The organism is Variovorax sp. RA8 (assembly GCF_901827175.1).
Taxonomy (GTDB): Bacteria; Pseudomonadota; Gammaproteobacteria; order Burkholderiales; family Burkholderiaceae_C; genus Variovorax.
In genome coordinates this window covers 1-57671 of record NZ_LR594665.1, presented here as the reverse complement: position 1 = coordinate 57671, position 57671 = coordinate 1, and the positions used below count along the sequence as shown (strand labels likewise).

Sequence of the window (57671 nt, the reverse complement as noted above, 5' to 3'; positions counted from 1 at the left end):
CCAAGCGCGGCGTGCGCATCGAGTTCGTCAAGGAAAGCCTGACCTTCACCGGCGAGGATTCACCGATGGCGAACCTGATGCTGTCGGTCATGGGGGCGTTCGCCGAATTCGAGCGGGCCTTGATCCGCGAGCGGCAGAGGGAAGGCATCGCGCTCGCCAGACAGCGCGGAGCCTACCGGGGCCGCAAGAAAGCGCTGTCGCCAGAACAGGTAGCCGAGCTGCGGCAGCGGGCCGCCGCCGGCGAACAAAAAGCGAAGCTGGCACGTGAATTTGGTGTCAGCCGGGAGACCCTGTATCAATACTTGAGATTGGATCAATAAATATGCCTCGTCGTTCCATACTGTCCGCCGCCGAGCGGGAAAGCCTGCTGGCGTTGCCGGACACCAAGGACGACCTAATTCGACATTACACGTTCAGCGATACCGATCTCTCCATTATCCGGCAGCGGCGCGGGCCTGCGAATCGCTTGGGCTTTGCCGTCCAGCTCTGCTACCTGCGCTTTCCCGGAATCTTCCTTGGTGTCGATCAGGCGCCGTCTTTGCCCCTACTGAAACTGGTCGCCGACCAGCTCAAGGTCGGCGTCGAAAGCTGGGACGACTACGGGCAGCGGGAGCAGACCCGGCGCGAGCACCTGGTCGAACTGCAAACGGTGTTCGGCTTCCAGCCGTTCACGATGAGCCACTACCGGCAGGCCGTGCACACGCTGACCGAGCTGGCCATGCAAACCGACAAAGGCATCGTGCTGGCCAGTGCACTGATTGAGCATCTGCGGCGGCAGTCGATCATCCTGCCCGCACTCAACGCCATTGAGCGCGCCAGTGCCGAGGCCATTACCCGCGCCAACCGGCGTATCTACGAAGCGCTGTCCGAACCATTGTCGAACGGGCACAGGCATCGCCTCGACGATTTGCTGAAACGCCGCGACAACGGCAAGACGACCTGGCTGGCCTGGCTGCGCCAGTCGCCCGCCAAACCGAACTCGCGCCACATGCTCGAACACATTGAGCGCCTCAAAGCCTGGTAGGCGCTCGATCTGCCGCCCGGCAGCGAGCGGTTGGTTCACCAGAATCGCTTGCTCAAGATCGCCCGTGAGGGCGGCCAGATGACGCCTGCCGACCTGTCCAAGTTCGAGCCGCAACGGCGCTACGCCACTCTCGTGGCGCTGGCCATCGAGGGCATGGCTACGGTCACCGACGAAATCATCGACCTGCACGACCGCATCCTGGGCAAGCTGTTCAACGCCGCCAAAAACAAACATCAGCAGCAGTTCCAGGCATCCGGCAAGGCTATCAACGCCAAGGTGCGCCTGTACGGGCGCATTGGGCAGGCGCTGATCGACGCCAAGCAGTCGGGCCGCGACCCGTTCGCTGCCATCGAGGCCGTCATGTCCTGGGATGCCTTCGCCGAGAGCGTCACTGAGGCGCAAAAGCTCGCGCAGCCCGATGACTTCGATTTCCTGCACCGTATCGGCGAGAGCTACGCCACCTTGCGCCGCTACGCGCCGGAATTCCTCGACGTGCTCAAGCTGCGAGCCGCGCCCGCCGCCAAGGACGTGCTGGACGCCATCGAGGTGCTGCGCGGCATGAACACCGACAACGCCCGCAAAGTGCCTGCCGATGCCCCGACCGACTTCATCAAGCCGCGCTGGCAGAAGCTGGTGATGACTGACGCGGGTATCGACCGGCGCTACTACGAGCTGTGCGCGCTGTCCGAGCTGAAGAACTCGCTGCGCTCGGGCGACATCTGGGTGCAGGGATCGCGCCAGTTCAAGGACTTCGAGGACTACCTGGTGCCGCCCGCGAAGTTCGCCAGCCTCAAGCAGTCCAGCGCATTGCCGCTGGCCGTGGCCACCGACTGCGACCAGTACCTGCACGACCGCCTGACGCTGCTTGAAGCGCAGCTTGCCACGGTCAACCGCATGGCAGCGGCCAACGACCTGCCGAATGCGATCATCACCGAGTCGGGCCTGAAGATCACGCCGCTGGATGCGGCGGTACCCGACACCGCGCAGGCGCTGATCGACCAGACAGCCATGATCCTGCCACACGTCAAGATCACCGAACTGCTGCTCGAAGTCGATGAGTGGACGGGCTTCACCCGCCACTTCACGCACCTGAAATCGGGCGATCTGGCCAAGGACAAAAATCTGCTGTTGACCACCATCCTGGCCGACGCGATCAACCTGGGCCTGACCAAGATGGCCGAGTCCTGCCCCGGCACGACCTACGCCAAGCTCGCCTGGCTACAAGCCTGGCATACCCGCGACGAAACCTATTCGACAGCGCTGGCCGAGTTGGTGAACGCCCAATTCCGGCATCCCTTCGCCGAACACTGGGGCGACGGCACCACGTCATCGTCGGACGGCCAGAACTTCCGAACCGGGAGCAAGGCCGAGAGTACCGGTCACATCAACCCGAAATATGGCAGCAGCCCTGGGCGAACCTTCTACACCCATATATCCGACCAGTACGCGCCGTTCCACACCAAGGTGGTCAATGTCGGCGTGCGCGACTCGACCTATGTACTTGACGGCCTGCTGTACCACGAGTCCGACCTGCGCATCGAGGAACACTACACCGACACGGCAGGCTTCACCGATCACGTCTTTGCCCTGATGCATCTCCTGGGCTTCCGCTTTGCGCCGCGCATCCGTGACCTGGGCGACACCAAGCTGTTCATCCCCAAGGGGGATACCGCCTATGACGCGCTCAAACCGATGATTAGCAGCGACAGGCTGAACATCAAGGCTATTCGTGCCCACTGGGATGAAATTCTGCGGCTGGCCACCTCGATCAAGCAGGGCACGGTGACAGCCTCGCTGATGCTTCGGAAACTCGGCAGCTATCCGCGCCAGAACGGCTTAGCCGTCGCCCTGCGCGAGCTGGGGCGCATCGAACGCACGCTGTTCATCCTGGACTGGTTGCAAAGCGTGGAGCTGCGCCGCCGCGTCCACGCCGGACTCAACAAGGGCGAAGCGCGCAACGCGCTGGCCCGCGCCGTATTCTTCAATCGGCTGGGCGAAATCCGCGACCGCAGCTTCGAGCAGCAGCGCTACCGGGCCAGCGGCCTCAACCTGGTCACGGCGGCCGTCGTGTTGTGGAACACGGTCTATTTGGAGCGCGCAGCACATGCGTTGCGTGGCAACGGGCATGCTGTCGATGACACGCTATTGCAATACCTGTCGCCGCTCGGCTGGGAGCACATCAACCTGACCGGCGATTACCTCTGGCGCAGCAGCGCAAAGATCGGCGCGGGCAAGTTCAGGCCGCTACGACCGTTGCAACCGGCTTAGCGTGCTTTATTTTCCGTTTTCTGAGATGACCCCTGATAGTGCCCCTTGGCCAGGCGGTCGATGTGAAGGGTGAGGCTCAGTGCGTGCGTTGCGGGCATGGTGGAGTAACCAGGTGGTGTGCTTGGGCGGGGTAGGGCGACGTGGCTTTATGTTGCCACAGGCCTGGTCCGGTTCGATTGCGGGGCCCGAGTCCTTCCCCTAAGATCGGCTCGTTCGGTTCTTCCGTCCGCAGGTCTTAGCGCTTGCATTTAACTGTCAACCCCAGCGGGAATTCACATTCCCGCAAGGGGTAGTGGGTTCCCGCTCCTCTTTTGGAGTACCCACATGAACGCACCCGCCGTTCTCAACATCAAACAGACGCAAGCCAACGGCATCGTCTGTGTCTCTCTGGACATCCACCTCTGGTCTGGCCGCAAGCGTCTCCGCAAGGAAAACTTGCTGGCCAAGAACCCGGAGCTGGGGTCTCCTCGTTTTCAGTGCAATAAGTGACGGTACGCAAAGCTAGCACTGGCGCGGGGGTGGTCTGGGTAGACCGTTGATTTCATTGACTTTCCTGTTCGCTTTGTAAACGGGTATGGTGGCCTCCCACTTTTGAGGTTCACGATGCAGGGTTGGCACACAACGTTTTTGGGGATGCGTGGGCTCCCCCGCGATATCAGCGACTTCGAGATGAAGGCATTTTTCACCTTCGATGGTGCCGAGCGCGACGCAATCAATGCACGCCGAGGTGATTCCCACAAGCTTGGTCTGGCGCTCCATATTGGTTTCCTGCGCATGAGTGGGCGTTTGCTCGGTGCCTTTCGGGTAATTCCAGTAGCCTTGTGGCGCCACCTTGGCAACGAGCTTGGCATTGCAGCACCAGAAGTCGCCTCGCTGAGAGCCATGTATGAACGCGGGCGCACGCTATTCGATCACCAACAAGTAGCCTGCACGGTCCTTGGATTCCAGTGGATGAGCGAGCACCAGCGCCGCTCACTGGTACGTGAACTGCGCGACGAAGTGGCGCGCTGCGCCGACCGCGATCAGCTACTCGTGCGGGCGCGTCAATGGCTGTACAAGAACAAGCTGGTGATCGTGCACGAGCGGGCAATTCGGACACTGATTGCGGCGGCACTTGCCCAGCTTGAAGTTGAAACAGGCACCGCCATCGCCGCCAGCGTTGATCCAGCAACACTTGATCGCTGGCGAGCCTCAGTTTCAGAGCTGCGCCCAGATGGACAAACCCAGCAGAGTTGGCTATGGGCTGCACCGGCGAAACACTCAACCCGCCAAATCAGCGAGGTACTGGAGCGCATCGACCTGCTTTACACGCTGGACGTTCATAAGCACCTGGCAGACATCCCCGATCTCATCTTGCGCCGCTACGCGCGCCGACTTGTCTCCAGGCCGCCCTCAGCCGGAGCCAAGATCAAAGAGCCAGCGCGCACCGTGGAGGTCGCATGCTTTCTTCGGTATTGCCTGTTCACCACCACAGACCAGTTGATCCTTATGGTGCAGCGCCGGATCGCCGATCTGTGGCGTCAGGCTGCCGCCGATGTCCCCGCTACCGTCAATTGGGCCGCAATGTACAAAACGCTGCTCGGCGAACTTGTTGCCTTGAGCGCGCAAGGTGCGGTGCCAGATGCTGAGTTGCGTGCCCGTCTTGAAGCCTTGATCACCGAAACCCAGAAACGCAAACCACCGAGCAGGGCCTCCCTGGTCCGCGAGGGATTGATTGATGGAATTCGCCCCGTGCGGTCGTTGCTCGTCGCCATTGCAAAGCTGCCCTGGCAGGCCACCGGCGAGCATCCTGCCATCGAGTACCTTGCCAAGCTGCAAGCTTTATATCTCAAAGGATCCAGAAAGCTGCCAGTTGAAGTGGTGGCACCAAGTCTGGGAATGATCTGGCAGGTTTCGATCTCCAGCCCAGACCGGGAACGGGCGTTTCAGGCGTTGGAGGTGGCCACCCTGTTTGCCCTGCGCCGCGCGGTGCGCAATGGCTCGGTCTGGATTGAGCACAGCCTGAGCTTTCGGGGTCGTGCGCGCTTGTTCTTCACGGACGAGCGTTGGCAGGCAGAGTCCAAGAAACACTATGCCCGTCTATCGTTACCCAGCAAGGCTGCCACTTTCTTGAAGCCTTTGCTGGCCAGAGTAACTGCCGGTGTCGATGCGGTGGCCGCTGCAGCCCGCAGTGGCGTACTGCGCGTGGATGATGAACTCCATTTGTCGCCATTGCCCGCAGAGGACGAAGACCCAGAAGTGACCAAGCTGCGCGCGGCTTTGGATCACCGCATCGGTGAGGTTCAATTGCCGGAAGTGATTCTGGCCGTTGACGCCCAGGTGCGCTTTAGCTGGATCATGCTCGGACGTGAGCCGCGCTCTACCGACGAGCTGCTGATGGTCTATGCCGGCATCATGGCCCACGGCACCAGTCTGACTGCGGTCGAATGCGCGCGCATGATTCCGCAATTGTCTGCCACCAGCATTCGCCAGGCCATGCGCTGGGCGCGGGACGAACGGCGTCTGAGCCAGGCCTGCCAGGCTGTGCTGGAATTCATGCAGCGACACCCGATTGCCGCCACCTGGGGGCGGTCCGATTTGGCATCTTCTGACATGATGACCATGGAGACCACCAAACGGGTGTGGCAAGCCCGGCTTGATCCTCGGCGCAACACACCTTCCATTGGAATCTACTCCCATGTAAAAGACCGGTGGGGCATCTTCCATGCGCAGCCCTTTGTGCTCAATGAGCGCCAGGCGGGCGTGGCCATTGAAGGTGTCATCCGCCAAGAAAAGCTGGAGACCAGCCAGCTTGCTGTGGATACCCATGGCTACACCGACTTTGCCATGTCACATGCCCGTTTGCTTGGTTTTGATCTTTGCCCGCGGTTGAAGGAACTCAAACAGCGCCACCTCTTTGTGCCACGCGGCACCAAAGTGCCCGCAGAAATCGCTGCGGTGTGCGAAGCCAATGTCGACGTCGCTTTGATCGAAAAGCATTGGGATAGTCTGGTGCACCTGGCAGCCTCGGTCATGAGCGGACATGCCAGTGCGGTGGCAGCTCTTGCGCGGTTCGGTTCTGCCGCCCAGGGCGATCCAATCTATGAGGCTGGCGTGCAATTGGGGCGGTTGCTGCGTACGGCGTTTTTGGCTGACTACTTTGTCAAGGACGCTTTCAGGAACGAGTTGCGCCGGGTGCTCAATCGGGGCGAGGCTGTTAACGCCCTCAAGCGCGCCATTTATACCGGCCGGATCAGCCCGGCGCAGGCCAAACGTGTCGATGAAATGCAGGCTGTGGCCGATGCGTTGAGCCTGATGGCCAACATCGTGATGGCGTGGAATACCTCACAGATGCAGGCGGTCCTGGATCGCTGGTCGAACCGCCGCCAGGTCATTCCACCGGAACTGATCGGGAAGATTGCGCCCACCAGGCTGGAGAGCATCAACTTGCGGGGTGTGTTTCGCTTCCCGGTTGACCGCTATGCTGACCAAATCCTGCCTTCGCGGCCAAATGCATCGATAACTGGCACCAATGGATGAAACCGACCACGGTTTGACGCCACGAATCGCAGATTTGAAAGTGAACAGGAAAGTCAATGAAATCAACGATCTACCAACACCACCTCCGCGCCAGTGCTAGCTTTTCGTACCGTCACTTATTGCACTGAAAACGAGGAGACCCCGATTAGCGCCATCGAGCGCTGCCGCACGTCCGCGCTGGGTGGTCACGTCGAGCAGTGCGACGCCTGCGGGCACCAGCGCATCGCTTTCAACAGTTGCCGCAACAGGCACTGTCCGAAGTGCCAGTCGCTGGTGCGCGCCCAGTGGCTGCAGGACCGGCAGGCCGAACTGCTGCCGGTCGAGTACTTTCACATCGTCTTCACCGTACCGCAGGAGATTGCCGCCATCGCGTACCAGAACAAGGCCGTGGTGTACGACATCCTGTTTCACGCCACCTCTGAGACGCTGCGCACCATCGCCGCCGACCCCAAACATCTCGGAGCCGAGATCGGCTTCATCACCATCCTGCATACCTGGGGCCAGAACTTGCTGCATCACCCGCATCTGCACTGCGTCGTGCCCGGCGGTGGGGTGGCCCCGGACGGCAAGCGCTGGATCGCCTGCCGAGCGGGCTTCTTCCTGCCGGTGCGGGTGCTGTCGCGGCTGTTTCGCCGCCTGTTCCTGACACAGTTGCGCAGCGCCTTCGACAACGGGGAACTGCGCTTCTTCAACGGCCTGGCTGCGCTACAGGATTGCGATGCCTTCGCCAGCTACCTGGCGCCCGCAACCCAGGCCGAGTGGGTGGTCTACGCCAAGCCACCTTTCGGCGGGCCCGAGCAGGTCCTGAACTACCTCGGGCGCTACACCCATCGCGTGGCGATCTCCAACAACCGCCTGGTCGACTTCGCCGATGGCGAGGTGGCCTTTGCGTGGAAGGACTACCGCCACGAATCGCGCCACAAGGTCATGCGCCTGGATGCCCAGGAGTTCGTCCGCCGCTTCCTGCTGCATGTCCTGCCCCCTGGATTCCAGCGCATCCGCCACTATGGGCTCCTGGCCAACCGCTATCGCGAGACCAAGCTCGACCACTGTCGCCAGCTGCTGGCGGCACCCGCACCGGTCGTGGAGTTGCCCGATGCACCGCTGGACTATCGGGACCGCTATCAGCGCCTGACTGGCGTGTCTCTGCGCGACTGCCAGCATTGCGGTCGTGGCCAGATGGTGCGAATCGAATCCTTTCTGCCGGGAACCTTGCCGCGCGGTCCGCCGCCCATCCCCTCATGAACACAAGCCCGGCCTTCACCCCATGCGCTTCCAGATCCGTGTCGCGAAGCGATAGGTGTCCCTTTGCATGCTCACGCCCATCAATGGCGAGAGCCTCTCGCCACGCCCTCGTGGCAGCGCCAATGCACACGCCGCAGCCCCCCGTTCTTCGGTGCCAGCTCAACCCAGCGCTGCAATTTCCTCAGCCTTGCGCACCTGCGCCTCGCGCTTGGACAAGTCGGTGCTGATTCAATCCCCATAGCGCACCACCACCTGGACGGCGGTTTAGTTCAACGGGATCTTTAGCCTACCGGCTGCGGAACAGGCGTCGCGGGGTTGATCAGCGTCTGCGCGCCGCAGCCGCCAGGCTAAAGACTCTCTGCATTATGCACAGCTGTACATAAAGGCTGACTGCAGCCGGTCAGGTTTTGCAGCCCAATGACAGTCGCCGCCGAAACCTGCCATTCGTCATCCTGCGAGGCGCCCAACCGCTGTAAATTCGGCAGCGGCCACTCATCAGCGATGGGCTATTGCCTGCCATGCGTTGCCCTGCCAATGTCAGATGTTGTCATCGCCCAGACCTGACCCCGAGTGAGTACGTCAAAAAGAGGTCGGGTCAACAAGCCGGAAGCCGTCCAACTCCAGTTTGAAAGTGTCCGGATATGGGGGAGACGTCACAACTTCGAACTGGAAGATGATAATTGTCTACAGAAGCGGTTGAAGTCCAGTACATTGATACGCGTGCTACTCCTTTCCATTCTTAAGCAACGGGGGCCAGCTGTTGACCTGCAGCATTCGAACCTTTTCGACCTACCTCAATGATGTCGATCGACTTCTAGAGGAAATGCCCCCGCTTTCTGCTCTGGATGGGTGCGTGAGGCGGCTGGCTAAGGTGCTGGGCTTTGATTCGGCCTGGTATGGGTTCCTGGGCTGGGAGACTTCAAGCGCGGGCAATGGCGTGCCGTCAAACTCAAGCAATACCGGCCCGGTGATGCATGGCACGGCTGCGCTGAACCTGCCGGGTGACTTCTATCAAACATGGCAGGCGATGAGCCACGAAGATCTGTTGCTTGATCAGATTCGCAAGGCCCCGAGACGAGTTGCCACGTACCTGCGAAGTCAAGCCGTGCAGACGGACGGGATGATGGCGATGGTGGATCGGTATGGCATCGGGTCCATCGCCACAGCCACCCAGATACGAACGGATCATCAAGGCTCATTGTTCTTGGCCTGTTTGCGCCATGGGGGATCGTCCGTGCGCCGCTGGCACAACGGAGAACGCGATTTTCTGTACGCATCGGTTGAGGTGTTGGACCGACAAATCCGCCAACGGGCAGACGTGACTGCCGCGACTAGCGGTGAGGGTGTTGAGCTGCTGGTCTCCGCTGCCGGGCACTGCGTCTTTGGCGGTGCCGGGTTGCTTGCCTTGGGAATGGATGCTGAGGGCCCCGTCCGCGATAAGTTGCAGGCAGCCATCCGAACGGCACTGACGCGCACCGGTCGACTCGTGGCTGATGATTTGGGACTGGTCATCACCGCGAAGCCAGCCAAAGTCGACGACGGCGCTGGACTTCGGAGAGTGCACGTCAGACCCCTGTCACCGGTCAGTCGGTTAAGCCCGCGCGAAGCGGAAGTGGCAGCACTCTTGACCCAAGGCCTCAGCCATAAACACGTCGCGCGCCATCTGGGTATTTCCCCGGCTACGGTGCGCAATCAGACGAGCCAAATCTACGACAAGCTGGGCGTCCACAACCGAGCGACGCTGGCCTCCGTCCTTGCTTCGGCCAGCCCCGACCGATCTTCGCCACCATAGGTCATTTGCATCATTCAAAAGATTGACGCTTTGCTGCAAGCTCTCTTTGCCCTGAAGTGACAGGACATAAATAAGGAGCTTGAGACATGGACTTGAAGGACTACAGCGCACATGACGCCACTGGATTGGCCGATTTGGTCAGAGCCGGAGAAGTGAGCGGAGCAGAACTCACCGACTGTGCCAACCGCGCAATCGATTCGGTAAACGGTTCAATCAATGCCGTTGTCCGCAGGCTGGACCCTCCAGTGATGGGCGACAGCGAGGGCGCTTTTGCTGGCGTGCCATTTTTGGTCAAGGACCAGGTTCTGGCGGTAGGCGGCGTGCCGCAAATGATGGGCACCCGCATGCTGGCCAAGGGCGAGTTCATTCCTCCGGCAGACAGTGAACTGTTCACGCGCTTTCGCAAGGCGGGCCTCAACACCATCGGGATCACAGCAACGCCCGAGTTCGGCTTCAACGCCACCACCGAGTCGGTTCTTCACGGGCCCACCCGCAACCCCTACAACCTCGATCGCTCTTCTGGCGGCTCTTCAGGGGGTTCAGCGGCCGCTGTAGCGGCTGGCATTGTGCCCGTGGCGCATGCCAACGATGCCGCAGGTTCCATACGGATTCCAGCGGCCTCTTGCGGCCTGATCGGATTGAAACCATCTCGGGGCCGAACGCCTCTTGGCCCTTACCACGGGATGCTAGTGCTCGGTATGGCCTGCGAATTCGCCGTGACCCGAACGGTACGCGATTGCGCGGCATTGCTCGATGCTGTCGCAGGCCCCGACATCGGCGCGACCCAAGGCATCGCCTTGCCAACCCAGTCCTACGTGCGCGCGATTGCTTCCGACACCCGGCCACTGAAAGTAGCGTTGGTGCGGCAGTGGCCCAAGGCGCCGGCGGTGGAGCGGCAAATCGACGAGGCGCTGCAGCGCACCGCCCGCTTGTTGGAGGCCCAGGGGCATGTGATTGAGGAAACGGCGCCTGTCTATGACGTTGATGCTTTCATGCGCGCGAATTTTTCGGCGTGGATGTCTTTCCTTGCGGTGGGGGTCAATGGGTTGAAAGCCGCTATGGGCCGTGAACCTGGGCCAGATGTGCTTGAGGCAGTGACGCTGGCCTGCGCGCAGGCGGGCAACGCATTGACGGCGATGGACATCGAGGATGTGTTTGCCGTGATGAACACCATGTCCCGAAGTCTCGGCGTATTTCTCACGCGCTACGACATCATCTTGATGCCCGCCTTGAAACGCACGCCACTGCCCCTTGGGTACCTGGATCAAAACGATGCGAGTCTCGACGCTCATGGCTGGTACGACCGGCTCTTCGATGCGATTCCTTTCACGGCGCAGTTCAACATGACCGGACTGCCAGCGCTAACCTTGCCAGCAGGCATGCATGACGAGATGCCCGTCCCCATTCAAATGGTGGCGGGAATGGGGCGTGAAGATGTTTTGCTTCAGGTCGCTCGTGACCTTGAACGATTGCAGCCTTGGCGAGCATTCAGGCCCAAAGTGTTCGCTCAATAAAAGTGGATTCTTCAAACCTGCTCAACTCAAGCCTTTGACGTTCCCGGGAAACCTCAAACAAAGTTAAAACACCGGGGGTCAGATGTTGGTATCCGTTCTCGGTCTTCGCACTGGCATTTTTGAATGTGGCGAACCCTGAGGAAATCAATATGCGCTACCCATAAGGTTCCTGTGCGGACGCTAGGACAGGTGTAGACTTCTGGAAGGTGGGCTTCACCCGCTTCGCTAAACAGTTTTCAACTTCCAGTTCAAAGATACTCATAGTCCATGGATGCCTTGAGATCGATAGCACCTGTTGGGCCTTGGGGGCGTCGTCGTTCGAGACAAAGCGCAGTAGCGACATTTCCCCAAAGTCGGCCGTATCTAAAACTGGACATAGGGCCTCAGAGGCTGCGTATCCCTCCGATGGCGGCTTGGGTACAAAGAGCGAGAAGTCATGGCGCTCCCGCAACCAGCAGCAACCGCTGCTTATGGAAAGCTCTCCATAATGCAGAGAGTCTTTAGCCTGGCGGCTGCGGCGCGCAGACGCTGATCAACCCCGCGACGCCTGTTCCGCAGCCGGTAGGCTAAAGATCCCGTTGAACTAAACCGCCGTCCAGGTGGTGGTGCGCTATGGGGATTGAATCAGCACCGACTTGTCCAAGCGCGAGGCGCAGGTGCGCAAGGCTGAGGAAATTGCAGCGCTGGGTTGAGCTGGCACCGAAGAACGGGGGGCTGCGGCGTGTGCATTGGCGCTGCCACGAGGGCGTGGCGAGAGGCTCTCGCCATTGATGGGCGTGAGCATGCAAAGGGACACCTATCGCTTCGCGACACGGATCTGGAAGCGCATGGGGTGAAGGCCGGGCTTGTGTTCATGAGGGGATGGGCGGCGGACCGCGCGGCAAGGTTCCCGGCAGAAAGGATTCGATTCGCACCATCTGGCCACGACCGCAATGCTGGCAGTCGCGCAGAGACACGCCAGTCAGGCGCTGATAGCGGTCCCGATAGTCCAGCGGTGCATCGGGCAACTCCACGACCGGTGCGGGTGCCGCCAGCAGCTGGCGACAGTGGTCGAGCTTGGTCTCGCGATAGCGGTTGGCCAGGAGCCCATAGTGGCGGATGCGCTGGAATCCAGGGGGCAGGACATGCAGCAGGAAGCGGCGGACGAACTCCTGGGCATCCAGGCGCATGACCTTGTGGCGCGATTCGTGGCGGTAGTCCTTCCACGCAAAGGCCACCTCGCCATCGGCGAAGTCGACCAGGCGGTTGTTGGAGATCGCCACGCGATGGGTGTAGCGCCCGAGGTAGTTCAGGACCTGCTCGGGCCCGCCGAAAGGTGGCTTGGCGTAGACCACCCACTCGGCCTGGGTTGCGGGCGCCAGGTAGCTGGCGAAGGCATCGCAATCCTGTAGCGCAGCCAGGCCGTTGAAGAAGCGCAGTTCCCCGTTGTCGAAGGCGCTGCGCAACTGTGTCAGGAACAGGCGGCGAAACAGCCGCGACAGCACCCGCACCGGCAGGAAGAAGCCCGCTCGGCAGGCGATCCAGCGCTTGCCGTCCGGGGCCACCCCACCGCCGGGCACGACGCAGTGCAGATGCGGGTGATGCAGCAAGTTCTGGCCCCAGGTATGCAGGATGGTGATGAAGCCGATCTCGGCTCCGAGATGTTTGGGGTCGGCGGCGATGGTGCGCAGCGTCTCAGAGGTGGCGTGAAACAGGATGTCGTACACCACGGCCTTGTTCTGGTACGCGATGGCGGCAATCTCCTGCGGTACGGTGAAGACGATGTGAAAGTACTCGACCGGCAGCAGTTCGGCCTGCCGGTCCTGCAGCCACTGGGCGCGCACCAGCGACTGGCACTTCGGACAGTGCCTGTTGCGGCAACTGTTGAAAGCGATGCGCTGGTGCCCGCAGGCGTCGCACTGCTCGACGTGACCACCCAGCGCGGACGTGCGGCAGCGCTCGATGGCGCTAATCGGGGTCTCCTCGTTTTCAGTGCAATAAGTGACGGTACGAAAAGCTAGCACTGGCGCGGAGGTGGTGTTGGTAGATCGTTGATTTCATTGACTTTCCTGTTCACTTTCAAATCTGCGATTCGTGGCGTCAAACCGTGGTCGGTTTCATCCATTGGTGCCAGTTATCGATGCATTTGGCCGCGAAGGCAGGATTTGGTCAGCATAGCGGTCAACCGGGAAGCGAAACACACCCCGCAAGTTGATGCTCTCCAGCCTGGTGGGCGCAATCTTCCCGATCAGTTCCGGTGGAATGACCTGGCGGCGGTTCGACCAGCGATCCAGGACCGCCTGCATCTGTGAGGTATTCCACGCCATCACGATGTTGGCCATCAGGCTCAACGCATCGGCCACAGCCTGCATTTCATCGACACGTTTGGCCTGCGCCGGGCTGATCCGGCCGGTATAAATGGCGCGCTTGAGGGCGTTAACAGCCTCGCCCCGATTGAGCACCCGGCGCAACTCGTTCCTGAAAGCGTCCTTGACAAAGTAGTCAGCCAAAAACGCCGTACGCAGCAACCGCCCCAATTGCACGCCAGCCTCATAGATTGGATCGCCCTGGGCGGCAGAACCGAACCGCGCAAGAGCTGCCACCGCACTGGCATGTCCGCTCATGACCGAGGCTGCCAGGTGCACCAGACTATCCCAATGCTTTTCGATCAAAGCGACGTCGACATTGGCTTCGCACACCGCAGCGATTTCTGCGGGCACTTTGGTGCCGCGTGGCACAAAGAGGTGGCGCTGTTTGAGTTCCTTCAACCGCGGGCAAAGATCAAAACCAAGCAAACGGGCATGTGACATGGCAAAGTCGGTGTAGCCATGGGTATCCACAGCAAGCTGGCTGGTCTCCAGCTTTTCTTGGCGGATGACACCTTCAATGGCCACGCCCGCCTGGCGCTCATTGAGCACAAAGGGCTGCGCATGGAAGATGCCCCACCGGTCTTTTACATGGGAGTAGATTCCAATGGAAGGTGTGTTGCGCCGAGGATCAAGCCGGGCTTGCCACACCCGTTTGGTGGTCTCCATGGTCATCATGTCAGAAGATGCCAAATCGGACCGCCCCCAGGTGGCGGCAATCGGGTGTCGCTGCATGAATTCCAGCACAGCCTGGCAGGCCTGGCTCAGACGCCGTTCGTCCCGCGCCCAGCGCATGGCCTGGCGAATGCTGGTGGCAGACAATTGCGGAATCATGCGCGCGCATTCGACCGCAGTCAGACTGGTGCCGTGGGCCATGATGCCGGCATAGACCATCAGCAGCTCGTCGGTAGAGCGCGGCTCACGTCCGAGCATGATCCAGCTAAAGCGCACCTGGGCGTCAACGGCCAGAATCACTTCCGGCAATTGAACCTCACCGATGCGGTGATCCAAAGCCGCGCGCAGCTTGGTCACTTCTGGGTCTTCGTCCTCTGCGGGCAATGGCGACAAATGGAGTTCATCATCCACGCGCAGTACGCCACTGCGGGCTGCAGCGGCCACCGCATCGACACCGGCAGTTACTCTGGCCAGCAAAGGCTTCAAGAAAGTGGCAGCCTTGCTGGGTAACGATAGACGGGCATAGTGTTTCTTGGACTCTGCCTGCCAACGCTCGTCCGTGAAGAACAAGCGCGCACGACCCCGAAAGCTCAGGCTGTGCTCAATCCAGACCGAGCCATTGCGCACCGCGCGGCGCAGGGCAAACAGGGTGGCCACCTCCAACGCCTGAAACGCCCGTTCCCGGTCTGGGCTGGAGATCGAAACCTGCCAGATCATTCCCAGACTTGGTGCCACCACTTCAACTGGCAGCTTTCTGGATCCTTTGAGATATAAAGCTTGCAGCTTGGCAAGGTACTCGATGGCAGGATGCTCGCCGGTGGCCTGCCAGGGCAGCTTTGCAATGGCGACGAGCAACGACCGCACGGGGCGAATTCCATCAATCAATCCCTCGCGGACCAGGGAGGCCCTGCTCGGTGGTTTGCGTTTCTGGGTTTCGGTGATCAAGGCTTCAAGACGGGCACGCAACTCAGCATCTGGCACCGCACCTTGCGCGCTCAAGGCAACAAGTTCGCCGAGCAGCGTTTTGTACATTGCGGCCCAATTGACGGTAGCGGGGACATCGGCGGCAGCCTGACGCCACAGATCGGCGATCCGGCGCTGCACCATAAGGATCAACTGGTCTGTGGTGGTGAACAGGCAATACCGAAGAAAGCATGCGACCTCCACGGTGCGCGCTGGCTCTTTGATCTTGGCTCCGGCTGAGGGCGGCCTGGAGACAAGTCGGCGCGCGTAGCGGCGCAAGATGAGATCGGGGATGTCTGCCAGGTGCTTATGAACGTCCAGCGTGTAAAGCAGGTCGATGCGCTCCAGTACCTCGCTGATTTGGCGGGTTGAGTGTTTCGCCGGTGCAGCCCATAGCCAACTCTGCTGGGTTTGTCCATCTGGGCGCAGCTCTGAAACTGAGGCTCGCCAGCGATCAAGTGTTGCTGGATCAACGCTGGCGGCGATGGCGGTGCCTGTTTCAACTTCAAGCTGGGCAAGTGCCGCCGCAATCAGTGTCCGAATTGCCCGCTCGTGCACGATCACCAGCTTGTTCTTGTACAGCCATTGACGCGCCCGCACGAGTAGCTGATCGCGGTCGGCGCAGCGCGCCACTTCGTCGCGCAGTTCACGTACCAGTGAGCGGCGCTGGTGCTCGCTCATCCACTGGAATCCAAGGACCGTGCAGGCTACTTGTTGGTGATCGAATAGCGTGCGCCCGCGTTCATACATGGCTCTCAGCGAGGCGACTTCTGGTGCTGCAATGCCAAGCTCGTTGCCAAGGTGGCGCCACAAGGCTACTGGAATTACCCGAAAGGCACCGAGCAAACGCCCACTCATGCGCAGGAAACCAATATGGAGCGCCAGACCAAGCTTGTGGGAATCACCTCGGCGTGCATTGATTGCGTCGCGCTCGGCACCATCGAAGGTGAAAAATGCCTTCATCTCGAAGTCGCTGATATCGCGGGGGAGCCCACGCATCCACAAAAACGTTGTGTGCCAACCCTGCATCGTGAACCTCAAAAGTGGGAGGCCACCATACCCGTTTACAAAGCGAACAGGAAAGTCAATGAAATCAACGGTCTACCCAGACCACCCCCGCGCCAGTGCTAGCTTTGCGTACCGTCACTTATTGCACTGAAAACGAGGAGACCCCAACTAGGGCTTCAAGATCAACAGCTCGCGGATGACTTCATGGTGGGTGTTCTTCATCGGCACCGGCTCAACGCGGAAGCCGTGACGCTCTGCCATCGAGCGCACTTCGGGCGCGTCGTCATAGGTCAGCATCACTGAACCACGCACCGAGGCCATGAGCGCGAACAGCCCTTCATGGTCGATTTCGTTGTGGGTGTAGAGCCGTGCCCCGGCCTTCTTGCCGCCTGCGGTGTACGGCGGATCAACGAAGAAGAACGCATTGGCATCATCAGCGTAGCGCTGCACCACCTCGAAGGCGTCGGCCTGCTCGAAGGTGATCCGATCGCGCATGGCCTGCAAGGCTTCGATGCGACGGGCCAGCGTTTCGGGATACCAGCGCGAATTGAGGCCGCGCCCGGCCTCTCCGGTCTTAACGAGGCCAGCGCCTGCGGCCATGATGCCGCCGCGCTGCATCCGGTTTTTGACGATGGTTCGGAAGGCCCGGCCGCGAATGCTCTTGGGGTTGCCGTCGAGGATCTCCCGGACGTTCTCAAGGTTCACATCGAAGTCGATGATCTGCTTGCAAAGCCACTTCACGTCAGCGGGCTTGCCGTGGAAGATGGTTTGCCAGACAGCGGCCACATCGTCGTCCAGTTCGCCCAGAAAGACGTGTTCGGCCAAACCCTCAGCGGCGGCCGACAGGCCCGCCATTGCTCCACCCGCGAAGGGTTCCACAAACACCGATGGCGTGATCTTGGATGCCGTCAGCCACTTGCGCACCTCTGGGACAAGCCACGTCTTGCCGCCCGGATAGCGGAACGGACTGAGCTGGCGAACCTGCGCAACGTTCGTCGGGGCTTTCTTGTCGTGGAGTTGTTCAACCAGTGAGGCCAGCGCCTGCGCTTTGTCGGGGTCAACGAAGTGATGCCGCAGCCCTTCAAGGGCCGGTTTGCATTCGCTGTGAACCAGTACCGTGGCGCGGGTGACGCCTTGCTCTTTCAGGCGTTCGATGCGGCGGTTCTGCCGTTGTAATGCAGTGGCGTCGGTTGTCATTGTTATTTTCTCCGTGAACATTCACGGAGCGTAACAAGGACGTATAGGCGCGTCAAGACCCGTGAATGTTCACGGTCTTGTCAAACAAGCAACTTGTGGTCATTTTGCGGCGTCGGAGCCGTTGCCGTTCTCAAGCGGCAGACCGTCCTCGACCGGCTCAGTGATGGGCACCGGGTGAACGATCTTGTCAGTGATGCGAGTCTCAAACACCGGCAGAGGAACCGGCTTGCCACCCGTCAGCCCTTCCACCGAGCGCTCAAGCGTGGTGTAGCGGACTTCATCCCGCACGATGCGCGTGCGCTTCTGGCCTTCGACCTCTTCAAAGCGGACGATAAACCATGCAATGTCAGCATTGGATATGTCGGCCACGTTGTCCATCTCACCGATGGAATCGAAGAAGGCGCGATCAACGACCACGGCCATCTTCTTGCCCCAACGGCGCAGCGTGGGGACTTTGATTTGAAGCTGCGGCATCAAGCGCTTGGGGCCGCTGCTGCGGTAGTCCGGGCGACGACGACCGGCCGGGAAAATGACCCAATCCACGGCGTCATCGTTGAAGGCTTCAAACTCGCCCTTCATGGCGTTACCGCTGAAATAGACGGCCTGAATCTCAAGGGCAGCCCAATTCATCGGGGCTTCCTTGGGCGTCTTGGAGCTGACCAGAACCATGTCGATTCGGCCCACGTCATCGCCGCCTTCGCTGTCGGTCGATGCCCCGGCTTCGAGGAAGCCGACTTCACCGACCAGCAGCGGGTCAGGGTCGCCAAGGATGGTTTCGCCTACCCACTTGAACACGTCGAGTTCATCGTGGAAGCGATAGGGGCAGGTGGCGCGGAGGTCGCCTTGCTTGCCCTCAACAGGGACACCGACCGCCCGGCCGTTGTCTGGGTGTGTGTTGTAGGAGTAGAGCCGGAGCGAACACACCCCGCCATCCTTGGAGCAGACAGCGCCTGTTTTGCGCGCCTGAAAGGGGCAGGGTTGTGGGGTTCGCTCTTTCTTCGGCTTGAGGACTTCGGCGGCAAGCTGGCGGCGTTCCTCCCCGGAAAGCTGCGTCAGATTGAAGCCGAACCACTCCCCGATCCCGAATCGTGGCGTTATGTCTTTTGGTTTTTTTGCCATAACCTTATAACGTAACACATTGGACAGTTGCGTGCCGAGGGGTAAAGCAAACAGTCGTCCGCAGTTTTGTGCGGCAGTCGAGGGCAACCTGGAAACCTGCCGTTTAAGTGCGGCGCCAGTCGGGTTGATCGTTGGAAGTCACACCTGGCCCCCGGGCAGGGATCGGTCGGCCTTGGATGGCCGCTTGCGGCGGTCGTATGGCCCGCTGGCGGGCCTGTAGCCCAGCGGCGAGGGGCATGGGCCCGGTGAGCGTCGGAAAGGCGCTGGAAGCCCGCAGGGGTCGAGACGCGGAACGTGGCTCGATGCGCAGCACGACATAGCCGGTTTTCGCGCCCGCGAAAATTCCCCGTCCCTGGCTTGGCCCCTCAAGTGTCTGCATGCCGCCGCTGCGCCCCTCATCTGTCAATGAAAAACGGGAGCCTAGGCCCCCGTTCTCTGTCGCATGTCCACCTGGTCTACCGCTGGCAGTAGATCGAGTCACCCTGCACCCATGACAGCTTGATAAGCCCGCTCTGGCTCAACTCTTCGCACGCCTGGCCGGTCTGCTCGCGCCACTTCTTGAGCCTGGCGGAATCGGACCCGCACATCAGCCTGAACGTCTCCAGCTTCAAGGGGAACGGTTCCTTGTGAGAGACGAAGTAATCGAACATGCGCCGGGCAGTAGGGGACAGCTCGCGGTACTTTTCCCACACGAATTTCGAGTAATGATCGCCGGCAAAAAGCACTACCATTTCCTCGTCGATTTCGACCTGGCAGCGCGACGTTTTCTTGCCGCGATCCAGCACGCGGAAGCGATGGATCAGGGACACCGATTCAAGCCGGCCGATCCGGCCTGAACTGAACTGCATGGCGGTCGCCTGCAGGCGCGTCAGGCACTCTTCGGCCTTGTCGTAGTACCGGCCGTTGATCGCCCAGCCCAGGTCTGTGCAAAGCTCGTAGAACGTGAAGGAAACGGGCGTACCGACCGGCGAACGCTTCGCGTATTCAAGAACCTGCTGCCAAACCAGCTCGTCGTCATCGGCCCGCAGCTCGATCCCGGTATAGGTGATGAGCACGTCCTTATTGACGTGAAAAATTACGTGTTGCTGCCGCACCTCACGCGGGGTCTTCTTGTTCCTGGTCGTGAAGAGCGCAGCACGCGCCAGGTCGTTCGGCATCGCCCGCATGTCGTCGCCCCAGGGCGCGAGGTCGAACAGCGAAAGCTGCATTGCCTTAATCTGCTCTTTCGTGTGCTTGAGCAAAGCGGCCTGCTTGACTTCGCTCACCTTGTCGGCGGTCTTCTCGACGGCAGTTTTTCGTTTCGGCGCTGGGGCGGGTGCGGACATTGAGGTTCCTCCGAATGAAAATTACGCCACGGCAAATGCCAACGGCGGGTGATTCGGCGACGTAACTCCTGCCGTCGCTCGACGCATCGGTATCAAAACGGCCGATTGGACGCCAGGGGCGGGGATCACATCGGCTCTGCAGCTCGATGTATCGCTCCCCCCTTCATCGCGGGTAAGATTACCGATAAATTGGAACCTGTTTAGGCTCATGCATTGATTTTCTTGCGCTAGAGAACTCGAAGTTTAGCTAAACACGGTCTCCCCGTCAAGAACTTTAGCGGCTAAAATTTTGAGCTGCGGATCGCAAGGCATAGCCGACCGTGTACAACCAGATATTCTTTACGAACGTCTTACGCCTGCTCGAAGAGCAAGGGATGACGAAGCATGACCTCGCCGAGAAGGCAGGAATGTCCATATCATTCCTGTCCGACTTGACCAACGGGAAGGCCAATCCTTCCCTCAAGATCATGGGTTCCATTGCGGACGCCTTGAGCGTCCCATTGCCGACCCTTTTGGAAATGACCGACTTGGACAAGGCAACGCTGGACGCCTTGTCCGGGGGCAAGGCCCCCAAGAGTCTCCCGGACGGGTTCGCACGCATAGCGGCGATCCTCAACGAGTACCAGGCATTCACAGTGCGGCAATGGGATGAGGCGAACAGGAAGCAAATAGCCAAAAATAAAGGCAAAAAGTCCTGACGCCAGAGGGAAATTTTTAGCGGCTAAAGCCCCCATTCACGGGGATTGCCGCTTCGCTGGGTAGCAATCCAGCCGCCAGCCAGCCGCGCAACTCGCCAGCCAGCGCCTCCTTTCACCCCGCAGCCTTCAACCGGGCACCCCATTTGTCAACAGGGGTAACAGTTCGTTGAAGGCTTTGGCTTGCCTTGCTTTCCTGTTCGGTATATCGTTTGTCCGTGTAGAATACGACGAACGAAATGGAACAGGACGGACATGGCAGACACAGAAGACTTCTCAACGCTCAAAGAGCGGGCCAAGAAGAAATTGGAACGCGACATGGGGCCGCTGCTCTTGGGTGCATTGAATGACCCTCGCACGGTCGAAATCATGCTTAACGCGGACGGCAAGCTGTGGCAGGAACGGCTTGGCGAAAAGATGAAGTGCATCGGGTCGCTTCGCGTGGCGCAGTCCGAAGCGATCATCAAAACCATTGCCGGCTACCACGGCAAGGAAGTCACACGCGGCAAGCCCATCCTGGAAGGGGAGTTGCCGCTTGATGGCTCGCGCTTCGCGGGCCAGCTCCCCCCGGTGGTGCCTGCGCCCACGTTTGCAATCCGCAAGAAGGCCGTGGCCATCTTCACGCTGGAGCAATACGTCGAGGCCGGCACCATGACGCAGGGCCAGTACGAGGCCCTGAAAGCCGCCGTCAAGAACCACCGGAACATCCTGGTGATTGGCGGCACTGGCTCGGGCAAGACCACGCTCGTGAACGCGATCATCAATGAGATGGTGATTTGCGATCCCATGGAGCGCGTTTTCATCATCGAAGACACCGGCGAAATTCAATGCGCCGCTGAAAACTTCGTTCAGTACCACACGTCCTTGGAAGTGCCGATGACGGCGCTTCTGAAAGCGACTCTGCGCATGCGCCCTGACCGGATTCTGGTCGGGGAAGTGCGTGGGGCGGAAGCGTTGGATTTGCTCGATGCCTGGAACACCGGGCACGAGGGTGGGGCGGCAACGCTCCACGCCAACAACGCAGCCGCTGGCCTGGCTCGTCTGAGGTCGCTCATTACCCGTAATGAGTCGGCACCGGCCGAAATTGAACCGCTGATAGGCGAGGTGGTTCATGTCGTTGTTCATATCGCCCGCACCCCTGAAGGCGGTCGCCGCATCCAAGAAATCCTTGAGGTTTCCGGGTACGTGGACGGCCGCTACATCACCAAAACCCTCTAGGAGTATTTCCAATGCAAGCGTCTCTTCTCCGTCCCTTCGCCATCAACCGCACGACGATGTTCTACATCGGCGCGGCGCTGCTGATGGTGCTTTTCCTGCTGTCTCCACAGCATGCCTTTGCCTCGGAAGGCACGGGCGGCTCGCTGCCCTATGAAAGCTGGTTGACGAACCTGCGCAATTCCGTCACCGGCCCCGTGGCCTTCGCGCTGTCGATCATCGGCATCGTGATCGCGGGCGGCGTGCTGATCTTCGGCGGCGACCTGAATGGCTTCTTCCGCACGTTGATTTTCCTCGTCCTGGTGATGGCCCTCCTGGTCGGCGCGCAGAACGTGATGAGCACCTTCTTCGGCCGTGGCGCTGAGATTGCTGCGCTGGGCGATGCCGTGATGCACCAGCTCAAGGCCGCATCGGTTCTGACCAACAGCGTCCGCACGGTCTAACGATGGCCCTCCGCACGATCCCCATTCGTCGCGCCGGGAACCGAGACAACCTGTTCATGGGTGGGGATCGTGAACTGGTGATGTTTTCGGGTCTTCTGGCCTTCGCTCTGATTTTCAGCGCCCAAGAACTGAGGGCAACGGTGATCGGGCTTCTGCTGTGGTTCGGTGCGCTCTTCGCGTGCCGGCTCATGGCGAAGTCCGATCCCAAGCTGCGCTTCGTGTACCTGCGTCACCGTAAGTACAAGGGGTACTACCCAGCGCGCAGCACGCCTTTCCGACTGAACCCGAATAGCCAAGGGAAGCAATACAAATGATCGAAGCAATCGCAATTGGCATCGCGGCGCTCGGTGCCTTGCTGCTGCTCATCCTGTTCGCTCGCATCCGAGCCGTCGATGCGGAATTGAAGCTCAAAAAGCATCGTTCCAAGGACGCCGGCCTGGCCGATCTACTCAACTACGCCGCCATGGTCGATGACGGCGTGATCGTGGGTAAGAACGGGTCGTTCATCGCCTCTTGGCTCTACAAGGGCGACGACAACGCAAGCAGCACCGATGAACAGCGGGAAATGGTGTCGTTCCGCATCAATCAGGCGCTCGCGGGCCTGGGTAACGGCTGGATGCTCCACGTCGATGCCGTGCGCCGGCCGGCACCCAACTACACCGAAACGGGCCTGTCGCATTTCCCCGATCCGGTGTCGGCCGCCATGGACGAAGAGCGCCGCCGACTCTTCGAGGGCCTGGGCACGATGTACGAGGGCTATTTCATCGTCACGATGACCTACTTTCCGCCGCTTCTGGCGCAAAGCAAGTTCGTTGAACTGATGTTCGATGACGAAGCGAAGACACCCGGCAACAAGGCCCGCACGCAAGGCTTGATCGACTACTTCAAGCGCGAATGCACCAGCATCGAATCGCGCCTGTCGTCGGCCGTCAAGCTGCAGCGCCTGCGTGGGAACAAGGTGGTGAACGAAGACGGCTCCACGGTCACGCATGACGATCTGCTGCGGTGGCTGCAGTTCTGCATCACGGGCATGGATCACCCCGTGCTGCTGCCCAGCAACCCGATGTACCTGGATGCCGTGATCGGCGGCCAGGAACTGTTCGGCGGCGTGGTGCCCAAGATCGGCCGCAAGTTCGTCCAGGTCGTTGCCATCGAGGGCTTTCCTCTGGAGTCAACACCGGGAGTCTTGACCGCCCTGGGCGAGCTGCCCGTCGAATACCGCTGGTCGAGCCGCTTCATCTTCATGGACTCGCATGAAGCCGTGAAGCACCTGGACAAGTTCCGCAAGAAGTGGAAGCAAAAAATCCGTGGCTTCTTCGACCAGGTTTTCAACACGAATACCGGCTCGGTGGACCAGGACGCCATGTCCATGGTGAACGATGCCGAGTCTGCGATTGCCGAGGTCAATAGCGGCCTGGTCGCGGTGGGGTACTACACCAGCGTCGTCGTCCTGATGGACGAAGACCGCGAAAAGCTGGAAACCTCTGCACGCCAGGTAGAAAAGGCCATCAACCGCCTGGGCTTCGCTGCGCGGATCGAGACAATCAACACGCTGGACGCCTACCTGGGAAGCCTTCCGGGCCACGGCGTGGAGAACGTTCGCCGCCCGCTCATCAACACGATGAACCTGGCCGATCTGCTGCCGACAAGCACGATCTGGACGGGCCTCAACAAAGCGCCTTGCCCGATGTATCCGCCGCTGTCGCCGGCACTCATGCATTGCGTGACGCACGGTGCCACGCCGTTCCGTCTCAACCTGCATGTGCGCGACCTGGGCCACACCTTCATGTTCGGTCCCACGGGTGCCGGCAAGTCAACGCACCTTGCGTTGATCGCGGCGCAGCTCCGTCGCTATCAAGGCATGTCGATCTACGCCTTCGACAAAGGCATGTCCATGTACCCCTTGGCCAAGGCCACGGGCGGCAAGCACTTCACCGTGGCGGCCGATGACGACAAGCTGGCCTTCTGCCCTCTGCAGTTCCTGGAGTCGAAGAGTGATCGGGCTTGGGCGATGGAGTGGATCGACACGATCCTTGCGCTGAACAACGTGGAAACCACCCCGGCGCAACGCAATGAGATCGGGAACGCGATCATGAGCATGCACGCCAGCGGAGCGCGCACGCTGTCCGAATTCAGCGTGACGATCCAGGATGAAGCGATCCGCGAGGCGATCCGGCAGTACACGGTGGACGGCAACATGGGCCATCTGCTCGATGCCGAAGAAGATGGTTTGTCGCTCACCGACTTCACCGTTTTTGAAATCGAAGAGCTGATGAACCTGGGCGAGAAATACGCCCTGCCGACGCTGCTCTACCTGTTCCGCCGCATCGAGCGCAGCCTGAAAGGCCAGCCGGCCGTCATCATCCTGGACGAAGCCTGGCTGATGCTGGGACACCCGGCGTTCCGCGCCAAGATTCGGGAATGGCTCAAGGTGCTGCGCAAGGCGAACTGCCTGGTGCTCATGGCAACGCAGAGCCTTTCCGACGCGGCGAACTCGGGCATCTTGGACGTGATCGTGGAATCGACCGCAACCAAGATTTTCCTGCCCAACGTGTACGCCCGCGATGAGGACACGGCGGCGCTCTATCGCCGCATGGGCCTCAACGCTCGCCAGATTGAGATTCTGGCTACGGCCATTCCGAAGCGGCAGTACTACTACGTTTCCGAGAACGGCCGGCGACTCTACGACCTGGCTCTAGGCCCGCTGGCCCTGGCGTTCGTCGGCGCGTCCGACAAGGAATCCGTGGCGGCTATCAAGAGCCTCGAAGCCAAGTTCGGCGATGCCTGGGTGCATGAATGGCTCGCCGGCCGCAATTTGAAACTTTCTGACTATGGGGTGGCAGCATGAGCTTTGCAGACACGATCAAGGGCTTGATTTTCAAGAAGCCCGCACAGCCGGCTGATCCCCGGCGCGCACCGGATTCGGTGATGGAAGGTGGCCGACGCAGGGGCGAGGTCGAAAACCCGTACCTGGCGGCACGCCGCACCTGGAATGAACACGTTGGCGCGGTCGTCTCGTCGCGCCAGACCTGGCAGGTTGTCGGCATTCTGTCGTTGTTGATCGTCCTGGCCGCCGTGGGCGGGTTGATCCACATTGGCAGTCAATCGAAGTTCGTGCCCTACGTGGTCGAGGTAGACAAGCTCGGCCAGGCGGTGGCCGTCGCGCCGGCACAGCGGGCCGCTGCAGTCGATCAGCGCGTGGTGCACGCCTCGGTGGCCTCGTTCGTCAGCGATGCCCGCTTGGTGACGCCTGACGTGGCCTTGCAGCGCAAGGCCGTGTTCCGGCTCTACTCGATGCTTTCGGCCAACGATCCGGCCACGGCCAAGACCAATGAATGGTTGAACGGCAGCGAGGACAGCAGCCCGTTCAAGCGCGCCGCGAAAGAAACGGTCAGCACCGAAATTCTCTCGGTGATCCCGCAGACGCCCGACACCTGGCAAGTGGACTGGATGGAGACGACACGCGACCGGCAGGGCGTCGTGAAGGGCCTGCCGGTCCGCATGCGGGCCTTAGTCACGGTCTACACCGTCGCCACCACTCCAAACACCACGGAAGAGCAAGTGCGCAACAACCCGCTTGGCATCTACGTCCGTGACTTCTCTTGGTCGAAACAGCTTTAAGGGGCAACACTCATGAACAAGTATCTTCTCGCTTTGGTCCTGGGCGCTGCGCCCGCATTCGCACTCGCTGCAGGGCCGGCCGGCCCGGCTGACAAGAACCTGGCCGACCTCTATTTCTCCAAAGACAACCCGACGCTGACGCCGCAGGAAAAAGCGGCCGTCGCCATCGCTCAGAAGTGGCGCGACAACAGCGCGACGGGCATCAAGCCGGTGGCCGGCGCCGATGGCTCGATCCGCTTCCTGTTCGGTGCGCAGCAGCCCAGCATCGTGTGCGCAGTGCTGCAGGTCTGCGATGTGGAGCTGCAGCCCGGTGAACAGGTCAACTCGATCCACCTGGGCGACACCGCCCGGTGGACGGTCGAGCCGGCCATCACGGGCAGCGGCCCGGCCGAAGTGCAGCACCTCATCATCAAGCCGATGGACGTGGGCCTGGAAACGTCGCTGATCGTCACCACGAACCGGCGCACGTATCACCTGCGGCTGCGCTCGCATCGCACGGAGTTCATGCCCCGTGTGGCGTTCACCTACACGGAAGACGCAATGGCGAAGTGGGACGCCATCAAGACCCGCGAAGTGAAGGAAAAGCAGTCGCGCACGATCCCGCAAACCGGCGAGTACCTGGGCGATCTGAACTTTGCCTATGACGTGTCGGGATCGGCCGCCTGGAAGCCCGTGCGCGTCTACAACGATGGGACCAAAACCATCATCCAAATGCCCAGCACGATGCAGCAGACGGAAGCGCCGACGCTCCTAGTCGTTCGCAAGGATGGCGGCGTTTTCACGGATGAAGAAACCGTGATGGTCAATTACCGCGTGCAGGGTGACCGCTACATCGTGGACACGGTTTTCGACAAGGCCGTGCTGATTGCCGGCGTCGGCAGCAGCCAAGACCGCGTGACCATCACCAGGGGGAAATAACCATGCGCAAGACCGCTTTCCTCGCGCTGCTCGTGGTCGGCCTGGCCGGCTGCGCCACCACTGCGCCATCCACCTACGGCAACTTCACGCAAAGCGCGCCTGCAGCCTTCAATCAAACGATGGCTGATGACGCCGCGAAGCAGCTCGTTGCCGTGTACCCGCCCGCAAGCACGCGGTTCGATCTGCAGCACGCCACGCCGGATGCCTTCGGCTCTTCGCTGGTCGAGTCGCTGCGCGCCAAGGGCTACGCCCTCTTGGAGTTCAAACCAGCCGCGCCGGCCTCGGCCGCATCGGCGGCCACGGACGCCACGGCGACCGCTGGCAAACCGCTGCGGTACATCCTCGATCAAGCTGAATCGAACCTGTACCGCGTGACCCTGCTGGTGGGCAACCAGTCATTGACCCGCGCTTACTCGGCTGCACAGAACGGCACTCTGTACCCGGCCGGCGCGTGGGTTCGGAAGGAGTAACGCACATGAGCGAAGACCAAATGTCGCCTGACGCTTCCCCTGGGGAAGTGACAAAGAAGACCGGCGTTCGCCGCGTCAACAATCTGCCGGTCTACATCATCGGCGGCCTGATGGGCGTGTTCCTGCTGGTCATGGTGTTGGTGGCTGCGGATCGCGCAGCCCAGCAGAACCGGCCGGCCGGTGCGAAGGACGAAAAGGCTGGCAACACCAGCATGTTCGCCAACGAGATTGCCGGCAACCAGAAGGACGGGATCATTCAGGCCGAGCGGCCAGCACCGCCCACGGTGCCCGACCTCTCGCAGCCGCAAGGCCAGGCCATCGACGTTGCCCGCCCGGACAACCTGGACGCGCCGCCGACGCCACCGACCAGCGCAAGCCTGGATGACCGTGTCAACAACGACGAAATGCAGCGCGTCCGCATGGCGAAGATGCAGCAGCTCGAAGAGGCCATCAAGGCAAAGACGGGCGTGCGGGGCATCGCTCCGCGCAGCTCGGGATCGACGCCTGGCGGCCTGACGGATGGCGCAGCGCCGGCCACCCGCGAGGAAGCGTTAGCCCGACTGGCGGCCGTGCGCCAGCAAATCGACGCGCAGACCCGCGACGACCCCACGGCGGCCTACAGAGCGCGCATGCAGCAGCTTCAAGCCGGTGGGGTAGGGGGTATGTCCGGGGGAGGCGTTTCGGCGGCTCCTAGGCTCCTGCAAACGGCCGGCTCCAGCTCGCCGGGGAGCAAGGACTATTCGCAGTTCGCCAACTCCGGGCAGGAAGACCGCTGGAAGCTCGATTCCAAGCCCGAAGCGCCACGCTCGCCGTATGAGCTGCGCGCCGGTTTCGTCGTGCCCGCCACGCTGATTTCAGGCATCAACTCCGATTTGCCCGGTCAGATCATGGCCCAGGTGAGCCAGGACGTGTTCGACACGCCCACCGGCAAATGGAAGCTGATTCCTCAAGGCTCGCGCCTTGTGGGTCGGTACTCCAGTGATGTGGCATACGGCCAATCCCGCGTGCTGATTGCCTGGCAACGCATCGTCTTCCCGGACGGCAAGGCAATGGATATTGGTTCGATGCCTGGTGCGGACAGCGCCGGTTATGCGGGCTTCAATGACCAGGTGAACAACCACTATTTCCGGCTGTTCGCATCGGCATTCCTCATGTCTGGCGTGACGGCGGGTATCACCATGAGCCAGAACCAGGACCAGCAGAACAACGGCAATCGGCAGACGGCCAGCGGCGCACTTAGCGAAGCGTTGGGCCAGCAGCTCGGCCTTGTCACCGCTCAGTTGATTTCCAAAAACATGAACATTGCCCCGACCCTCGAAATTCGTCCGGGCTACCGTTTTAACGTCATCGTCACCAAGGACATGACGTTTTCCAAGCCGTACCAGGCGTTCGACTACTAACCCAAAGGAGAAAGCGAAATGAAGATGCTCACTAAGAAAGTTTTAGCGGCTAAAGTCGCTTTGGTTTTTGCACTTACTGCCCCTGGCGTGATGACCCCGGCGCAGGCCGGCATCCCGGTTATCGACGGTGCGAACCTGACGCAAACCGTCATGTCGGCAGTGGAGAACGTTGCGCAGACGCTCAAGCAAATTGAGCAGTACCGCACCCAGCTCCAGCAGTACGAAAACATGATCCAGAACACGGTCGCACCGGCCGCGTATATCTGGGATCAGGCCACGTCCACGATGAACCAGCTTCGCGGGGCCATCGACACGTTGAACTACTACAAGAACCAGGCGGGCAGCCTCGACGGCTACCTGTCGAAGTTCCAGGACGTGTCCTATTACCGCTCGTCCCCATGCTTCAACATCGGTTGCACGAAGGCTGAATTCGACGCCATGAAACAGGCTTCCAACAAGCTGAATTCGGAAGCTCAGAAGAAGGCCAACGATGCGCTGTTCAAAGGCTTGGACAAGCAGCAGGACGCAATGGAATCCGATGCGCGCCAATTGCAACGCCTGCAATCTTCCGCGCAGGGAGCCACCGGCCAGATGCAGGCCATCGGCTTTGCAAACCAGCTCGCCAGCAACCAGGCAAACCAGCTCCTGCAGATTCGCGGCCTGTTGATCGCGCAACAGAACGCGGTCGCCACGCGCAACCAGGTGATTGCAGACAAAGAGGCGCAAGAGGCCGCTGCTGCCGAAAACTTGCGCAAGGGCGAGTACCGCGCTAGCCCTGCGCGCACTTGGTAAGGGCTGCTCGATGAAGACCAACAAGGTTCTTACCTTGGCCCTGGCCGCCCTCGTGGCGGCCTTGGTCGCCGGCTGCGGCGAAAAGCCTGCAGAACAACCGGCCAAGCAAGCCATGCCCGAAGTCAACGATGAGAACTGCAAGCCCGCGAGCGTTGCCAAGATCGAAGACAAGGGCGCGCAGCAAGCGTTTTCGTCGCTGTGCCTGCGCCGTGGTGGCGGTTTCAAACCCAGCGAAAAGAAAGAATGGTGAGGTTGTGACTATGAGAATGCCAGCCGTATTCAAGAACGCCGGCCTGCTGTTTGTTTTGCTGTGGCTGGCGTTCTTTTCCATTGAGGCGCAAGCGGCTATCGACAATGCCGGCGTCTTAGATAACGTCCTCAACCGCTATTCGGCCGCCGCCAGTGGTTGGGCCGGCTTCATCACGGCCCGGGCCACCTGGTTGTTTTGGACGCTCGCAGTGATTTCGATGGTGTGGACGTTTGGCTTCATGGCCTTGCGCAAGGCCGATATTGGCGAGTTCTATGCGGAGTTCATCCGCTTCACCATCTTCACCGGCTTCTTCTGGTGGCTGCTCACGAACGGGCCGAATTTCGCCACCGACATCATGAGTTCGCTGCGCACCATCGCAGGCAGTGCAAGCGGCACCGGCTCGACGCTGACGCCCTCCGGGATCGTTGATATTGGTTTCGACATTTTCTTTAAGGTGCTCGATCAGTCTTCGGTGTGGTCGCCTGTCGATAGCGCGGCCGGCATCCTCATCAGCGCGGCGATTCTCATCATCCTGGCGTTGATCGGCGTGAATATGTTGCTGCTCCTGGTGAGCGGCTGGATATTGGCCTATGCCGGCGTTTTCTTTCTCGGCTTCGGTGGATCGCGGTGGACTTCGGACATGGCGATCAACTATTACAAGACCGTCCTGAACATCGCCGCGCAGCTCTTCACGATGGTTCTGCTCGTCGGCATCGGCAAGTCGTTTGTCGATCAGTATTACAACGCCATGAGCGCCGGCATCAGCCTCAAGGAATTAGGCGTGATGATGATCGTCGCGGTCGTGCTGCTGGCCCTGGTCAACAAGCTGCCGGCGATGGTTGGCGGCTTGGCGATGGGCGGCGGAACGCACGCCCTCGGCGGTGGCTTTGGTGCCGGCGCAGCGATGGGTGCGGCGGCGGTGGCCGGCGCGGCCATCGCCACGGGCGGCGCTGCGATTGCAGCCGGCGCGGCCAGCGCGGCAGGTGGCGCGCAAGCCCTCATGGCGGCCTACAGCAAAGCGTCTGCGGCATCCAGCGAGGGCGGCGGCGGTGGTGGCATGGGCGACACGATGGGCGGCGTCGCTATGGCCGCTGCAGGCCCTGGCGGCGGCAGCTCTGGCGGTGGCAGCGTCTTCGCGGGCATGGACACCGGCAGCAGCTCGGGCGGCGGCTCAAGTGGCTCCAGTGGCTCGGGCGGTGGCTTCGGTGGTGGTGCCTCCGAAGGCGGCAGCTCGGGCGGCAAGAGCAGCGCGCCGGCAGGCGAGGGCAAGGACTCGGGCGGTGGCGCGGCACCTGGTGCCGAAGGGAAGGCCGACGCAGGCGGCAAGGCCGCAGGTTCTGACGCCAAGGGAGGGGGGCAGGACACTGGCCTGGCACCTGGCGAACAACGCTCCACCGGCAGCATGTTGGGCCGTGCGGCGGCCATTGCTGCGGGCACTGCGGGCAACCTGGCGCAAGGCTCCTGGGACGTGGCGAAAGCCAAGGCCGCGAGCATGCGCGAGTCGGCTCTTGATCGCATCAGCGAAACCACGGGCGGAAAGATCGCAGCCGCGATCAGGGCGCAGGACGCGGCAGCGCCGGCAGACCTGTCCACTCCCGCACCGGCACCCAGCAGCGCCGCGCAGGCCTCGACGGCCGCCACGGCCTTCAACGACAACGAACTGTCTGCAGGCAAGGGCCAGGCAGAAACCCCCGTCGCGCCCGAAGTGGCCGACTTCATGAATCGCAATTCCAAAACCTCGTAACTGCAAAGGAGCATCAACCATGCAACGCAAAAACCTCATCGCCTCGGCCGCTCTTGCGGTGGCCGCCTTCGGTGCGATTCCAGCCACTGCCAGCGCGCAGGAAATCCTCACGGGCGATACCCGCCTGGCCTGCGAAGCGATCTTGTGCCTTGCCACTGGCACCCAGCCCAGCGAATGCACGCCTTCGCTGCGCCGCTATTTCAGCATTTCGTACCGCAAGCTGTCGGACACGATCCGGGGCCGCGTCAACTTCCTGAACCTCTGCCCCGTCGCCAATCAGACGCCGCAAATGTCGGCCCTGGTCAATGCGCAGGCCAATGGTGCCGGCCGGTGTGATGCCGCTTCGCTGAATGCCGTGCTGCGTTCGTGGACGGGTTCCGACGATGGCATGGTGTACGTCAGCAACCAGATGCCCAGCTACTGCACCGCCTACACGACGCACGCCTACACGGACTTCTCGGGCACGGTGCCGCGCTATGTGGGGATTCCTGAGCGGGGAGGGTATTGGGTCGAGGCGCGGGACTATGACCGCGCCCTGGCCGAATACAACGCCCGCATCAAGGCCGAAGACGAAGAGCGCCGCCGCGCCAGTTGGGGCGGCGGTGGCAACTAAGGGAGCCTGAACCATGCCTTTCATCGATCTCCCGCCCCAGCTTCAAGAGCGCGTCATCTGCTCGATTTCGGCCGCCGTCAAATACGAAGTGCCGGCGAACATCGTTCTTGCGGTCGCGGAGAAAGAAGGCGGCAAGCCGGGCCAGTGGGTGAAGAACACGAACGGCACGCATGACGTGGGCCCGATGCAGTTCAACACCCTGTACCTGGGCGACCTGGCGAAGTACGGCATTACGGCAAACGACGTGGCAGCGGCTGGCTGCTACTCGTTTGACCTGGCGGCCTGGCGGCTGCGGCAACACATCCGCATGGACAAGGGCGACTTGTGGACGCGGGCGGCTAACTACCACTCGCGCACCCCCCAATTCAACGTGGTCTATCGCGCCGACTTGATGCGCAGGGCTGTCAAGTGGGCCGACTGGCTCGATGCGCGGTTCGTCACCCGCGACGTGACAAAGCCCGGCGCAATCCCTTCGACTCCGGTAGCCGTTCAAGCGGTCGCTCAGACCGCGCCAGTGGTATCGAAGCCGGCCCCTGCAGCGGTCCCGCAGGCAGCGCCTGCAGGGCCTTGGAGCACTGCCAGCTACGTGCCTCGAAAGCTCATCATCAACGGCCAGTGAGGCCGTTTTTTTAGCGGATAAAAACATGGACTTTCACGCCTTCATGAAGCGGTACACCCTCGGCCTTTTCGGTGTCATCAAGAGCTATTGCGATTGGGCCGAGTCGCAGGCCAAGAGCCAGGGCGATTTACTGCTGCTTGCCTTCGGACCGCTGCTCCTGCTCGGCCTGGTGCTCTGGTCGCTGCCGGCATGGATCGGCAAGACCATTGCGCTGATCCTGCTCGCGCCTGTGCTGTATCTCGCCTTCGTCGCCCTCCAGCACTACAGCCGGCGAGGTGGCCGCAAGTGAGGTTGCCGCGCCTGGTCGTCGCTGATGGATCGGTCGAAGCGTTGAAGTGGCTCGCGCTGCTGCTCATGACCGGCGATCACGTCAACAAGTACCTGTTCAATGGCACGGTGCCGCTGCTGTTCAACGCGGGTCGCCTGGCGCTGCCGATCTTCTGCTTTGTCCTGGCGTACAACCTGGCTCGGCCGGATACGCTGCAGCGCGGCGTCTATCGCCGCACCTTGAAGCGCCTGGCCCTCTTCGGCCTTGCCGCCACCCCTGCATTCCTCGCCTTGGGCGGCCTGTGGGCCGGCTGGTGGCCGCTGAACGTGATGTTCACGCTGCTGGCCGCAACGGCCGTGCTCTTCCTCATCGACCAGGGAGGCCGTCCGCGCCTGGTTGCCGCTGCCGCCGTGTTCCTCGTCGCCGGCAGCTCGGTCGAATACTGGTGGCCGGCGCTCTCGATCTGCCTGGCTGTCTGGTGGTACTGCAGGAAGCCATCGGTGCCGGCGCTCGCGCTGCTGCTGGCGTCCTGCGCCGCGCTGTGGTTCATCAACGGCAATTTTTGGGCGTTGGCGGCGCTCCCCGTGGTCGCCGCGGCTGCGCACGTCGATGTGCGCCTGCCCCGGCTGCGGTGGGCGTTTTACGCCTACTACCCCCTGCACCTGATCGCGCTTTGGCTCATCCGAATCCCGATGAGCAAGGCCGGCTACCTCTTTTTCTGATTGGAGCGTGTTCATGTTCAAACCGTGCCTGCTGGCCCTCTCTGCTGCCTTCCTGGTGGCCGCGCAAAGCGCATCGGCCCAGCCGATGACCGAATACGGCAGGCCGGTCCTGTCGGGTGTCTTCGTGTCGTTCCCCCATGGCGGCACGGCCTTCCGGCCCACGGCACGGCAGGAAGCGGAATTGCTCAACGCGAAGGATGCCGACCTGGTGACGATCAAGGGACGGACCAGCACACTCAAGCCGAGCGCGCAGGATGAATCGCTGGCCCTTGCTCGGGCACTGTCGGCGCGCTCCTATCTCATCGCACGCGGCGTTTCGCCGTTGAAGATCGTCGTCAACTTCGCATCTGCTGCAGACTTCATCGCGGACAACTCGACGCCAGAAGGCCGGCTTGAGAACCAGCGCGTGGAAGTCGAACTTGTCTTCGTGGGCAACTGACATGGCGCGCTTGGCTCGCCTGGTCGCGCTGGTCCTGTGCATCGCTGCAGGACAGGCACACGCCGATTTCGCGGGCCGCGTCGTCGGCGTTCTCGATGGTGATACGGTGGATGTGTTGGTGGATCGCACGCCGATCCGCACGCGCCTGGCTGAGATTGACGCCCCCGAGAAGGCGCAAGCCTTCGGCACCAGGTCAAGGCAGGCGCTTGCTGCGGCGGTGTTCCAGAAGTCGGTCTACGTGCGATCGGCGTCCGTCGATCGCTACGGCCGCGCGATCGGCACGCTGTTGGTGGACGGCCGCAGTGTCAACCGCATGATGGTGGAACAGGGCATGGCCTGGGTGTATCGGGCCTACCTGGTGGATCGGTCGCTGCTCGACGTCGAAGCAGCGGCACGCGCTGGGCGGGTCGGCCTGTGGGCCGATCCGCACGCGGTCGCGCCCTGGGAGTGGCGCGCAGAAAAAAGAAAGGGATGGGACGCCAAGTGAAATTCACCGACGAACAGAAGCACAAGGAAACGCTGGCCGTGCTCGAGAACGTTCTCGACTACCTGCAGCGTCTTCCCTCGGTGCCGGCCACCACGGCCATGTGCGAGAAGATCAAGGCCCACATGGACAAGCCGGCGCAGCGCCTGGTCGCCGACTCCAAGCGCGAGCTGATAGGCATGTGGATCACGCCGGCCGGCAAGCGCATGTTTGAAGCCTCATTGATCGGGGATCAGCTCACCGTGAGCGTTCCAGATTCAACGGATGACCTCCCACGCAAAAGCGTCGAAGAGAAAGCGCAGTCCCGCAATGAGGTGTCGGCCGCCGTGGTTAAGGCTCTCATGCGGCCTGCCGGCGTCACGGTCAAGCTGGTGAGGCCGTCGCCCGCATTGACCAAACGCGCTTGACCTGGCTTTCGCTGCAGCCGGCCAGCCTGGCCGTATCGGGGATGCTGTGCCCCGCAGTGCGCAGCGCAATGATCCTCTCGTGAGTTGCTGTGTCGGCCTGGCGGCCGGTGTACCGTCCCGCTTCCTTTGCAAGCGCCACGCCCTGGCGCTGCCGCTCGCGCCGGTCTTCGTAGTCGTCGCGGGCCATCTGCAGGGCAAGGCGCAATAGCAGCTCCTGCAGCGACTCCAGCACGATCTTCAGTGAACTAAGCCCGCGCATCCGTGGGCCTTGAAGGGTTCAAGCTATCCGAGGCCGAAGAACAGCGGGCCGCCAGGTTTGTTGCCGGTGAAATCGACCTTGCCGAGTTCGTGAAGCCGGTACGCTGAATTTGTCTTGCGTGGGCGGTTACGCCGGAATCGCATATTTTCGGGAATAGCGTAAAGCCAGGGACAGCGCAGGTTGAATGCCAAATAGCTGTCTTCTAATTCGCCCGCCACCTAAGCCAGAGGTAACATTCGCACGCATTCTTCGATGACATACTCGGGGATACTCTCAAATTTGTGGGGGTTGAGCTGCATAACATACTCGTTTTCGATGTGGTACGACTCGTTGATAAATTTCCGGATTACATCGTCATCGTGCGCAATGTTGAAAATTCGGAATAGTTGGATTTTCTCGTAACCGACATCGGTCGCTAGAAATTTGACTCGGATGCAGTTCACATTGTTCACTTCTGCGACAAGGGAGTCGTAGTTGAAACCGGGAAAGTGTTCGGTTTGAATATTGGCCTCAGCCGATTGCTTTTCCTCGGATGTCATGTCCCGATTCTCAGTCGCTGATTGCAGCGTCGGCACGACTCGACCCTTGAACAGGCTAGCCAATAGGTTGTATTCCAGACCGACTTCATCTCGCAGCTCATAGTCGCGCCGTAAATAAACCGCTTTAAGAATTGGATCGTGAAGGGTGGTAATGTTTGCTCGACAGATCATTGCAAAAGTTTGGATGTCTTCTTTTGCGATGGGCACTTCCCTCACCACACCATTACGCGATGATAGGAACGATGCTGAAGGCTTAGATGCCTGGAAAACGTCTTTGGTTGTCTTTATGATATCGATGGCAGGCTCAATGTCGTGAGTGAGCATCAGGGTGGTTCGCCCCTTGAGACTGGCTTTACCTTGGAACAACTCGTGGAGGATGGCGAATTTTTTATTCTTGTCGAACGAGGATATTGGGTCATCCAACACCACAAGGTCAGGATTCTCACTGAACACCTGATACATGAAAAGAACCAGGGCGAAGGCGTTCTTCTCGCCGTAGCTTAAGTGTTTTGAGGCAGTTTCCAGGTGCCCAATTAGGTCGCGGTGCACCAGCTTCATTTTGTAGGATTCGATCTCCGGTACGATCTCTACAGTGTATTTGTAACCTGCTGACTTCAGAAATGCATTGATGCTGGTCTGATTGGCCTCAATGGCCTTCTTGATTTTTGTTTTGTGCTTATTGACCTGTCCGGTTAGCTCACCGATCTTCAACAATAGCTCTTCCAGTTGCGCATTGACCGGATCAGTGATGCTCCTGGTTTCCCCGGAGTCCAGCTTGTCCATAAGTGCAAGGTCGATCTTCAGCGGGGTGATCCGCGCGTTGATTTGCTCTACGTCCCTCAATGAGAAGAAAGAAATAGCTCGCAGGCCTTCAAGTTGCGTGATCAAACCATCTATTTCAGCCTTAAGTCCAGTCAGGAAGCTCAGTTCCTGCGCGGTCAGCTCAACCTTGGTTTTCGTCACCTTCTCAAGGTTTTCGCGGCACCTCACGCTGAAGTACTTGCCGAGTCGTTCGATAACGGCCTTAAGCGTGTTTAGATGACCCACCGCAGTCGCGTCATACTCTTTCTCAACAGCAAGTGCAGTGTCTTTCTGGCCCTCGCCTGCCAATGCGGTTGAGCAATATGGGCAGGTATCGCCAAGCTTCAAAAAATCGTTGCCCTTAATTTGCCAAGCGATCCACTTAGATGGCTCTTGGCCCTTGATGAACGTCTCAAAAGGTTTCAGAGCCGCTGGGATGTTTTCAATTTTATTGCCAGTGCCAAACGCCTTATGAATTTTGCTATTCTTCGGGATATTGCCGGGTTTGGAATTGCCGAACGCATCACGTAATTCCTTCAAATCGGAAATGGTTTTCTCTATTTCGGCGTTGTTAGTGAGCGCCTTCTTTACACCCGACAGCAGGGCATCGATCGCGTCCATCGCTGCAACATATTCCGGGGTTTTTATAAAGATGTCGAAACTGTTTTTGAGCACTTCGTCTTTTTGGAATACGAACTGCTGGACGTAGCCCTCATCAAATACCAGAGTAGACTTCAAGTCATCGACGCCATCCACTTGGGGAGGCATGGCTTCCGCTTTGCCACGGTTCTTAAATGGAACGAGATCTTGGAGACTGCCATCCCCGCGGATTTGGCTAACGATTGCCTTTGCTAGGGTACTTTTACCCAAACCATTTGGGCCATACTTTATATTTAGCGTGCCTTTCGTGAGAACAACATCGGCCCGGTCAACGCTGTTGCAGTTGCTAATAGAAATATTAAATTGATTCACTTGCAACCCCAGAAAGTTACTTGCCAAAATATTGATATTGTTCATACCCTCCTATAGGAGGGCGTGAACCGTGCACCGAATTAATAACACTGCCGAGTAGAGTAATTGATGCTTTAAATGCGAGAATGAGTTTAGTACCGCTTCGCAGTCCGGTTGGGCTTAGCCTTCCTATATAGTGACAGGTTTATGACCTAGGGCTCCTTCATGTCGCCAACCGCTGGTAACGCCATCGCGCATATGCGCTTCACTTGGCTTTGACTGCATCCGGCCAGCCTTGCCGTTTCCGCGATGCTCTTACCGCCTTCGCGCAGGGCCACGATGCGGGCATGTGTGGCGGTATCGGGCGTGCGGCCAGCATAGCGGCCCGCAGCCTTCGCCAGCTCAATGCCTTGGCGCTGGCGTTCGCGCCTGTCCTCGTAGTCCTCGTGGGCCATTTGCAGGGCCAGTTTCAAAAGCATGTCCTGCACGGACTCCAAGACGATGCGGGGCACGCCCTGTGCTTCGGCCGCCAGTTCGTCCAAGTCGATGATGCCGGGCACCGATAGCCGGGCACCCTTGGCGCGTATCGAGGCCACAAGCCTTTCGGCTTCGGCCAAGGGTAGGCGGCTGATGCGGTCGATCTTCTCAGCCACCACGATTTCACCGGGTTGCAGATCGTCAATCATGCGCAGCAGCTCGGGACGGTCAGCGCGTGCCCCTGATGCCTTTTCCCGATAAATGCCGGCGACGTAGTACCCGGCCGCCCTTGCGGCCTGCGCGATACCTTCCTGTCGCTCCAAATCCTGCGCTTCGGTGCTTACTCGCATGTAGATGCGGGCAACCTTGACCGGCGCGGCCGAGCTGGTCGTCTTCCTCTTTGTCGTCATGGCATGGCCTTTTAGGGTATACGCAAATGAGCTGGTCATGCTACAGGGGGCCAAGAACTCGCGCCACGGGTCAAATTGGCCGGGTCGATTTTGGCTACCCAAATTGGCCGGCGTGGATCTCGTTCGGGATCTGCTGCAGTAGATCTCGACCAGGTTGGCCAGCCTGGCCAACTCGGTGTTGGCCACGGCCGCCGCGTGCATGCTCGATGCGCGGCAGGGGCAAAAAAAAGCCGCCTCGGGGTGCGAGGCGGCAAGGGAGGCTGCGGAGCGGTAGGGAGGGAGGGAGGAACCCGCTCACACAGTGCAGCCATTATGCGGGCGGTTCGTTAAATCCGTTGTCAGATTTTCGCAGCGCGGCGCGGCTGCAACGGTTGGTCCTGTCGTTGCACGCGCTGTTGCTGCTGCTCGATACGCGCCTGGTGCTTCTCGATCACGTCATGGACGGCGGCCCGCACCTGGCGGTCGATCCCTTCCTTGCCCAGCACGCTCTTGTTCGCCAGGTCGTTGAAGTCGGTCTTGCCCTTCATGTGATCGAGCGCGGCAAGCTGCTGGTCGCTGAGTGTCGTCCCGGTGCGCTGATGCTCCCTGAACTTGTCCGGGGTGACGGGTGGAAGGCCAGCGGGATAGCTGTTCTCGCCCGGCGCAAAGATCGGCAGCATTGCCTTGCCTCCGGTGATCTTCGCGGCCTCCTGGGCCTTCGCCTTGCCTGGGTTGACGCCCTGCGTCAGCTCCAGGTGGCGGTCATCGTCGCCGGCGATGATGACGGGCTTGTCCGGGAATTTCTCGTGCAGCGCCTTCGCAACGGCCGGCAGGTTCCCCGAGTCGAACGCGGCCACGGTGGCGAAGCCCAGCGATTGCGACAAGCTGCCGGCAGTCGCATAGCCTTCACCGATCACAAGGGCGGGGGCCTGGGCCAGCGCATCCATGCCGCCGACGACATGGAAGCAACCTTCCTTGCGGCTGTCCTTCGCAAACCGCTTTGTGCCGTCCTCCTGGATGTATTGCATCGTCCACTGCTTGCCGTCCACGTCCGTTGCGGGGATGTAGGTCTTCTGGCCTGCGCGGTCGGTGAAGACGCCGGCCTGCGGCTCGATGCCCTTGGCCTGCATGTAGGGCGTCGGCTGCTCGACCGGCACCAGGTCGGCCATCTGGCGGCCGACACGTTGCGCGGTCGCTTCGTGGGCCTGAGCCTGCTCGGCTTCGCGGGCCTGCAGCTTGGTGGCGGCCTCGGCCGCCATGCGTGCCTTCTCTTCGGGATCGAGGGTGTAGCCCTTGGACTTCCATTTCATGTCGATGCCGGTCTTGTTGTTCTTCATGTAGCCGGCAGGGTGTCCGTCAAGATGGCCGACATAGAAACCCGAGCCGGCTTTCTCGCTGGGCTTCTCGCCTTCCACGCTGATGCGGTGTTTCTTGCCGTCCATGATGGGATGCTCGCCGCTGACCACGCAGCCGATGGAGCGCAGCGCATCGGCAAACTCTTCCTGCGGCGTCATGGCCGGCCCCTGCTGGTCGGGCACGTTCTCGGGCTTCCAGCGGGCCAGCTTCTCCATGTCGGCCTTCGGGCCGGCATACCAGGACTTCGCTACCTTGTCCCACTCGGCGCCGGCCGCCTTGGCCGCGATGCGCTCGCCGTAGGGAACAGCCAGGTATTCCCGCTCCTGGGCCGCTTTGCGGCCCACGGTGGGGCCTTCGGTCGTCTGCACGGCCTGCGGCGCGTCTACGGCGGCCGTAGCGGCCCCCTGCGCCCATTTTGCGAAGGGGCCTGCAGCGACACCGGCCGGAACGTACCAGGACTGTTCCTGCCGGTCCCACTTCGCACCCAGCGCCTTCGCCTCGTCTTTCTCGCGGTAGGGCACTTGGATGAAGGTCTTTTGCGCCTGGGCCTCGGCCTTGATCTGGCTCGGGGACTGCGCTGCCGGCGCTGCGGCCTGCTGCTGGCCCCGTTCCCGCTCGAACTCGGCGATTCGGCGCTGCATGTCGGCATCGTTGAGCATGGCCGCGCCCTCGGCATCCTTGCGGGCCTCTTTAGCGGCTGAAATTTGCTCGTCCGTGCTGTTCGGGTCGCGGCGCACCGCGTTTTCGAGCACGCGGGCCAGCTTGGCCGCCTGCTCGTGCGGGTTCTGCTCGGTAATGGCATCGACCATGCGCAGCTGGTCGGCCAGCTCGTCGGCCTCGGTGACGGATGGGAAGTCGGCCAGCCACTGATGCGTGCCGTCCTCGTGCTGCGCGTAGACCCCGAAGAACTCCGGTTCAACGCCAAGGGAATGTGCTGCGGCGACGTGAGGCTTGCCGTCGATCTGTTGCGTCACGTTGCCCTGCACATGGATTCGACCGTTCCAATCGGCCGGCATGTCCACGCCGAAGCCTTCCTTCGCGCTCTGCTGGAACGATGCCGGGCTGATGGTGCGTGCGTCGGCCGTCAAGATGATGGCGTTGCGCCGCTCGGCCAGCTCGAATTTCTCGCTCGTCTGCAGGGCGGCCGGGTCGGACACCCGCGTGACGGCTTCTAGTACGCGCTCGATGTAGGCCGCCTCGGCCCGCTTGGCTTGTTGTGCTTGCATGTTCGCCTCCTGCTGCTTCCCTTCGTCCAACATGGCGGCAACGCGGACGCCGTAGGAATCCTGAATCGACTTATCGGCCCGTGCGGCGGCGGCTGTCGCAATTCGGGCGGCCTGCTCGGCCGTCGCACCTACTGGAATGAGCGCGCCATCTGCCGCCACCACGTTGCGCCCTTCGCTGAGGTACTGGAATTGCAAAGTGCGGTTGATGCCATCGCCGGCCGTGATGAACGCATGTGCATCGTTCTTACCGTTCACCGTATCGAACGACTTGGACGCGATGGCAGCGCCATCGCTGCGCACCCAGCCGGCCGACTCCAGCGCGGCCACAACACTTTCAGCTTGTGTCTCCGGCAGCGCCTGGCGCTGCTGCTGCTGGTCCTGCTCCTGCACCTGTTGCTGCTCCAGGCCCAGCACATAGTCTTGAATCTTCTCGGCATCTGCAGCGGCCCGGAAAATCTCCAGCGGATCGTCCTGCAGCGCCTTGATCCACGAACCCACATAGGCGACGTGCTGGCCGGGATCGTGGCCGATGCCCAGCTCGTCGCCCAAGATCATGCTGGCGATTTCCGCCCGCAGCTCTTCCTTGGCGTACCCCTCGGACCCGAATGGATTGGACAAGTCTCGATCAAGGCGCGACTCGTGGCCGGTCCAGTGGCCCAGCTCGTGGAGCGCGGTCGCGTAGTAGTTGTCGGCCGTGGGGAACTGCCCCTTGTCGGGCATGTGGATGCTGTCCGTCGCCGGGCGGTAGAACGCCCGGTTCTGCTCGCCGTGGCGGATCACGGCACCGGACGCCTGCAGGATGTGTTCGGCGCGCTCCACGGCCGTCCAATCCTGTTGCTTGCGCGGTTGCAGCGGTGGAAGCCCGTCGATCTGCTCGGCGTTGAACACCGTCGCAAAGAACACCCTCGGCCGCTCCAGCTTGACCGACTGCTTGACCGGCTCGCCCTGTGCATCAAGGACGGGCTTGCCGTCCGCGTCGGTCTTGATCTGCTCGTCGCTGAACTTCCAGTATTGGATCGGCGTTCCCTTCTCGCCCTTGCGCACCTGGGCACCAACGGCAGCCGCCTGCTTGTAGGTCATCCAGCGCTGGTCGCTGTGGCCCTGGCTCATGAGCTGGATAGCGTTGATGCCCCGGTAGCGCTTGCCGGTGGTCGGGTTCGTCGGAATGAAAGCACCAGGTTGACCAGGCTCCCACGGCTTTTGCCATGGAGCGGTGCCCTCTTTCAATTGCTCGATCAGCTTCTCGGCCACTGTCTCGTGAAATGGCTTTTTCGGCTCCATCTTGTCGTCCCTTCTGAATAGCTCGTTGATCTGCGGAAAGGTCTGCTGCGTCCTGGATCGGTCGTGCAGGCCCTGAGCGACGACGCACACGATGTTGTGCAAGTCGTCCGCCTGCATGGGCCGCACGCGGGCGATGCAGGTTTCCGCGAATGACTGCTGGCCCTTCTGCCGCACCTGGTCTGTGCCCTGGGCGAAGAGGTCCGCGCCCTGGTGATGGCTTGGCTCGATGCCCTCGCAGTACAGGGCAAAGACTTCCTCGGCGCGCACGTCCACGGGATAGCCGGCGTAACGCCGGTCTATGTCGTCCCATAGCGGTTTGAGGCTGGGTTCCTCGCGGGCGGCCACCAGGCCGTCCAGCAAGGCACGCTTCTCTGCCGGCGCGAAGGTGTTGGCTCCGTAGTGGCCCAACACCTCGTGCCGCAGCGTCAGCAGCAGGTCGCCGGCATCCTCCACGTTCGCCAGGGGCACGTCCACGCGGCCACGGTAGGCACGGCCGGCGTGCTGCGTCTCCTTCGGGACGTAGCCGCCTTTCATGTCCTGGGGCACTTCGGCGGCTCGCGGCCCGTACAGCTCGGCGGCGTCCTCGCGGAATTTGTAGGCCAGCTCAAGCGCGCCGGGGTAGTCGCGGACAAAGGCCCGCGTCACCTCCTGCGCCTCGGCTTTCGTGATGGGCATGGATCAGCCCTCCTTGGCCTTGCGTGCGGCGGCCTGGGCGACCGACTCGCCGGGGCGCAGCTCGTACAGCTTGCGGGCGTTGGTGGTCGAGACGATGCGCGGGAGGTCTGCGCTCGGGCCGTCATCGTCAAGGAATGCCGGCTCCAGCGACCCATCGCCGGCCAGGTCGGCCAGGTCGTCGGTGCTGGCGAGGGCATCGCCTTCGCTCAAGGCGTCTTCTGCGAACGCGCCGGCACGGTCGGCCTCGTCGGGATCGAATTCGGCCTGGTAGCCGGGCGTCTGTGCATCGGTCAGCTTCTCGCGCAAGGCTTCCGCGCTGGCTGCGGCGTCGTCAATGGCCGGGATCACTTCGGCGGCCTGGTCGTTGGTTTGCTGGGTCATGTCATCACTCCTTCGGTTTGCTGTAATCGGGCTTGCCCTTGATGTCGGGATAGGTCTGTGTGCATGTCGGGTAGTTGCTGCAACCCCACCAGAACATGCCTTTCTTCTTCGTGCTGGCCCGCCTAGACAAGCCGCTGCCGCAAGCCATGCACTTGTGCAGCTCCGACACCTTTGGCGTCTCTCGCGGCACGGGCTTGCCGGCCTTGTCTTCGCAGACGAACTTGCAGCCATCGGCGAAGCCGGTGCATCCCCAAAAGAACTCGTTCTTTTCCTTCTTCTTGATGCGGCGCAACGGCTTGGCGCAGAGCGGGCAAGGGTGCGTGTCAACCTTGATTGCCAGCCCGTTTTCCTTCACGCCGGCCACCTCGCCAGCGATGTAGTCCATCAGCTCGCGCACGAATGATTCGGTGTCGCGCTGGCCGGCCTGGATGGCCTTCTGCTGCTCATGCCAGAGCGCGGTCATGTCGGGGAATTTGGCCTGGTCGGGCAGGGCGTCGTAGAACTCTTCGGCCGTGGGTGTGGGCACGATGTTCTTGCCTTGCTCGACCAGGTAGGCGCGCTCGAAGAGCGTGGCGATGATGCTGTCTCGCGTGGCCGGCGTCCCGATGCCGCCATGCTCGCCTTCCTTGCCCTTGTCCTTCTCCAGCAGCAGCTTGCGCAGGCGGTCGTCGCGGATGTACTTGGCAACGCGGGTCAAGTCCCCTAGCAGGGTCGCCATCGTGTAGAGCGGCTGCGGCTTCGTTTCCTGCTTGGCGGCCTCGGCATCGACGCAGACGCCGGCCTGGCCGTCGCGCAGCGTGCGTATGTCGATGGACAGGTCGTTCTCGTCGCCTTCCAGGTCTTCATTGCCCGCGTCGTTCTTGTAGAGAACAAGCCAGCCTTGGCGCGTGGTGACGTTGGAGCGCACGGCGAAGCGGTGCCCCTCGGACTCCACCAGCACATCGGTCTGGTCGTATTGGTGCTTGGGCCAGAACTGCGCGATGTAGGCGCGGGCGATCAGCAAATAGATCTTCTGTTCCCCCTCGCTCAACGCCGCCAGGTTCGCCGTCGCCTCTGTTGGAATGATCCCGTGGTGGGCGGAAACCTTGGACGAATTGAAGGCCCGGCTCTTGATCGAGGGATCGGCCCGCTGCGCAACGGCGGCCAACATGGGCGCGGTCTGCGTGATCGCCGCCAGCACGCCCGGCGCGTCCCCGTGCTGCTCGTCGCTGAGGTATTCGCAGTCGCTGCGGTTGTACGTGATGAGCTTGTGCTTTTCGCGCAGCGACTGCGTTATGTCCTTGGTCTGGTCGGGCTTGAAACCGAACTTGCGGGAGGCATCGGTTTGCAGCTTCAACAGGTTGTAAGGCAAGGGCGGATGCTGTTCTTTCTGCTTGGTGTCGGCGCTGACGATTCGCGCAGGCTTGCCCTTGACGGCATCCGCGATGGCCTGGGCATGCTGCTCTTCGATCAGCCGGCCCTTCTCGTCCACTGGATCGGCTTCAACGATCTGATACCGCGCAGGGAAGGCAACGCCTTCGACCTCAAACCGTCCGGTGACGTTGTAGTAGTACGCCTTCTTGTGGGCCTTGAATGCCCGCGTGCGGCGCACGACAAGGCCGACGATGGGGGTCTGCACCCGGCCCACGCTCATGACGCCCTGGTAGCCCTTCTGGCGGGCCGCCAGGGTGTAGGCGCGGGTCATGTTGTAGCCGTAGAGCTGGTCGCCCACGCTGCGGGCCTCGGCGGCGGCCGACAGGCCGGCGAACTCGCGGTTGTCGCGCATGCTCTCCAGCGCCTTGCGCACAACCTTGGTGTTGTTGTCGTTGATGAGAACCCGCTTCACCGGAAGAGTGCAGCCGGCGTACTCCAGGATTTCATCGACAAGAAGCTGCCCTTCATCGTCGGGGTCGCCAGCGTTGACGACGCTGCTGGCTTTCTTCAACAGGCCGAGAATGACCTTGAGCTGGTCCTTCGCGCCCTTGTCACCGCTGGGCTTCTTCTTCCAAGGAATATGGGACATGGGCAGGTCGTCCATGTTCCATTTGCTGTATCGCTCGTCGTAGTCCTCGGGGTCCAGCAGTTGCAGCATGTGGCCGTAGCACCAGGCCACATAGTCGCCGCCGCAGTCGTAGTACCCGTCCTTGCGGCTTCCGCCTCCCAAGCCTTCGACAATGGCTTTCGCCAGGTCGGGCTTTTCTGCAATGAACAAACGCATGGTGCCTCCTACCAGGTGATGACCGGGACGATCACGGTCTTGATTTGCGAAACGTTGACCGGCCCGAAGTAGCGGCCGTCGAACGATGTGCCGCTCACGTCCGACATAAGCAGCACCTCGGAATTGCCCAGCTCGTAGCTGTTGGTCTGGTAGCGCGGCAAGGGCCGGCCAGCCTTGTCGGTCTTGAGCGGTGCGCTCAGTGGCAGCAGTGCGCCATTCACTCGCACGCCGTCATCGGCCACGGTGACGGCATCGGCTTTAGCGGCTAAAACCTTTTTCATGAGGTAGCCGTAGCCGCCAGGGCAGAACCCGCCCCCGATGTAGCCCCGTTCCTTGGCGTCACCGAACACGCCGACTTGCGGCGGGCAAAACATGACGTAAGCGCCCTTCTCTACCGGCGCGCTGCTTGCCCAATAGAGGCCGACGGGAATGCTCTTCGTGGTGTTGACGCGGGCACCGGCTGCATAGCAGGCAACGCCCAAGGCGAGCACGGCAGCGCCGCCGATGGCGGTGCCGATGGTGATCCGTTTCAGCAAGCGGCTCATATCGTGATCCCCTCCCCTGCGGGCGCGACAAAGCTGTTACGCAGCTTGTCGCTGTTCTTCGGTGCGGGAATCGCCGCCCGCGCCTGAAAGGTCGGGTCTTGGAAATACAGTGGCTGCTTGCCGTAGATCGCGGGATAGCCCGCGACGTACACCACCATGTCGCCGGCCTTTGCAATGTCGCCGCCCTCGGTCTTCACCGGGCCGGGCATGCGCAGGCACTCATCGGGCGTGAGCAAGGGGCGCTGAACTTCCTGGATCGTGCGCGACACCTGGCCCAGCAAAGCGCTCGTGCGCCGGCCGCTGGTGGTGATCTGCTCCTTCGCTACGGTGGTCTGGCCGGTGAGCTTGGAAAGATGCTCGGCCGTCTCAACGCGGTTCGGTGGGTAGGCGTTCTGGACGTGGCAGTTCGACGTGATGCTCTCGTCGTGGCCGTAGCCGGTTTCGCGGCTCTTGAGCTGGTTAATGTCCTGGCAAATCAGGTAGCACTTGATGCCGTAGCCGGCCACGAATGCCAGCGACTCCTGCATGATTTCGAGCTTCCCCAGGCTGGGAAACTCGTCAAGCATCATCAGCATGCGGTGCTTGTAGTGCGCCACCGGACGGCCGTTCTCGAAGTCCATCTTGTCGGCCAGCAGGCGAACGATCATGTTCACCATGACCCGCACCAACGGCCGCAGGCGGGCCTTGTCGTTTGGCTGCGTGACGATGTAGAGACTCACCGCGTTGTCGTGGTGCATCAAGTCCTTGATCTTGAATTCGGACTTGCTCACGTTGCGGGCCACGATGGGATCGCGGTACAGGGCCAAGTAGGACTTGGCGGTGGACAGCACCGATCCTGCTTCCTCGTCGGGCCGGTCCATCATGTCGCGGGCGGCAGAGCCGACAACCGGGTGGACCTGGCCGTCTACGTGGCTGTAGGTGGTCATTTCCATCCACAGCTCGCCAATGTCGCGGTTGGGGTCGGCCAGCATGGCATCGACGCCGGGCAGCGTGGCCGGCGTGCCTTCGGCCTTGGCCTTGTAGAGCGCATGCAGGATCACGCCGACAAGCAGCGCCTGGCTGGTCTTTTGCCAGTGCGATTCGAGGCCCTTGCCGTCCGGGTCAACGATCAGCGTTGCGAGGTTCTGCACGTCGCCCACTTCGTTTTCCGTGCCAAGGCGGATTTCATCGAGTGGGTTCCAGCAAACGCTACCGCTGGCCGTCGCCGGCTCGAAACGCAGAACCTTGTTCTTCGCATGCTTCTGCCGCCATCCGGCCGTCAGCGCCCACAGCTCGCCTTTCAGGTCGGTGATGACTGCGCTATGGCCCCAGGACAGCAGCGTAGGAACCACCAGGCCGACGCCCTTGCCGGAACGGGTCGGCGCATAGCAAAGCACATGCTCCGGCCCGTTGTGGCGCAAGTAGTGCTGCTTGCCCTTCTTGTCGATCCACGCGCCCACGTAGACGCCTGAGCTGGCCGCCGCATCCTTGCCGGTGATGGTTTGCCAGAACGACCGCGCACGCGGGATGAGGCCGGCCGCCTGAATGTCCCTGACGTTCGCCCAGCGGGCCGAGCCGTGCAGGTACTCGTTCACCTTCGATGAATTCGCCAGCACCATCTTGGCGACAACCAGGCTGATGAGGCCAACGCCGGTAATCGTGACGCCGATGCTTCCGGCGCGCATGAAGGCGTCGGGGTACTGGCCGTACCACTTGCCGGCCCACTGGACGATTCCCCACGGCGGGTAAATGTGGTTGATGTGCGCGCCAAGCGCGGCCTGGTACTTGAAGTCATGGGCGAAGAACTGCGTAGCAGCCTGCAATCCGCCGCCAAGGGACAGCACGGCCAGCGCCGGGATGACCTTGCCAGGCCCCTCCTTCTCGGCGCGTACCTGCGGCCCTACCGCGTTGTTGAACCTGTCTTTTGTCATCTGCTACGTCCTTTCGTCGTTTTGATGGAACCCTGGGGGGTCACGGTGATGGCATCACCAACGGCAAGGCGCTTGAGGCGTCGTGCGGTCGGCTCATCAACTGGCAGCACCATGACTTCCTCGCCGCGTGTCAGAAGGGCCAGTGATTGCCCCTCGACCTGGCGGATGCCGGCGAAAGTCGCGGCCCCGTCCTGCCCGTCAGTATAGCGGGAGTGCTTCGGTATATCGAATCCTTTAAGGCGCTTGCCCTCCCGCTCCGCTATGTATTTGTCGGCGGCAGCGGCAACCTGCGGGCTTAGTCTTCCTGGCCCAAAAATATCCCGTCGCAGGCCGTCAACTGGTTTGGCTCCTTGTTGCTCCACGTCACCAGGAACATGACGCGGCAATAGCACTTCACTTCCGCTGGCGAGCTGAACCACACCGAGTTGGGACAGTCTTCGCAGACGGTTTTGGCTTTGGGGCGGCGGCTTTCGTCCAACGCGGCCAACGTTGGGCTTGGTGGTCCGTCCGGCTGCGGCGGCTCGTGGCTGTCCGGCTCGGGCGGCTCCGGGGATTGCGGCAATGGCTGGTCCACTGCCGCTAATGCCGCCTCCAGCAGCTCGTCCTCGGTCGGTTCGGTCATGGTCGTTCTCCTTCGTGGTTGCTTGGGTCAATAGTTCTTGACGGCGGCGCTCCAGGGCGTCGTCGTCAAAGGTGATGGGTAATTTCGAGGCCGCCGCCGCTTGGGCGATCTGCTCTTTGAATGCCGGCGTGCCGCCGACGCTGATGCGGTCGCCGTAGCGATCCATTGCCATGCGCAACGCGGCCTGCATGCCGTCCTGGTCGGCCCCGCGCGAGACTTTCAGGCGGTCGCCATCGTCGCGGACGGCGGTAGGGCCGACGCGATAGATGATCGTGCCCTTCTTCGTCACGCTGTCCTGCTCTGCAGCGGCCGCCTGGGGCCGCAGCGGCCCCGTGCCGGCCACGGTGTTGCCCTTGAGGCCCTGGGCAGCATCGCGGGCGCGCAGCGCCCCTAGCGCCTCCTGGTCGCCCTCTGCGGCCTTGGCGCGCAGCCAATCGGCCCACGCACGGCGCTGGTACTTCTCATGTATCTCTTGCCGTTCCTTGAGGTACTGCTTGTTGATCTTCTCGATCTCGGATTTCATGGTCTTGCTGGTGGCCGAATACATCAGCTTCTTGCCCACGCCGGCCCCTGAAATCAGCTTGATGGTCGAACGCTTGAGCCGCCCGCTACGCTTCGCGGCTTCAATGAGGCGGTCTTTCTTCGCCCTCGCCTTCTCCCATTCGGCCGTGCGCGATCCGCTGATGGTGAGTTGATCGGCCTTGTACTTCGCGTGCAGCTCTACCGTGTTGACACGGGACCGCACCGGCTTCTTGTCGTACTGTTTGCGCGGCTTCTGCGCTGCGCGCTCCAAGTGCTCGGCCGATGGCTCGAAGGTGCCCAGCCTTTCTTCCAGCTTGGCCTTGGAGAATTCGCGGCCGATGGAACTGGCCTTGACGGCAAGGCCGTCAGCGGCTTGGATCACGAACCCATTGCCGCGCTCGCGCAGCTCCAGGCCGTTGTCCCGCATGACCTGGTGCAGAGCCTCCCACGACTGCGCGGCCTGCATGTCTGCGGCGCATTCGCGCTTGACCCAGCCCTGCAGGCTTTCGACGCCTGCATGCCGCTCCATGTCTTGGGCGCGGCCCTCCGATACCAGCTTGTTCCCCTGGTGGTTGTCGCGCTCCAGGCCGTATTCGCGTTCGAGCTTTTCGCAGAGCTGCCCGAGCGTGTGATAAGCGTTGAATGGCTCCAGGATCGTGTAGCGCGTTGGGTGAATCTTGTTGATGGCGATGTGAATGTGCAGGTTGTCGGTGTCGTGGTGAACGGCACTGACGCGCTGATGCTCGCCAAACCCCAGCCCTTCGCATATCCGCGCCTCGATGGCCTTCAAGGTCGCGTCGTCGGGTTGCTCGCCTGGCCGGAAGCTGACGATCAGGTGATACGTCTTGTCGGCCCCCGACCGGGTGTTTTGCGCCTGGGTGTTGAGGACTTCGGTGATCGCCACTTCGGGCCGGTCTGTGTGGCAGTTCGTGACAGCCACGTAGCCCACGCGCTCGTTCTTCGCCTGTTCGTCGGTGATGTACTTCACCAGACCGGCGAAGTCACTCTTCTGCACCGTCTTCATGGAAACGTGCTTTGCGATCACGGCCACCCCCCGCAATTTTTAGCGGCTAAAGGGCTCATCGCTTCACCCTTGGAGTGACAACCTCCTGCATGACCTCGTGCATGCGGTCCTGCGTGGATTCGATCCTCGACAACAGGGCGAGGATGGTCGTCTCTCCAAACTGGAGCGTCCTCACGTCATCGGTGAGCCACAGCTTCAGCAGCCCACCCAGCCGCCCAAGGTCGCCATTGATGCGAGCAAGTTCTTCAACTCGCTTGTTGTCCAGGATGCCGGGCACCTGGTAGCCAAGACCCACGTTCCGCAGGTACGCCGCCACGGGAAGCCCGACCGAAGCCGCCAGTCGTTTGATTTCGGCTTCCTCGTCGGGAAGCACGGGGACGCGCAAATGCCGGCCCGCTTTGCGGGTCGGCATTCGCGGATCGTCGCTGTTTCTTGTCTTTGCCATTGGCCTCTCTTTAGCGGCTAAAGCCGCGCACCTCAGACGGCGGTAGCCGTCAGCCTCGCAGAGCAGGATTCCCCGTTGAGCACGAAGTGCGAATAAGGGGATAGTGAAGATAGATAACCGGCTTTCCGGTTAGCTAACTTCACCTATCCTGCCCGCCTTTCGGCGGTATGAACACCAAGGAAAGCATACACCACCGCGCCGCATTTAACCGCTGTTATTGCGCTGAAAGCTAACCGATATAGCGAAAAAGCGCATAGGATGCCTATAATCAGCCTCAATCGCCTTGTTTCAGCGCACTGTCAGCACATTGACAGCGCTGTAACAGCGATCTTTTTGCGATCTAACGCAGTGCTAGAGTTGTACGCAATAGGAACGACATGGAAAACGAACGATGCCGAAGAGCTACCCCGAAGAGCTGGCCGAATGGGTGAAAAAACGCGAAGCAACCAGGCCGAGACAGGACAAGAACGTGGTGGCGTTCTTGGCCCTCAAGAGCGACGTGCAGGACGCAATCGCGGCCGGCTATTCGCTTCTAACGATCTGGGAGCATCTGCACGAGAAGGGGAAGATCCCGTATCGCTACGAAACCTTCTTGAAGCATGTACGCCGGCACATCAAGGGCCGGCCTCCTGCGGTGGTAGACGGCCAGCCATCGACGCCACCAGACCCGCCACGTCCACCCGCTGCAGGCAAGACCGCTGCACCACGGCCGCAACAACCAACGAAGTCAGCGCCAGCTCCGGCCGGCTTCAAATTTGACTCTCAACCGAAAAAAGAGGATTTACTGTAATGGCGAAAATTCACATGGTTCTGCAAGGCAAGGGCGGGGTGGGCAAGTCGTTCATCGCGGCCACCTTGGCACAGTACAAGGCAAGCAAGGGTCAGAAGCCACTCTGCATCGACACGGACCCGGTGAACGCCACGTTCGCCGGCTACAAAGCCCTCGGGGTGAAGCGCCTCCAGATCATGGAAGGCGACGAAATCAACCCGCGCAACTTCGATACCTTGGTCGAATTAGTTGCGCCGTCGAAGGATGACGTAATCATCGACAACGGGGCCAGCTCGTTCGTGCCGCTTTCGCACTACCTCATCAGCAACCAGGTGCCGGCACTCCTGGCAGACATGGGGCATGAACTGGTCGTGCATACGGTCATCACGGGCGGCCAGGCTCTTCTTGACACCGTGAGCGGCTTTTCGCAGCTCGTGAGCCAGTTCCCCACGGAAGCAATTTTCGTGGTGTGGCTGAATCCGTATTGGGGGCCGATTGAGCACGAAGGTAAGGGCTTTGAACAGTTGAAGGCATACACGGCCAACAAGGCCCGCGTTTCGGCCATCGTGTCGATTCCAGCCCTCAAGGAAGAAACCTACGGCCGCGATCTGAGCGACATGCTGCAGGAACGTTTGACGTTCGATGAAGCCCTGGCGATGGACTCCCTCACGATCATGACCAGGCAGCGGCTCAAGATCGTGAAGGGCCAGCTCTTCGGCCAGCTCGATAGCGCAGCGGTGCTGTGATGGCCGACCAGGTAGAGGAACTCATCAAGGAGATTGCCGCGAAGCACGGCATAGCCGTCTCGCGTGATGATCCGATCCTGGTCCTGCAGACGATCAACAACCGGCTGATGCAGGACAGCTCCAAGGCGCAACAGGCCCAGCTCGATCAGTACAAGGAAGAGCTGGAGGCCCTGGCGCTCCGCTGGGGGACGGACGCCAAAGACAAGGCCGAGCGCATCCTGAATGCGGCACTGACCGCAAGCAAAGGGGCGATGGACAAGGCCATGCAGGAGAACGCCAAGAGCACGGCAGCCACGGTGCGCGCCGAGGTCGATGCAGCCTTGGGCCGTGTCGCTGGCCAGGTCAAGGATGCGCGGCGGATCGGCCTGCTGAACGTGCTTGCATCGTGCATCACGCTCGCGGCGGCGGCGGTTGCGTTGTGGGTAGCGCTGCGATAGCGCAGCGCCTGCAGGCGCGCATAAAAAAGCCCGGCATCGCCGGGCTTCTTTTTTTGGGGATGCGGCGCAGCTAGCGCGCCTGCGAAAGCCCTAGCCGCACGCCTCGGCCGGTTCGTTCGATCTGCTCTCGACGCTCGCGGTCCTGAGCCTGCTTTTTCTCCTGCTCTTCCTTGCGCTGCAGGGCTTCGTGCCGGCGCTGCGCTTCGCGCATGTCGGCCCATTCGCTGGCAAGCTCTGGCTCTTGAGCACGCAGCTTTCGAGCGGCAAGCTCTTCGATGCGGGGGGAATGGATGCCCATGCCCTCCTTGATTTCACGGACGGTTTCTAGCCGTCCATGCAGGCGCTGCAAGGTGGCTTGCTGCTGCTGCATCTGCTGTTGCCACTTGGCACGGGTCGAGGGCAAAGCAAGCATGCCCGGCTGCTTGGCCTGCGCCTGCTGCATCCGGGATTCTTGCCGCTCGATCAGGTCTTCAAGCCGGTCCTCGATCCTTTCCGCCTGGTCGTGCTTCGCCTCGACCTGCGCCGCGAAAGCGGCGCTGTATTGAGACTCCAAGGGGGAGGCTTCAAGCAAGGCCGCTTGCTCGGCCTGGGCCTCCAGGGCGCGATCCTGCAGGGCGTCGGCTTGAACCTCTGCGTCTGCGCCGGCCTGGCGGGCACCGGCAAGCGTGGCGCGGGCGGTTTGCTGCGTCTGCTGCTGCAGTCGCTCCCTGGGAATGCTCATGGCCTTGGCTCCTTTTTAGCGGCTAAAGCTTCATCGGGACAACCCTCGCCCCAGCTTGATGGATGACGGGGCGACTTGCGCCTTGTCACCATCGTATTTGATGCTGGAATTGCTCCCGATTTCAGGTACTTTATCGAAATTCGTCCGGTCATGCTGGACGAACTGTTTGCCGACCTGTTGATACACATGATCTTTGTCGGCATGGACGATCACTCCATCGTGGCTCTGGCTCTTGTCGGCCTTGGTGGATAGGTGGATGTTGTAAATCCCCGGCTTGATCGGGCCGGCTTTTTCGACCTTATCCGTGGCCCACTGTCCTCCCTGCTCGCTCTGAACGAGCCTCTGCCCGTTCATCACAAGAAGGCGCTGTTTCATTCCAATACTCCTAGACTCATGGGTTAAAAAAAAGCTGGTCTGGCATGCCAGCGCGAATAAGGCCAGCCATACCGCTTGAGTCGCCGTTGTAGGCCTCGATTGACGCCTGGGTCATGCTGGCCTGACTGACCCCGCTCCAGTCGATCCTGTGGCCCGCCTGCTGGGCCAGTTGCCCGATGAACTCACGCTGCGTCCTGCCGTTCCCTTCACGGAAGGGATGAAGCACGTTGATTTCCCCGAGATAGTGGCCGGCCCGCTTGCTGAACTCGTCGGCATCGAGGCCGCGCAAGAGCTGTTCCTTGGCAAGCTGCCCAAAGAGCTGCTGCGCCGCGCTCTGGATCGCAACCTGCCGGGCAAACATGGTGCTGCCTTTCGAGATTTCGACCTGGCGGATTTGGCCCGCCCAGTCGTACACGTCGCCAAAAAGGCGCTTGTGAATTCGCTGCAGGTGCGCTAAATCGAATTTGCCTTTAACGGGCTGCTCGCGCAATTCGCTGGCCCGCAAAAAGGAAAGGGTGGATTCGGCTTTATCGAGTCCACCCTGTTCCTTGATTCCAAGGAGATTGCGGAGAACACCCGTTTCGCTGTCCAGGTAAGGATCGCCGCGATCCCCGGCGTATTTCATGCCATTTCTAGCCGCATGCGCGCCTTGTACTGGTCCACGGCGGCACCGATGGTCATCTCGCCACGCGCCCAGCGCTCGGCGTCGGCCACGGCCTGCGCATCGGGCTCTAAGCCCTCGATGCGCTGGCTCGCAAGGGCGCTTTGCACCACGGCGCGGCGCTCGGTCTGTTCCTGCTCTGCGATCATGATTTTTGCCCCTCGGATGTAGCTGCCAAACAACATGCCATTTTAGCGCAAAACCCCCGAAATATCAGTCCTTTTTGGTACGTGAAACGGCCTTATCGGCTTTTTCCGAGTCTCGGAATGCGGCCATCAATTGCGTGTGCTGCTCCTTGAAGGCTTCGAGCTGGCCGCGCAGCCCTGCCGCCTCTTCCCGCGCCGCAGCCGCGTCCCGCTGCGCCTGGTCGCGCTCGGCCTGGGCACCAGTGAAGCGCTCGACCATGCGCGCCGCTTCCTGGGCGGCCGTCTTGCGCTGCTCCTGGTGCGCCTCTGCCTGGGACTCCGCACGGGCCTTGACGCCGGCCAGCTCGCTCCGCAACGCCTCGACCTGGACCTGAGCCTGGCGTAGTTGGTCGGCCAGCTTGACGCCTTCGGCCTCGGCCAGCTCCTGGCGCTGCTGCACCTTGTCGCGTTCGGTGCGCAGGCTATCGGCCGTGGCCTTGGCCTGGGCGGCGGCAGTCTCGGCCTCGGCGTGCGCGTGATCGAGTTCGGCGCGCAGCTCACCCGCCCGACGCTCAATTTCTTCGGCCCGGCCCTCGGCCACGGCGGCCCGCTGCTGCATGCCCAGCAGGGCGGTATGCCCTTCCTCGATCTGCTGCCGGCTCGCCTCGGCCAGCTCGGCCGCCTGGCGAGCCGCCGCCTCCAGCTCGGCAATGCGGCCCTGCGCCGCCTCCAGCTCGGCCGCCTGCGACTCGTAGGCGTCGGCCATCTGTTTGTTCAGCGTCTCGGCCTCGATGCGCTCCGCGTCCCAGCCCGCTTGCGCAGCCCGAAGGGACTCGTTCGCCAGCTCCTGGGCCTCCTTCCACAAGGACGCCAGCGCGGCGCTGCTGGCCTGCTGAACGGCCTCGGGCACCTGGACGGCCACCGGGGCCGCCTGGGCGGTCTGCGCACGCCGCCATTCCTTCATGCCAGCGCTGGCGTCGTTCATGTTGACGCGGGCGACCTTCCGCACGGCATCGACCGTGGGAAAGGCGGCCCGGCCGGCCTGCTCGTAGAGCGAATCAGCGGCGGCAAAGATGCGGTCGCGGGTGTCTTTGGCAAGTTCCATGGTGCGCGGCTCCGGGTTGAGTAATACGATAATAAGAGTTATATTATTATTATTATTCTTACCTGTCAAGCGTTTAGCTAAACTTTTTTTAGCGGCTAAAACCGTGGGACGAAAAAAAACCCGCCGGGAGCGGGCGGGCTTGTGGGGTGCGGCGTGGGCCTGGGCGCGGCCCTGCGGGGGAATCAGGGCTTGGTTTAGCCTTCCAGCAGGGCCACCAGAGTGACGCTGCTCAAGTTGGCTTCAAACTCTTGGCCGTCATCCTCGTACTTCAACCAGGCGAAGCCCTCGGCCGGTGGGCGACGGTTGAGGATCAGCCGGGCAGGGCGTTCGTTGTGCTGCACCTGGACGATGGCCTTTTTCAGCTTGTCGGGGTCGGGCTCCTTCTCTTCCTTCTTGGAGTCAGAACCTGAACCCTGCTCGCCGTCGCCAGCTTCGGCGTCCGTCTTTCCGGTGAGTACGTCTACCGTATTCGGATCGCGGTCGTCGTCCTCGTGCTTGCGCTTGTCGTCCAGAAACTCGCGCAGCAGCTTGACCGAACCCCGCGTGATTTCCTGGTTCTCATCTTCCAGCCAGTCCGTGACCTCCTGCGGCTTCTTCTTGAACGCCGTCACCAGCTCGTTGACCACGGTAACGTCCTTGACGCGGCCCGAGTTGAACGCCTCGGCAATGGGATCAGGCAAGTCCAGCAGCGCGGCATGCTGCGTCACGAAGGCGGGCGACTTGCTGATGGCCTTGGCAATCTCGCCCTTCTTGACTCCCTTCGCCAGCTCGCGGCCGATGTAGTCGGCAATCTCGCGGGCCGTCAGTTCATTGCGCTGCAGGTTCTCCACCACCTGGTCGGCCTCGTTGTAGTCGTTGTCGATGAAGCCGGGGATCGTGGCCTTGTCGGCTCGCTTCGAGCCACGGAAGCGACGCGCGCCGTGGTTGATGAGGTAGCGACCAGGCGCATCCGGGTTGTCGCGCACGGAAATGGGGGTCTTGACGCCACGGAGGCGGATCGAGGCGGCCAGCTCGTCCAGGCTCTCGTCGGAGAAACCGGGGTTGTCCTCTGTGCGCGGCTGGTGCGGGTCTTCATCAATCAGGCCCATGTCCAGGTCCAGCGGCCCGCCACCGTTCGCGGCGGCCGTAGGGCCGGCCAGGAGCGCCGACAGGTCGCCCATGCCCTCCAGGCCCAGCCCACCGGCTTGCGGCTTCGCCTCGGCCTCGGGAGCGGCCTTTGCAGGCGTCTTCGACTTGGGGGCAATCTTCTTGTTTGCGGCGGTGCTCATTGCGCGATCTCCATCTTTTCAAAAACATAGGCGGCCAAAGCGCGAACTTCGTGCGTGGCCTTGCGGGCGGCGGTCTTCCTGATCTTCCAGACGGGCACCCCGGACGCCAGGGCGTCGGCAATGCTGCTGCGCAGGCCGATGCTGGCCGGCGCCATCAGCTTCGGATAGGCCGCCTGTAGCTCGACCTGGTGGCGCACATGGCGCGGGTTCCTCGCGTCTACCTTGGACGGCACCATGCCCAGGAACTGCAGGCCGGCGTTCTCCTTGCGGACGTTCATGATCGTGGTCAGCATCATCTTGATGCCCTGAATGCTGTACGCCTCCAGCTCGATAGGGGACAGCACGCAATCGGCTGCGTAGAGCGCGGCCACCAGGGCAACGCCAAGGCCGGGTGCCGTGTCGATCAGGCACACGTCGAACCCTTGGCCAGCCAGCGCCTTGAGGTTGGCTTTCAGGTTCTGCTTGGCCTTGTCCAGCGGCAGAAAAACGGCATTGGCCAGCTCGGGATCTGCTTCGATCAGGGCCAGGCGTGCGCCGTCGCTATCGGCCGCGGCTGCGCCTCGCCAGCCATCGGCCGGCACCGGACCAAAGAAACCGCTCGCCCGAGCCTCGATCTTGTACTGCGCCAGGGTGAAGGAGGCATTGGCTTGCGTGTCCAGGTCGATTACGGCAACGCGAAGGCCACGCTCCAGGAAGTCGAACGCCAGGTGAACAACACTCGAAGTCTTCCCGACTCCGCCTTTCTGTTGAGCGACGACCAGGGTTTTCAT

General features: G+C 61.5%; 48 protein-coding genes and 4 pseudogenes (1 of these 52 running past the window's edge). 30 read left to right on the top strand and 22 right to left on the bottom strand.

What is annotated here, in order from left to right; translation table 11 throughout:
- The 7 genes and pseudogenes from E5P3_RS35555 to E5P3_RS35525 form a co-directional block, all read left to right on the top strand.
- A protein-coding gene (locus tag E5P3_RS35555) for a recombinase family protein (RefSeq protein ID WP_108499742.1) crosses the window boundary here: on the top strand, positions 1–320 show its 3' portion. It extends 241 nt beyond the left edge of the window; only the last 320 of its 561 coding nucleotides appear in the window; the start codon falls outside the window, past its left edge; its stop codon occupies positions 318–320.
- A 2-nt stretch (positions 321–322) separates the two neighbouring features.
- A pseudogene (locus E5P3_RS35550) lies at positions 323–3292 on the top strand (Tn3 family transposase).
- A gap of 324 nt (positions 3293–3616) precedes the next feature.
- Positions 3617–3781 carry a DUF3150 domain-containing protein gene (locus tag E5P3_RS35545; protein WP_162572161.1) on the top strand — a complete coding sequence of 55 codons (165 nt, stop codon included), beginning with the start codon at positions 3617–3619 and terminating at the stop codon, positions 3779–3781.
- A 114-nt stretch (positions 3782–3895) separates the two neighbouring features.
- Entirely contained in the window at positions 3896–6811 is a 2916-nt protein-coding gene (locus E5P3_RS35540) for a Tn3-like element IS1071 family transposase (protein ID WP_003158660.1), read from the top strand.
- 123 nt (positions 6812–6934) lie between these two features.
- Positions 6935–8056: pseudogene (locus E5P3_RS35535) on the top strand (IS91 family transposase); the annotation flags it as partial.
- A gap of 853 nt (positions 8057–8909) precedes the next feature.
- Positions 8910–9848: a helix-turn-helix transcriptional regulator gene (locus E5P3_RS35530; RefSeq protein WP_162572159.1), complete on the top strand. Its 939-nt coding sequence runs from the start codon at positions 8910–8912 to the stop codon at positions 9846–9848.
- An 86-nt stretch (positions 9849–9934) separates the two neighbouring features.
- Positions 9935–11362, top strand: coding sequence for an amidase (locus E5P3_RS35525; RefSeq protein ID WP_162590688.1), 1428 nt, complete (start codon positions 9935–9937; stop codon positions 11360–11362).
- 851 nt (positions 11363–12213) lie between these two features.
- Here the strand turns inward: E5P3_RS35525 and E5P3_RS35520 are convergent.
- The 5 genes and pseudogenes from E5P3_RS35520 to trfA all read right to left on the bottom strand — a co-directional run.
- Positions 12214–13335 (bottom strand): annotated as a pseudogene (locus E5P3_RS35520) (IS91 family transposase); the annotation flags it as partial.
- Between the two features lie 123 nt (positions 13336–13458).
- On the bottom strand, positions 13459–16374 hold the full coding sequence (locus E5P3_RS35515) for a Tn3-like element IS1071 family transposase (RefSeq protein ID WP_162590687.1): 2916 nt from the start codon (positions 16372–16374) through the stop codon (positions 13459–13461).
- Between the two features lie 147 nt (positions 16375–16521).
- Positions 16522–17550 carry a DNA adenine methylase gene (locus E5P3_RS35510; RefSeq protein ID WP_162572157.1) on the bottom strand — a complete coding sequence of 343 codons (1029 nt, stop codon included), beginning with the start codon at positions 17548–17550 and terminating at the stop codon, positions 16522–16524.
- Positions 17551–17649: 99 nt separating this feature from the next.
- Positions 17650–18756 (bottom strand): NotI family restriction endonuclease, encoded by a 1107-nt coding sequence (locus E5P3_RS35505; protein WP_162572156.1) that lies wholly within the window; start codon positions 18754–18756, stop codon positions 17650–17652.
- A 368-nt stretch (positions 18757–19124) separates the two neighbouring features.
- The gene (gene trfA / locus E5P3_RS35500; protein WP_015063508.1) at positions 19125–19994 is read right to left on the bottom strand and encodes a plasmid replication initiator TrfA; all 870 of its coding nucleotides are present in this window, start codon (positions 19992–19994) and stop codon (positions 19125–19127) included.
- A 320-nt stretch (positions 19995–20314) separates the two neighbouring features.
- Between trfA and E5P3_RS35495 the strand changes: the two genes are divergently transcribed.
- The 19 genes from E5P3_RS35495 to E5P3_RS35405 all read left to right on the top strand — a co-directional run bounded on the left by E5P3_RS35495 (position 20315) and on the right by E5P3_RS35405 (position 35094).
- Entirely contained in the window at positions 20315–20692 is a 378-nt protein-coding gene (locus tag E5P3_RS35495; protein ID WP_011171717.1) for a transcriptional regulator, read from the top strand.
- A 252-nt stretch (positions 20693–20944) separates the two neighbouring features.
- On the top strand, positions 20945–21907 hold the full coding sequence (gene trbB, locus E5P3_RS35490; protein WP_011171718.1) for a P-type conjugative transfer ATPase TrbB: 963 nt from the start codon (positions 20945–20947) through the stop codon (positions 21905–21907).
- Positions 21908–21918: 11 nt separating this feature from the next.
- Positions 21919–22347, top strand: coding sequence for an IncP-type conjugal transfer pilin TrbC (gene trbC / locus E5P3_RS35485; protein ID WP_011171719.1), 429 nt, complete (start codon positions 21919–21921; stop codon positions 22345–22347).
- Between the two features lie 2 nt (positions 22348–22349).
- The gene (locus E5P3_RS35480) at positions 22350–22661 is read left to right on the top strand and encodes a conjugal transfer protein TrbD (RefSeq protein ID WP_011171720.1); all 312 of its coding nucleotides are present in this window, start codon (positions 22350–22352) and stop codon (positions 22659–22661) included.
- Entirely contained in the window at positions 22658–25195 is a 2538-nt protein-coding gene (locus tag E5P3_RS35475) for a VirB4 family type IV secretion/conjugal transfer ATPase (RefSeq protein ID WP_015063520.1), read from the top strand. Before E5P3_RS35480 ends, E5P3_RS35475 begins: the two co-directional genes overlap by 4 nt.
- Positions 25192–25968, top strand: coding sequence for a conjugal transfer protein TrbF (locus tag E5P3_RS35470; RefSeq protein WP_015063521.1), 777 nt, complete (start codon positions 25192–25194; stop codon positions 25966–25968). Before E5P3_RS35475 ends, E5P3_RS35470 begins: the two co-directional genes overlap by 4 nt.
- A gap of 12 nt (positions 25969–25980) precedes the next feature.
- On the top strand, positions 25981–26886 hold the full coding sequence (trbG, locus tag E5P3_RS35465) for a P-type conjugative transfer protein TrbG (RefSeq protein ID WP_015063522.1): 906 nt from the start codon (positions 25981–25983) through the stop codon (positions 26884–26886).
- A 2-nt stretch (positions 26887–26888) separates the two neighbouring features.
- Positions 26889–27356, top strand: coding sequence for a TrbH Mating pair formation protein (locus tag E5P3_RS35460; RefSeq protein WP_015063523.1), 468 nt, complete (start codon positions 26889–26891; stop codon positions 27354–27356).
- Between the two features lie 5 nt (positions 27357–27361).
- Entirely contained in the window at positions 27362–28756 is a 1395-nt protein-coding gene (locus tag E5P3_RS35455; RefSeq protein WP_015063524.1) for a TrbI/VirB10 family protein, read from the top strand.
- Between the two features lie 18 nt (positions 28757–28774).
- Entirely contained in the window at positions 28775–29548 is a 774-nt protein-coding gene (trbJ, locus tag E5P3_RS35450; protein WP_031944011.1) for a P-type conjugative transfer protein TrbJ, read from the top strand.
- A gap of 10 nt (positions 29549–29558) precedes the next feature.
- Entirely contained in the window at positions 29559–29798 is a 240-nt protein-coding gene (gene trbK, locus E5P3_RS35445) for an entry exclusion lipoprotein TrbK (RefSeq protein WP_031944010.1), read from the top strand.
- A gap of 10 nt (positions 29799–29808) precedes the next feature.
- On the top strand, positions 29809–31542 hold the full coding sequence (trbL, locus tag E5P3_RS35440) for a P-type conjugative transfer protein TrbL (RefSeq protein ID WP_174259956.1): 1734 nt from the start codon (positions 29809–29811) through the stop codon (positions 31540–31542).
- A gap of 19 nt (positions 31543–31561) precedes the next feature.
- Positions 31562–32155, top strand: coding sequence for a TrbM/KikA/MpfK family conjugal transfer protein (locus E5P3_RS35435; RefSeq protein WP_015063527.1), 594 nt, complete (start codon positions 31562–31564; stop codon positions 32153–32155).
- Positions 32156–32168: 13 nt separating this feature from the next.
- Positions 32169–32774, top strand: coding sequence for a transglycosylase SLT domain-containing protein (locus E5P3_RS35430; RefSeq protein WP_162572154.1), 606 nt, complete (start codon positions 32169–32171; stop codon positions 32772–32774).
- A 25-nt stretch (positions 32775–32799) separates the two neighbouring features.
- Entirely contained in the window at positions 32800–33063 is a 264-nt protein-coding gene (locus tag E5P3_RS35425; protein ID WP_162572153.1) for a conjugal transfer protein TrbO, read from the top strand.
- A 2-nt stretch (positions 33064–33065) separates the two neighbouring features.
- Positions 33066–33764, top strand: a complete 699-nt coding sequence (locus E5P3_RS35420) for a TraX family protein (protein ID WP_269474032.1) — start codon at positions 33066–33068, stop codon at positions 33762–33764.
- A gap of 13 nt (positions 33765–33777) precedes the next feature.
- On the top strand, positions 33778–34203 hold the full coding sequence (locus E5P3_RS35415; RefSeq protein ID WP_053057113.1) for an OmpA family protein: 426 nt from the start codon (positions 33778–33780) through the stop codon (positions 34201–34203).
- A gap of 1 nt (position 34204) precedes the next feature.
- Positions 34205–34690 carry a thermonuclease family protein gene (locus tag E5P3_RS35410; RefSeq protein ID WP_015063510.1) on the top strand — a complete coding sequence of 162 codons (486 nt, stop codon included), beginning with the start codon at positions 34205–34207 and terminating at the stop codon, positions 34688–34690.
- Positions 34687–35094: a hypothetical protein gene (locus E5P3_RS35405; RefSeq protein ID WP_031944013.1), complete on the top strand. Its 408-nt coding sequence runs from the start codon at positions 34687–34689 to the stop codon at positions 35092–35094. Before E5P3_RS35410 ends, E5P3_RS35405 begins: the two co-directional genes overlap by 4 nt.
- Here the strand turns inward: E5P3_RS35405 and E5P3_RS35400 are convergent.
- A pseudogene (locus E5P3_RS35400) lies at positions 35051–35332 on the bottom strand (helix-turn-helix domain-containing protein); the annotation flags it as partial. The gene E5P3_RS35405 and the pseudogene E5P3_RS35400 overlap by 44 nt on opposite strands.
- A 23-nt stretch (positions 35333–35355) precedes the next feature.
- Between E5P3_RS35400 and E5P3_RS36590 the strand changes: the two are divergent.
- Positions 35356–35460, top strand: a complete 105-nt coding sequence (locus E5P3_RS36590; protein ID WP_197894043.1) for an antitoxin VbhA family protein — start codon at positions 35356–35358, stop codon at positions 35458–35460.
- 111 nt (positions 35461–35571) lie between these two features.
- Here E5P3_RS36590 and E5P3_RS35390 read toward each other — a convergent pair whose 3' ends face one another.
- The 9 genes from E5P3_RS35390 to traJ all read right to left on the bottom strand — a co-directional run bounded on the left by E5P3_RS35390 (position 35572) and on the right by traJ (position 50694).
- Positions 35572–37710: an AAA family ATPase gene (locus E5P3_RS35390; RefSeq protein ID WP_443083313.1), complete on the bottom strand. Its 2139-nt coding sequence runs from the start codon at positions 37708–37710 to the stop codon at positions 35572–35574.
- A 146-nt stretch (positions 37711–37856) separates the two neighbouring features.
- Positions 37857–38531 (bottom strand): recombinase family protein, encoded by a 675-nt coding sequence (locus tag E5P3_RS35385; protein ID WP_162572167.1) that lies wholly within the window; start codon positions 38529–38531, stop codon positions 37857–37859.
- A gap of 338 nt (positions 38532–38869) precedes the next feature.
- Positions 38870–43048 (bottom strand): zincin-like metallopeptidase domain-containing protein, encoded by a 4179-nt coding sequence (locus E5P3_RS35380; RefSeq protein WP_162572151.1) that lies wholly within the window; start codon positions 43046–43048, stop codon positions 38870–38872.
- Positions 43049–43051: 3 nt separating this feature from the next.
- The gene (locus tag E5P3_RS35375) at positions 43052–43429 is read right to left on the bottom strand and encodes a hypothetical protein (RefSeq protein WP_011171724.1); all 378 of its coding nucleotides are present in this window, start codon (positions 43427–43429) and stop codon (positions 43052–43054) included.
- A 4-nt stretch (positions 43430–43433) separates the two neighbouring features.
- The gene (locus E5P3_RS35370) at positions 43434–45626 is read right to left on the bottom strand and encodes a DNA topoisomerase 3 (protein ID WP_011171725.1); all 2193 of its coding nucleotides are present in this window, start codon (positions 45624–45626) and stop codon (positions 43434–43436) included.
- A gap of 8 nt (positions 45627–45634) precedes the next feature.
- Positions 45635–46171 carry a conjugative transfer signal peptidase TraF gene (gene traF, locus E5P3_RS35365; protein ID WP_011171726.1) on the bottom strand — a complete coding sequence of 179 codons (537 nt, stop codon included), beginning with the start codon at positions 46169–46171 and terminating at the stop codon, positions 45635–45637.
- Entirely contained in the window at positions 46168–48081 is a 1914-nt protein-coding gene (locus E5P3_RS35360; protein ID WP_015063532.1) for a type IV secretory system conjugative DNA transfer family protein, read from the bottom strand. Before E5P3_RS35360 ends, traF begins: the two co-directional genes overlap by 4 nt.
- Positions 48078–50270 carry a TraI/MobA(P) family conjugative relaxase gene (gene traI / locus E5P3_RS35355; protein ID WP_015063533.1) on the bottom strand — a complete coding sequence of 731 codons (2193 nt, stop codon included), beginning with the start codon at positions 50268–50270 and terminating at the stop codon, positions 48078–48080. Before traI ends, E5P3_RS35360 begins: the two co-directional genes overlap by 4 nt.
- Positions 50271–50304: 34 nt before the next feature.
- Positions 50305–50694: a conjugal transfer transcriptional regulator TraJ gene (gene traJ, locus E5P3_RS35350; protein WP_011171731.1), complete on the bottom strand. Its 390-nt coding sequence runs from the start codon at positions 50692–50694 to the stop codon at positions 50305–50307.
- Positions 50695–51085: 391 nt separating this feature from the next.
- On the opposite strand from traJ, the gene E5P3_RS35345 reads away from it, so the two are divergent.
- Genes E5P3_RS35345 through E5P3_RS35335 form a run of 3 tightly spaced genes read left to right on the top strand, consistent with a single transcriptional unit; the run spans position 51086 to position 52646 of the window.
- Complete coding sequence (locus tag E5P3_RS35345) at positions 51086–51484, top strand: TraK family protein (RefSeq protein ID WP_011171732.1); 399 nt, start codon at positions 51086–51088, stop codon at positions 51482–51484.
- Positions 51484–52209, top strand: coding sequence for a nucleotide-binding protein (locus E5P3_RS35340; protein ID WP_011171733.1), 726 nt, complete (start codon positions 51484–51486; stop codon positions 52207–52209). The genes E5P3_RS35345 and E5P3_RS35340 overlap by 1 nt, the downstream gene beginning before the upstream one ends.
- A complete protein-coding gene (locus E5P3_RS35335; RefSeq protein WP_011171734.1) occupies positions 52209–52646 on the top strand; it encodes a conjugal transfer protein TraM in 438 nt (145 codons plus the stop codon). The genes E5P3_RS35340 and E5P3_RS35335 overlap by 1 nt, the downstream gene beginning before the upstream one ends.
- 70 nt (positions 52647–52716) lie before the next feature.
- On the opposite strand, the gene E5P3_RS35330 is transcribed toward E5P3_RS35335, so the two are convergent.
- The 7 genes from E5P3_RS35330 to E5P3_RS35300 all read right to left on the bottom strand — a co-directional run.
- Positions 52717–53367 carry an IncP plasmid survival protein KfrC family protein gene (locus E5P3_RS35330; RefSeq protein WP_220812009.1) on the bottom strand — a complete coding sequence of 217 codons (651 nt, stop codon included), beginning with the start codon at positions 53365–53367 and terminating at the stop codon, positions 52717–52719.
- 30 nt (positions 53368–53397) lie between these two features.
- Complete coding sequence (locus E5P3_RS35325; protein WP_015063536.1) at positions 53398–53742, bottom strand: KfrB domain-containing protein; 345 nt, start codon at positions 53740–53742, stop codon at positions 53398–53400.
- Positions 53743–53758: 16 nt separating this feature from the next.
- On the bottom strand, positions 53759–54367 hold the full coding sequence (locus E5P3_RS35320) for a Fic/DOC family protein (RefSeq protein WP_011171676.1): 609 nt from the start codon (positions 54365–54367) through the stop codon (positions 53759–53761).
- Positions 54364–54552: an antitoxin VbhA family protein gene (locus tag E5P3_RS35315; RefSeq protein WP_011171677.1), complete on the bottom strand. Its 189-nt coding sequence runs from the start codon at positions 54550–54552 to the stop codon at positions 54364–54366. Before E5P3_RS35315 ends, E5P3_RS35320 begins: the two co-directional genes overlap by 4 nt.
- A 64-nt stretch (positions 54553–54616) precedes the next feature.
- Positions 54617–55633 (bottom strand): DNA-binding protein, encoded by a 1017-nt coding sequence (locus E5P3_RS35310; protein WP_011171678.1) that lies wholly within the window; start codon positions 55631–55633, stop codon positions 54617–54619.
- A 194-nt stretch (positions 55634–55827) separates the two neighbouring features.
- Positions 55828–56901 (bottom strand): transcriptional repressor gene korB, encoded by a 1074-nt coding sequence (locus E5P3_RS35305; protein ID WP_011171679.1) that lies wholly within the window; start codon positions 56899–56901, stop codon positions 55828–55830.
- On the bottom strand, positions 56898–57671 hold a 774-nt coding region (locus E5P3_RS35300; protein WP_162572150.1), incomplete at its 5' end, for a ParA family protein. The genes E5P3_RS35305 and E5P3_RS35300, both read right to left, overlap by 4 nt.

Bases quoted from the DNA above. Each gene is read 5' to 3' on its own strand.
- E5P3_RS35545 (WP_162572161.1), top strand. From the start codon at position 3,617: ATGAACGCACCCGCCGTTCTCAACATCAAACAGACGCAAGCCAACGGC.
- E5P3_RS35540 (WP_003158660.1), top strand. From the start codon at position 3,896: ATGCAGGGTTGGCACACAACGTTTTTGGGGATGCGTGGGCTCCCCCGC.
- E5P3_RS35525 (WP_162590688.1), top strand. From the start codon at position 9,935: ATGGACTTGAAGGACTACAGCGCACATGACGCCACTGGATTGGCCGAT.
- E5P3_RS35515 (WP_162590687.1), bottom strand. From the start codon at position 16,374: ATGCAGGGTTGGCACACAACGTTTTTGTGGATGCGTGGGCTCCCCCGC.
- E5P3_RS35510 (WP_162572157.1), bottom strand. From the start codon at position 17,550: ATGACAACCGACGCCACTGCATTACAACGGCAGAACCGCCGCATCGAA.
- trfA (WP_015063508.1), bottom strand. From the start codon at position 19,994: ATGTCCGCACCCGCCCCAGCGCCGAAACGAAAAACTGCCGTCGAGAAG.
- trbB (WP_011171718.1), top strand. From the start codon at position 20,945: ATGGCAGACACAGAAGACTTCTCAACGCTCAAAGAGCGGGCCAAGAAG.
- trbC (WP_011171719.1), top strand. From the start codon at position 21,919: ATGCAAGCGTCTCTTCTCCGTCCCTTCGCCATCAACCGCACGACGATG.
- E5P3_RS35480 (WP_011171720.1), top strand. From the start codon at position 22,350: ATGGCCCTCCGCACGATCCCCATTCGTCGCGCCGGGAACCGAGACAAC.
- E5P3_RS35475 (WP_015063520.1), top strand. From the start codon at position 22,658: ATGATCGAAGCAATCGCAATTGGCATCGCGGCGCTCGGTGCCTTGCTG.
- E5P3_RS35470 (WP_015063521.1), top strand. From the start codon at position 25,192: ATGAGCTTTGCAGACACGATCAAGGGCTTGATTTTCAAGAAGCCCGCA.
- trbG (WP_015063522.1), top strand. From the start codon at position 25,981: ATGAACAAGTATCTTCTCGCTTTGGTCCTGGGCGCTGCGCCCGCATTC.
- E5P3_RS35460 (WP_015063523.1), top strand. From the start codon at position 26,889: ATGCGCAAGACCGCTTTCCTCGCGCTGCTCGTGGTCGGCCTGGCCGGC.
- E5P3_RS35455 (WP_015063524.1), top strand. From the start codon at position 27,362: ATGAGCGAAGACCAAATGTCGCCTGACGCTTCCCCTGGGGAAGTGACA.
- trbJ (WP_031944011.1), top strand. From the start codon at position 28,775: ATGAAGATGCTCACTAAGAAAGTTTTAGCGGCTAAAGTCGCTTTGGTT.
- trbK (WP_031944010.1), top strand. From the start codon at position 29,559: ATGAAGACCAACAAGGTTCTTACCTTGGCCCTGGCCGCCCTCGTGGCG.
- trbL (WP_174259956.1), top strand. From the start codon at position 29,809: ATGAGAATGCCAGCCGTATTCAAGAACGCCGGCCTGCTGTTTGTTTTG.
- E5P3_RS35435 (WP_015063527.1), top strand. From the start codon at position 31,562: ATGCAACGCAAAAACCTCATCGCCTCGGCCGCTCTTGCGGTGGCCGCC.
- E5P3_RS35430 (WP_162572154.1), top strand. From the start codon at position 32,169: ATGCCTTTCATCGATCTCCCGCCCCAGCTTCAAGAGCGCGTCATCTGC.
- E5P3_RS35425 (WP_162572153.1), top strand. From the start codon at position 32,800: ATGGACTTTCACGCCTTCATGAAGCGGTACACCCTCGGCCTTTTCGGT.
- E5P3_RS35415 (WP_053057113.1), top strand. From the start codon at position 33,778: ATGTTCAAACCGTGCCTGCTGGCCCTCTCTGCTGCCTTCCTGGTGGCC.
- E5P3_RS35410 (WP_015063510.1), top strand. From the start codon at position 34,205: ATGGCGCGCTTGGCTCGCCTGGTCGCGCTGGTCCTGTGCATCGCTGCA.
- E5P3_RS35390 (WP_443083313.1), bottom strand. From the start codon at position 37,710: ATGAACAATATCAATATTTTGGCAAGTAACTTTCTGGGGTTGCAAGTG.
- E5P3_RS35385 (WP_162572167.1), bottom strand. From the start codon at position 38,531: ATGACGACAAAGAGGAAGACGACCAGCTCGGCCGCGCCGGTCAAGGTT.
- E5P3_RS35380 (WP_162572151.1), bottom strand. From the start codon at position 43,048: ATGCCCATCACGAAAGCCGAGGCGCAGGAGGTGACGCGGGCCTTTGTC.
- E5P3_RS35375 (WP_011171724.1), bottom strand. From the start codon at position 43,429: ATGACCCAGCAAACCAACGACCAGGCCGCCGAAGTGATCCCGGCCATT.
- E5P3_RS35370 (WP_011171725.1), bottom strand. From the start codon at position 45,626: ATGCGTTTGTTCATTGCAGAAAAGCCCGACCTGGCGAAAGCCATTGTC.
- traF (WP_011171726.1), bottom strand. From the start codon at position 46,171: ATGAGCCGCTTGCTGAAACGGATCACCATCGGCACCGCCATCGGCGGC.
- E5P3_RS35360 (WP_015063532.1), bottom strand. From the start codon at position 48,081: ATGACAAAAGACAGGTTCAACAACGCGGTAGGGCCGCAGGTACGCGCC.
- traJ (WP_011171731.1), bottom strand. From the start codon at position 50,694: ATGGCAAAGACAAGAAACAGCGACGATCCGCGAATGCCGACCCGCAAA.
- E5P3_RS35345 (WP_011171732.1), top strand. From the start codon at position 51,086: ATGCCGAAGAGCTACCCCGAAGAGCTGGCCGAATGGGTGAAAAAACGC.
- E5P3_RS35340 (WP_011171733.1), top strand. From the start codon at position 51,484: ATGGCGAAAATTCACATGGTTCTGCAAGGCAAGGGCGGGGTGGGCAAG.
- E5P3_RS35335 (WP_011171734.1), top strand. From the start codon at position 52,209: ATGGCCGACCAGGTAGAGGAACTCATCAAGGAGATTGCCGCGAAGCAC.
- E5P3_RS35330 (WP_220812009.1), bottom strand. From the start codon at position 53,367: ATGAGCATTCCCAGGGAGCGACTGCAGCAGCAGACGCAGCAAACCGCC.
- E5P3_RS35325 (WP_015063536.1), bottom strand. From the start codon at position 53,742: ATGAAACAGCGCCTTCTTGTGATGAACGGGCAGAGGCTCGTTCAGAGC.
- E5P3_RS35320 (WP_011171676.1), bottom strand. From the start codon at position 54,367: ATGAAATACGCCGGGGATCGCGGCGATCCTTACCTGGACAGCGAAACG.
- E5P3_RS35315 (WP_011171677.1), bottom strand. From the start codon at position 54,552: ATGATCGCAGAGCAGGAACAGACCGAGCGCCGCGCCGTGGTGCAAAGC.
- E5P3_RS35310 (WP_011171678.1), bottom strand. From the start codon at position 55,633: ATGGAACTTGCCAAAGACACCCGCGACCGCATCTTTGCCGCCGCTGAT.
- E5P3_RS35305 (WP_011171679.1), bottom strand. From the start codon at position 56,901: ATGAGCACCGCCGCAAACAAGAAGATTGCCCCCAAGTCGAAGACGCCT.